Source organism: Alistipes sp. (assembly GCF_048465575.1).
Lineage (GTDB): Bacteria > Bacteroidota > Bacteroidia > Bacteroidales > Rikenellaceae > Alistipes.
The window spans coordinates 1-57671 of the sequence record NZ_DBFWLG010000042.1 but is presented as its reverse complement, the minus strand read 5'-3'; the positions used below and the strand labels follow the sequence as shown (position 1 = coordinate 57671).

Sequence of the window (57671 nt, the reverse complement as noted above, 5' to 3'; positions counted from 1 at the left end):
CAGGAACTTTCAGGACATAGGGTTTGTCGTCGAAATCCGAATCGTTTTCGGAGTAGACGAACGGAATGCCCCGGGCGGCATATTCCCGGTTCTTGAGGGTTTTTATGTCGGTGATGTGGCTGCGGTGGCGTCCCAGACTGGCCACCCCCATGTCCGCAAGGTCGAAAACCCGGTCGAGCGCTTCGCCGTACTGGGGCCCGTGGAAGATCACTTTTTCCTGCAATCCGTACTCCGCGACCATTTGCTGCAACCTTTCCAGCGTGCCGTCTGTGCCGTAGCCGACGATGTGGAAGCGCACCTCGACCTCCTGCGGCGAGGCGTAGTAGCCGGCCATTCCCCGGATCACGCGGTCGAAGCCGTGCCAGAAATGCAACTCCGCGACGCCGATGAGATTGAATTCGTTTGCCGGGCGCTGCCGGGTTGCTCGTACGGGAATTTTGTCGAAATCGATGCCGTTCGAGATCGGGATGGTCGGTGCCCCGAATATCCGGGGCACGTTGGCGTAGGTAACAATGTAATCGAGGTGTGCGGCCTGGCTCGTGCGGCAAAGTTTGTCCACCTGAAGCCGCGCCTTGTTCTTGCGCGACGAGGCTTTGAACTCCCCGTCGTAGGGGTAGGTGGGTATCTCGTAGACGACCTTTGCACCGCCTCGTTTCAGACGGCGGACCATGGCGACGGTGTAGGGGTTGCAGTTGTTCGCGCCGCGGATGTAGACCAGACCGATGCCCTCGCGCAACGCGTAATCCGTTACGGCACGGTAGCGGATGCGCTTCTGAATCTTTCCGGCAATGCTGTTCGGGTAGGTCTCCAGTTCGCCGTCGTCGATCATGCGCGTGTGCGATCCGTCGGGGTTGTAGCGCAGGTAGCACAGGTGCGTTTCGACACCGTTCCGGCGGAGCGCCTCCACCTGGCTGCGTATCTTTTTGGTGATGCCGTTGTGTTCGGAAAAACCGTGAAATGTCAGAAAAAGAGCTTTCATATTGTGATTCTATTATTTCAGCGATCGGTAGAGTGCGAGCAGCTCGCGGGCCGTGTGCTCCCACGAGAAGCATTTTGCGCGTTCGAGCCCGTAGGCGATCTGCTCGCGGCGGAAATCCGTGTCGGTTTCGAGCCTCAGGAGCGCGTCGGCGATCTGCGCGGGCGAGGTCGGATCGACCATGAGCGCACCCGGACCCGCGATCTCGGGGATTGCCGAGGTGTTCGACGTGACCACGGGTGTGCCCGAAGCCATCGCTTCGAGCTGCGGGATGCCGAAACTTTCCCGGAGCGAGGTGTAGAGGAATGCCGCGGCCCCGTTGTAGACGGCCGCCAAGTCGCCGTTGGGAATATAACCCGGCAGGCGGAGCATCTCCCGTAAGTTCGGCTCCCCGATTTGGCGCAGGATCGCCTGGGTGTCCTGCTCCGTCAGATCGGCCACTAACAGCGGCAGCGGTGCGGCCGAGCGTCGCACATAGTCGGCATAGCCCCGAAGCGTCCCGGGGGTGTTCTTCTTGGGGTCGGTATTGCCCAGAAAAAAGAGGTAGCGCTCCTCGGGGAGGTACTTGCGGGTCACCTCCGCGCAGTTCTCCAGCGGACGGAAACGGGGGTTGTACCCGTTGTGGATAGCCACGATCCGCGCGGGGTCGAGCCCCAAGGCGGTGCGGATGCGGTCGCACTCGAACTGCGACACGGTGACGATCCTGCGGCAGCGGGGCAATACGCGCGGCACGACCAGGCGGCGGTAGAGTCGCCCGAGCGACTGGTAGAGCGAGGGGTTGCGGGCGGTCTGCTTCTCCAGAAAAATGATGTCGTGCAGGGTCAAAACAAGCGGTGTGTGCGCACACACCGGGGCTGTGTTGCTCGTGCAGTGCAAGAGGTCGGCGCCCACCCGCCGCACCGCGCGCGGCAGGGCCCACTGCTCCCAGAGGGGGTACGAAAGGCAGCGGAGCGTGACGATATGCAGGTTGGGGCTCTCCTCCAGGCAGCGGTCGGGACCGTCGCCGACGAAGATGAAATATTCGTTCTCGGTGTCGAGCCGTTGCAGCTGACGGATGGTTTCGAGCGCGACGAAATCCATGCCGTGTTTGTTGGGGCGGAAAATGCGCTGTGCCTCGATGGCTATCTTCATAACGTCGGGGGTGTTTTGTCCGGAACGGTCGAAGCTCCGGTGTGCCGGGTGTGGATGAACGTGTCCTTGGTGCCGCCCAGGCGGAACAGGTTTCTCAGGGTCAGGAGGAACAGCACGGGCATGCGCCTGAGGGCGCGGCCCAGCCGCTGGTCGGTCTGCTCATCGGGCAGGGCGACGGCCAGGGCGAAGAGCAGTACGAGGAGCGTGATCCACCACTTGACGGAAGCCGCCGGATCGAGCACCGTGATCGCCGCGGTCCAGAGCGGGATGAGCCCCAGGAGCAGCATGCGCGGGGGCATGCACCATTGCAGCAGCTTGTCGCAGTAGTCCCAGTTACCGCGTGCGAGCGCCCCCGGAAGCTCGCGCACGGCGGCGGCCAGAGCGTAGAACTGCGCCGCGATCCAGCGCCGCCGCTGGTTGTAGTAGGCTCCCTCGGCCTGCACTTTTTCGTCGAGTACGCGCACATCGTCGAGGTATTCGATGAAGATGCCCTGGCTCAGCAGCAGCGCTTCGAGCTCCTTGTCCTCGCCCGAGGTCGTGCAGCGGGGAATGTTGCGGCAAAACCAGGCGTAGTCGAAAGCCATTCCGGAACCGATGAGCGCCGACGAGAAGCCCAGCGCCACGTGGCCGCGGCGGAAGATGGCATTGTTGATCTCCTCGCTGGCGGCGTCGAGCACCGCGGTGTCGGTGTCGCGGTTCTTGGCCGTGCGGTGGGCCTGCACGGCCTCGACGCCCGCGTCGAAAACCTCGTTGAGCCGCGCCAAGAAGTCGGAGCCCGCAAGGTTGTCGGCGTCGAGGATCGCCACCGCGTCGGCGGCGTCGGGGCCCATGTTGTCGACGGCGAAATTCAGCGCCCTGGCTTTCGAGCTCTTTTCGAAGACGGGTTCGAGAAGCGTCAGGGGCAATTTGCGCAGCTCCGCGAGTGTCTCCGCCCGCAGCCTGTCGGCGATCACCACGACGCGGTGCAGCTCGCGGGGGTAGTTCTGCTCCAGTGCCGCTTCGGCCGTGCGGAGGATCACCGCGTCGGCCTTGTAGGCGGGGATCAGCGTCACGAAGCGCCGCTGGCGCCGTGCCGGTGGATAGGGCGGCTGCGGACGGCGTGCCGAAGCCAGCGCGAAGACGAAAAGGTAGAGCGCCGGAAGCGCCAGCGCTACGACCAGCAGCCAGTCCAGGACGGTCAGGATCATGCCGTTTTGTTTTTGAGGTTGAAAAATCCGCCGGCGCCCCTCAGGGCGGCGCGGGCGAGGTCGCTGCGGCCCCGCAAGAGCGACGCGAGGACGCTTTTCGGGAGCGCGACGCAGAGCTGGTAGGCGTAGGAGAGCAGCCGCACGGCGCCCGAGCGGTTGCGGCGGGCGTAGAGCAGGCGGTTGCGCGTGAGGTAGTAGGTCCGCAGGGGGCTTTGCTGTCCGGTCGTGGCGCTCTCCTTGTGCAGGACCGTGGCCCGGGGATCGTAGGCGATACGGTAGCCTGCCGCGCGGATGCGCTCCGACCAGTCGAGCTCCTCGTAGTAGAGAAAATAGACCTCGCTCATCGGACCGGCTTTTTCGAGCACCTCGCGCCGAAACATCATCGCCGCGCCGTGGGCGTAGGGCGTGTCGTGCGGCGTATCGAACTGCCCGCGGTCGGGGGTGTCGAAGCCGATGAGCGCGTTGCGCAGGGTGATCCGCGTCAGGGGCGTATAGCCCGCGAACTGGATGTTGCGGGGCGGGGCGAAGAAGCGGATTTTGGGACATACCGCCCCCACCGCGGGATCGCGGTCGAGCGTGCGGCACAGGTCGAGCAGCGAATCGTCCGCGACCTCCGTGTCGTTGTTCAGCAGCAGCAGGTAGTCGCCCTTGGCGGCTCGGATGCCGAGATTGTTGCCCCCGGCGAAACCGAGGTTGCGCTCGCTTCGGAGGACCGTGATGCCGGGGTAACGCCGCCGCAGCTCGGCGGCCTCGTCGCATGCCGAGCCGTTGTCCACGACGACGATTTCGACCGCATCTGCGAGGTGGCGCCGCAACGAGTCGACGAGCGCGACGGTCAGGGGCAGTCCGTTGTAGTTGACCGTGATGACGGAGAGGCGCGGTGTCATGGCTGCGGGGTTTTGGAGATGTCGTCGGGGAACGCCGAGGCGGCTGCGGCCCGTGCGGCCAGCACCCGGTTGTCGGGCAGCGGCGCTGCGGCCGCCTGCGCGAGTTCGCGGTCGAAGCGGGGCGCAAGGAAGATGAATCCCATACCCATATATAATATGACGCCCGTAGGTATCTGCCCGAGGACCTCGTTGCCGTAGGCCATCACCACGATGCCTGAAATGCCGCAGACGAGCGCGGCCGTCAGGCCGCGCAACTGGACGTTGCGCAACCGGAACACGACCTGGTATGCCCCCCAGCCCAACACATAAAGCAGGATTCCGATGTGGAGCAGAATCCCCACGACACCCGTTTCGACCCAGACCATCACGTACCACGAATCGGTGGGAATTTGCGAGAGCGGAGCGTCCGGAGCGAACGTCTTGGCCTTGCCGCCGCCGTGCCCCAGTCCGGCACCGAACGGCTTGTCGCGCATCAACTCGCGCAGCTTGGCCTGGTTCTCCAGCCGCACCCGGAACGAGGCGTCCTGGGTGTTGAATGCGCTGCGTGCACGGCGCACGATGGCATTGCCGCTGCCCCAAGTGGTGAAATTCAGAAAGACGAAAGCCCCGACGAGCACCACGCAACCCGCGACGATCATCCGGATGTTGCGCGACAGCATCACGAAGACCGCATAGCCCACGAACGGCACGGCCAGGGCGCTTCGCGTGCCCGAGATCAGCATGCCGTAGCAGGCCAGGGCGGCGACCAGCAGGAAATAGAATTTCATCCACGGATTGCGCCAGTAGAGCGCCGAGATTGAGAAGACGACCATCGAAAGACCCATGCTGGCTCCGAAATTCGCGGCGTCGCTGAAGAACGAGAAATAGCGGACGCCCGTGCGGATGATGTGCGTTGTTTTGCCGCCCAGCACGAAAAGCCAGTAGTTCTCGGCCGCATTGAAACCGATGTATTTCTGGATCAGCGCCTTGGCGACGGCCGTAAGCGTCAGCAGCGACCACAGCACGAGCATGTAGCGCAGGTATTTGTAGCGGGCCATCGTGATCTGGGTCAGCACGACCGTCAGAAAGAAATAGATCGCCAGCGACCGCACGGCCATGAACCACCCTGCCGACGAGACGCTCTCGGGGTTGACCAGCTCAAGGCAGCAGTAGGCCAGCCAGATCGCCGAGACCAGGGTAAGCCCCGTCCGGGCGCGGCGCCACTCGACCCGCCCGACCATCGATTGCAGGAGCAGGAGCAGGAGGTTGAAAGCCAGCAGGGCGTCGAGGATCACGCCGAACGGCTTGTCGTGCATGTAGCGCGTCAGCACCATGATGTAGTAGTTCACGGCGAACATGCCGAGCATCGCCACGGCGGGGTTGCGCAGCGAGAACCAAAGCATGCACAGCGCCAGCGGAACGACCGCCACCGCCGCGCCTGCCGCCAGTCCGAAGCGGCTGAACGCATACCAGATCAGGTAGACGCCTCCCATGAGCAGCGCCCCGATCAGCAATCGGGGCACGCTCACGGGAGATGTTATGGAACCGAAAGGCTGCATGAGCAAGTGTGTGTCGCAACGGTCAGCGCACGGCCGTGAAGCCGAACTGGCTGATCTGGTAGCTCAGGCGGCGCAGACGGGTGTAGGGCGGGAGCAGCCCCGTGAAAGTCTGCACCACGTCGCGTCCCGCGCAGTTGAGGCAGAGGGCCGTCGGGGTGTCGCCGGCCAGTTTCACCGCTTTTTCATAGAGCAGCTGGTCGGTCTCTTTCCAGGTGCGCGTAGCCGGTGCCACGAAGATGTTGAGGGCGGCTTCGCGCAGCAGGTCGCGCGGCACGGAGTGGTGCGAAAGGGGCGGATACTCGACCAGTACGACGTCCGCTTCGCCCAGGGGAAGCTCGCCGCTCTTGTCGTGGACGAAATCCGCGAGCCGCTCCGAGAGCAGGTACGCTTTCTGCTCGGCATCGAAATCGGTGTTCCACGACACCGTGCGCACTTTCAGACCCGACTCGCGGAAGCGTGCGGCGAGGTGTTCGGCGAGGATCGACTTGCCGTCGCCCGGCTCGGTCGAGAGGATGTTCAGTACGTTGGGGCGGCGTGCGGGGTCGAAATAGTTGAGGGCGGCATTGGCCATGTAGCGGGTGGCGACTTCGCGGTATTGCTTGGCGTAGCGGCGCTGGCCGAAGCGGCCCGGGCCGGGGAAAGCCCCGATGACGCGGCCGCCGGTGATGCGCTCGGCGCGGATCTTGTCGCGCAGCGTGCGGTCGAGCAGTTCGAGCAGAATGAAGAATCCGAGGAGGAAGATCAGCGTCGAGAAGAATGCTGCGGCCACCATCATCTTGCGCTTGGTCGGCTCGGCGGCGATGGGCAGCACGGGCGGGTTGATTATCTTCAGCGTCGCGGAGGACATCTGGAGATTTTTCTGCCGGAGACGCGCCATGTTCAGGGCGTGGAGGATCGAGAGGTAGGACTGCTCCGAGAAGCCGATTTCACGGTTCTTGCGCTTGAGCGTCGCACCCACGGGGGCGTAACGCATGTAGCGGTCGTCGAGCGACTGCTTCCACTCGTCGAGCACCAGCATCTCGGCTTCGGACTTGGTGCCCAGCATCACCGCCTCGAGCCACTGGTCGATCATCGAGTTGGTCGAAATGCCCTCCTTGGTATAGCGCTGCGTAGCGATGTTCGAGGTGAGAATGCGCAGGCTGTCGGTCTGGCTTTCGAGTTGCGCGTGCAGCTGCGCCAGATCGGGCCGTTCGATGGCGGCCTTGTCGATCTGGGTCTCGGGTATGAACGCTTCGGCAGCCGTGATGCGGGATTGCAGGTCACCGATGGAGTGGAGCTTTTGAATGAATGCCGCGTTGTTGCGGAAAGTCGAAAGTCCGTCGATTCGCTTTTCGATGGCTTCGCGGAGTTTGTTGGCGCTGTGGAAATTGAGGCGGACCTCCTCGTTGCGCAGTTCGAAATCGCGCGAGAGGATGGCGATGTGCTTGGTCTGCTCGTCGTAGTTGATCACGAGGTTCTCGATGTTGTAGTCGCGCAGCGAATCCTCGCGGGCGCGCAATTCGCCGCTTACGCGCTTAAGTTCCGATTCGAAAAACGCGATGACGTTGTTCGTCTCGCCGAAGCGCAACTGGCGGTACTGCTTGACGAACTCGTCATTGAGAATTTCGAGCGTGTTGAAGACCACGCCCGGATCGTCGTTCTCGTAGGATATTTCGAGCATGTCGCTGTTGCCGATGCGCTTGACCTGGATATTGCTCAGTGCTTCGTAGCTGTAATAGCGGTGCATCCAGTGGAAAAGCCCGTAGACGTGGTTGTCGTGGGTGGCTACCTCGTAGTCGTAGAGGTTCTGGATCGTTTTTTCTTCGTCGCTGCGGTCTATGAGGTCGAGCACCTCCTGCGGCGTGCGCCGCAGCTCGGAGCGGTAGTTGCGGGCGAAGATGTATTTGTTGTCATTCTCCGGATCGCCGTGCACCATGTGCTGCGCATAGAGACGCATGGAGACGTTTTTGAGTGTGGTCTGCGACTTGATGATGTTGATCAGGTTGTCCATCGCATTGTTGATGACGTTCCAGTCCTGGGAGGTGCTTTCGCCCGTTTCGAGGTCGTAACCCGAAACGATACCCGTATAGATGGTCGTCGAAGAGAGGTAGGTGCGCGCCTGGCGCCCCATGTGGAGATAGACCAGGATGGCGACGATCGTCGGACAAAGGATCAGCCACCACTTGATGCGGAACAGGAATTTTACCAGGTAGGCGATGTAGGCGGTCATGGCTTGGCGTTTTTGGACATTTCGGCCGGCTGCTGCTGCGGCTGGCTGATAATCGGGGTTTTGGAAAGAACCTCCAGTTGCAGCAGCGCCTTGTTGAGCTTGGCGCGGGTCTCCTGGAACATGCGGAACGACTCGTTGGAGATGTTGCGCTGGCGGCTCAGGGCCACGGCGTCGACCTTGCCGTTGACGAAATCGGCTTCGGTGGCTTCGTACTGCGCCTGGGCGATGATGAGCGCCTGGGAGGTGTCCTTGAGCACGGCCAGGTACTGAATAGCCGTGGTATAGCAATCGATGATCGACAGGCAGATTTCGTCGTACCAGCTGTCGGTCTCGTAGCGGATGCTGGCGATGCGTCGCTGCTGCTGCTTGATCTTGTTGCGGCGGTTGAAAATCTCGTCGAGCGGCAGGTTGAACGATGCCCCCACGTTCCACCACCGGCGGGTCATGCCTGTAACGTTCTGCACCACCGGCAGGTTGCTGTCGTAGTAGAACTCGCTGTTGGTGTCGGTCGTGCCGTAGCTGAACGAACTGTTGATTTTCAGAAATTTGAGCCACGACCGGCGCAGGGTCTTCAGTTCGCGCTCCTGTTCTTCGGTCTTGGCGGCGAACATGTTGACCTGCGAGGAGCGCTCGCGGGCATTTTCGAGCAGCACGTGGAGCGGAGGCAGGTGGAGATTGGCGTAGCTTTCGACCGACATGTCGGTCAAAAGGGCCTGGCTGACATTGGGCCGATAGGCGGGGCTCTGCGCCTCGGCTGCGGGCAGTGCTCCGCTGCCGGGGGTTCTATGTTGCCCCTGCGCGGCCCAGAAGATCGGTAGCACGAGGGCGAGCAAGAGAGATTTCTTCATAAATTCAAACGTTTTCTTTTTGAATAAAAGCCGTGAAAGTCCTCAGAATGATTTTCAGATCGAACCACGGCGACATTTTGCGGGCGTACTGGATGTCCAGCCGCTTGCGCTCGTCGGGCGAGAGTTTGCCGGCATGTCCGCGCTTCTCGACCTGCCACAGCCCCGTGAGCCCCGACGGACACATGAAGCGTTCGATGTATTCGTCGCTGGTGAGCCGTTCGGCTTCGTAGAGCGGCAGCGGGCGGTTGCCGACCACCGACATGTCGCCCCGCAGGATGTTAACCAGCTGCGGGAGTTCGTCGATGCTGTACTTGCGCAGGAAGCGGCCCAGGCGCGTGATGCGGGGGTCGTTCTCGATCTTGACGAACGCGTTTTCCTGTTCGGAGCCCACCTGCTGGAGGTGTTCCTCTTCGGGGATGGCGAAATCGTCGGAGAAGAGCATGCCGTTCGAGGCGTCGGCCAGCAGCTGTTCCACGTCGGTTTCGTCGAAAGCCATCTTGGCCGAATCGCCGTCGGGGCCCCCGGAGGCGTACTGGTTGCGGTCGCCCAGCTCGCGCAGGCGCTGATCGGCGTCGGTGCGCATCGAGCGGAATTTCAGGAAATCGAAAATGCGGTAGTTGCTGCCCACGCGCTTCGACTTGTAGATCACGGGTCCCGGGCTGTCCAGCTTCACGGCCACGGCCACGGCGGCCAGCAGGGGAGACAGTGCGACGAGCGCTCCGAGCGAGGCCGCTATGTCGAACGTGCGCTTCCACACGGGCATGCGGAACAGCCGCATGTCGGTGTTCGTCTCGACAACGGGTTTGTGCGTGAACGTGTAGTCGGTGATGAATTGCAGCGTGCGCAGGAAATCCTCGCGCGTCACCTCGCCCGATACGGCGCTGTTGACCCCCGCGGCGAGGTAGTCCCTCCGCTCGCTGTCGCTCAGCGGACGCGACGTGATGAGCAGAATGCCGCATGCCGGAAGCCACGACCTCAGGAAGCGGATGTTGCGGTAGTCCGTCGCCTCGTCGCGCTGCTCGTAGAGGATGAATGCGTGGTCGGCATCGAGGGGCGTGAAAGTCCGCGTAGCCGACGAGATGTCGGACACGATGTGCATGCGGCCGTCGGTCAGTTCGTAAAACCGGGCCGTATGGTCGCCTTTGCCCTTGATATAGATGACGGGGTATTTCAATCCAAAATGCGTTTAATGCGTATCTTCAGCTCCATCGGGTTGAACGGCTTGACGATGTAGTCGATGGCTCCCTCCTCGAGCAGGCGGATGCGTTCCGAGGTGCTGTCCTCGCTCGAGAGCATCACCACGGGAATGGCGCGGAAGAGTTCGTTGCGCTTGAGGTGCGAGAGGAACTCGTCGCCGCGCATCTCGGGCATGCGGATGTCCGAAATAATCAGATCGGGCATGTTTCCCATCTGAAGCCAGTCGAGGGCCTGCAAGGGATTCTGTACGTAGAAACAGTCGTAATCCCGGTGCAGGTAGGCATAGAGGATCTTGGCGATCTGCTCCTTGTCGTCGACGATCAGTACTTTTTTGTTCATGGTCGCATGTTGTCATTGCTTTCCGGATGGGCCCCGCAAACCCGCTGCGGGTGGAATCAACGCCCTTTTCACCCGGAAAATTATGTAAATATAACAAATTATTCCCAAGTAGGGAGTCATTCCGCTGCAAATATCGTCAAAAAAACGGCAGCATGTACATTTCCGCGTAATTTTGTGACCCAAAACGCCCGCTCCTGGGCCCATTTGAACCCGTTTTGTCAATTTTCGAAACGAATCGGATGGGGTCTGCGAAAATTTATTTACCTTTGGAACGTGGCAGGACCTCCGGGTCCGACTAAAATTGACAAGATACATGGCGTCCGAAACTATCGAAACAAACGGGCAGGAGCCGGTTCGACCCCATATCCTCGTCGCCGAGGACAACCCCAGCAATTACAAACTCGTCGAGGTGCTGTTGCGCAACCTTTACACGCTCACCCATGCCTGGGACGGCGTCGAGGCCGTGCGGCTCTTCCGCGAGCAGGGTGCCGACCTGATCCTGATGGACATCAGCATGCCCGAACTGGACGGCTACGGCGCCCTGAGCCAGATTCGGAGCATGGCGCCCGACGTGCCGGTGATCGCGCTGACGGCCTATGCTTTCGAGGCCGACCGGCAGCGGATGTTCCGGGCCGGGTTCGACGAATGCCTGGCCAAGCCGCTTCGGGCCGACGAACTGCGCAGCCGGATCGCCGCGCTTCTCTCCCAAAAAACCGCATCCCGATGAGTGCCGACCGACTGTTTGGACCGATTCTGCGGTTCCTGGCGTGCTGCATGCTGCTGTTGCCCGGATCGCTGCAAGCCGAAGAGAGCCGCGAAAGCATCCTGGTAATCTCTTCGTACAACCCCGACACGCGGCGCATGTCGAGTTTCATCAACGATTTCGAGCGGCAGATCGTCGCGCAGGGCGTGCCGTGCGAAATCTACGTCGAGACGCTCGAATGCAAAAATATCGGCGACGCTCCGCAGTGGATTTCGCAAACGGACAACCTCCTGAGCCGCTACGAAAACCGCGGCCTGCGCGCCGTGATCCTGCTGGGCCAGGAGGCCTGGTCGTCGTTCGTTTCGCTGGGGCGCTTTCCCCAAGGGGTGATGTGTTTCAGCTGCTTCGCCAGCTCCAACGGCATCATGCTCCCTCCGCGCGACAGTTCGGTGATCTGCTGGCGGCCCCCGACCGTCGATTACCGCAGCATGGCCGACAGCCTCGCCGGCATCGGCGGCATGCTCAACCGCTACGACATCCGGCGCAACGTCGAACTGATCCGCTCGCTCTACCCCGAGGTGCGCAACGTCGCATTCGTTTCGGACAACACCTACGGCGGCATCTCGTTGCAGGCCCTCGTGCGCGAGGAGTGGAAGCACTTTCCCGACCTCAAACTGGTGCTCGTCGACAGCCGCGAGGGCGAGGAGCAGGCGCATGCCGCCTACGCCGCCCTCCCGCCCCGCTCGGCCGTGCTGTTGGGCACCTGGCGGGTGGGACGTGACGGGGAGTATTTCATGCAGCGTTCGCTCGCGGACCTGGTGCAGGAGAATCCCAACATTCCGGTCTTCTCGGTGACCGGCACGGGTATCGGCGACGTGGCGCTGGGCGGCTACGTTCCCGCCTACGAGAGCGGTGCCGCGCTGATCGCATCGCAAATCAGGGAGTACTACCGCACGGGCCGCATCGACAGCACCCATTTCCACATGAGCAAGGACCGCTACCTGTTCGATTCGCGCAAGCTCAGCGAGTGGAAGATCGCCGAATACGCCCTGCCCCGCGGCAGCATCGTCGAAGATACCGTGGCGGCCAAACTGACCAAATACTCCCATTATATCGAGATGCTGGTCTCCGGCATCGTGCTGCTGGTGCTGCTGCTGGTCTTCGTGGCGTGGCTGTTTCTGCGTACGCGGCGGCTCAAGCAGATGCTCGAAGAACGCGAGGGGCAGCTGGTCGTGGCCCGCGAGCGGGCCGAGGAGTCGGACATGCTCAAATCGGCTTTCCTGGCCAACATGAGCCACGAGATCCGTACGCCGATGAACGCCATCGTCGGCTTCTCGTCGCTGATGCAGAGCGAGGAGCTCACGCAGGAGGAGCGGGCCGAGTACTGCGCGATCGTGGTCAACAACTCCGAGATGCTGCTCACGCTGCTCAACGACATTCTGGACATTTCGTCGCTCGAATGCGGCAAGATTCGCTTCAACTACGCCTCCGAGGATGTGGTGCAGGTGTGTCAGCACGTCATCATGACCACGGCCCATACGCGGCAGGAGGGGGTCGAGATGCGCTTCGAGTGCCCCGTGGAGTCGTTCCGGATCGTAACCGACGCCCACCGCCTTTCGCAGGTTCTGATCAACCTGCTGACCAATGCCGGGAAATTCACCTCCCGGGGCAGCATCACCCTGGGCGTGGAGATCGACGGCGAGGGCGAAGAGGTGCTCTTCTCGGTGGCCGATACGGGGCCGGGCATTCCGCACGACAAGCAGGACATGGTCTTCAACCGCTTCGAGAAACTCGACGGCAACAAGAAGAAAGGGACGGGCCTGGGCCTTGCCATCTGCCGCCAGATCGCCGTGATCGTGGGCGGCCGCATCTGGGTCGATCCCGACTATACCCAGGGCGCCCGGTTCGTCTTCGCGCACCCCGTAAACCTCGTTGTCCACGAGGATGGAGAGAACCGCGAGGGGGGGGGGATTTTGACGGCTCAGAATCCCGCAAAACCCTCCATTTAGCTCCCGACGGACGGTTTTTCCGCTGGAGGAAAAAGAAGAACTAAACAGCTTTCCTATTTTTTCGGCTGGTTCCGATCTCCCGCCCGCCGTCTTCTGCCGGAGGGCGCCGATCGATTTTTGCCATTCCTCGCATCCGCACGCAATGACAAAAACTGATTGGCAACCCTCGTCAAGTTCGGGGCAGCCTCACGACGCTGTTCTGGGCCCGAAAGTACCTTTGTCTTTTCACTTTTGCTTGCGACCCCTCGACATTGCTCGGGGATCGAAAACATCTTTAACCCGCCTAAGGGGCGGCTTGACTTTGCTCACGCTCGGCAAAGCCTGCAAGCAGCCTCCGCGCTCGCTTACCCGCAACTTCACCTTTCACATGCCTGGCCCATGCTGCCGACTGTGTTAAATAAATGTTAACATTCCCTTTCAACGCCGTTACAACGGAAAAATTGGTGTAAATTTGTTCACTATTTGCAAAAAAACCAACATGAGCGAAATCTACACCGTCATTGTAGTCATTCTGGGAATACTCGCCATTTCAGGTCTTTTCGTCGGCGTCACGAACGACGCAGTCAATTTTCTCAACTCCGCCATCGGCTCCAAGGCCGCTTCGATGAAGGTCATCCTGCTGGTCGCTTCGGTCGGCATCCTGGTCGGCGTGGTCACGTCGAGCGGGATGATGGAGGTGGCGCGCAGCGGCATGTTCAATCCGGGGCTCTTCACGTTCCACGAGGTGATGATGCTCTACCTGGGGGTTATGTTCGCCAACATCATTTTGCTGGACCTCTACAACTCCTGGGGGCTGCCGACCTCGACCACCGTGTCGCTGATCTTCTGCCTGCTGGGGGCGGCCATCGCCGTTTCGATCTTCAAAATTTCGAACGACCCGACGCTGGGCGTCAACGCCCTGGGCGAATTCATCAACACCTCGCGCGCCATGGGTATCGTCTCGGCGATCCTCTTGTCGGTGGTCGTCGCATTCACCTGCGGTACGGCCGTCATGTACGTTTCGCGTCTCCTGTTTTCGTTCCGCTATACGGTGCTTTTCCGCCGTTACGGCTCGCTGTGGTGCGGCGCTTCGCTCACGGCAATCGTCTATTTCGCCATCTTCAAGGGGCTCAAATCGATCCTCGCGGGCCACGATTTCATCCGCATGGTCGACAGCCACCTGCTCCTCTCGCTCTTCATCTGCTGGGTGGTCTGCTCGCTGATGCTCTTCTTCATCCAGCGCTTCAAGATCAACATTCTGCGCATCACCATCCTCTCGGGCACTTTCGCCCTGGCCCTGGCGTTCGCGGGCAACGACCTGGTGAATTTCATCGGCGTCCCGGTGGCCGGCTTCGACGCCTACTCCATCGCCCGGCATGCGGGCGACACGACGATGCTGATGAGCGCCCTGAGCGAGAACGTCCCGGCCAATTTCTCGATCCTGCTCCTTGCGGGCGTGATGATGATCATCACGTTGTGGACCTCGAAAAAAGCCATGCACGTCACCGAGACCGAAATCTCGCTCTCGGCACAGGGCGACGACGGGCAGCAGCAGTACGGCTCGTCAGTATTCTCTCGCACGATCGTCCGCGCTGCGCTGGGCATCAACGCCGGGGTCGAGCGCGTCATCCCCAAGCACCTGCGCGAGCGCATCTCGCGCCGCTTCGAATACGAGGATGTCGAGCACAGCGGCGCCCCCTACGACATGATCCGCGCCACGGTCAACCTGACCACAGCGGCGCTGCTGATCTCGCTGGCCACCTCGTTCAAGCTGCCCCTCTCGACCACCTACGTCTGCTTCATGGTGGCGATGGGTTCGTCGCTCGCCGACCGCGCCTGGGGCCGCGAAAGCGCCGTCTACCGCATCTCGGGCGTCATGACCGTCGTGGCCGGCTGGTTCATCACGGCGCTGGGCGGCTTCCTGATCGCGTTCGTGGTAGGGCTGGTCTTGATCTACGGCGGCACGGCGGCTTTCGTCGTCGTCACGCTGCTCTGCGGCTGGATACTTATCCACAGCAATTTCATCAAGAAAAACAAACCCTCGGCCGTTGCAGCCGTCAAGTCGGAGACCAACGAGGACATCATCGGCTCGCTGCGCGACGAGGTGTGCCGGACGATGGAGTGCGCCACCAAGATCTACGACCGCACATTGATTGCCGTGATGAAAGAGAATCGCAAGGTCCTGCGCGACATGGTCAAGGAGTCGAACGACCTCTTCTACCAGTCGCGCGAACGCAAGTACACGCTGCTGCCGACGCTCAAAAAATTGCAGTCGGGCGACGTCAACACGGCCCACTATTACGTGCAGGTGGTCGATTACCTCAACGAAATGACCAAGGCGCTGATGCACATCACGCGCCCGGCGTTCGAACACATCGACAACAACCACGAGGGCCTTTCGATGGAGCAGACGCGCGATCTGATGAAGATCAACGACGACGTCGAATCGATCTACCGCCGCATCAACCTCATGCTGCGCGAGGGCGACTTTTCGGAGATCGAGACCGTGCTGACCATGCGCGACGAACTGTTCGAGTCGATCGCCGAGGCCATCAAGTCCGAACTGACGCGCATCAACGAGGCCCGGTCGAGCACCAAGGCGTCGATGCTCTACCTGACGATCCTGACCGAGACCAAGAACATGGTGCTCCAATCGCGCAACCTGCTGAAATCGCAGCAGTATTTCCTCAAGCACCGCACGGGGCCCAAAACCTGGATCAAATAATGGACATCGCACAGGCTAAACGCAAGGAGAACATCGCCGAATACATCCTCTACCTCTGGCAGCTGGAGGACTTGCTGCGGGCGCTGCAATTCAGCCCCGAGGCGATCTTTTCGACCCTCATCGCTCCGCGCAGCGACATCAACGAGGGCCGCAAACCGGTCTTTCTGATGTGGTACATGGACATCGCCAACCTGCTGCGCGAGGAGGGCAAGGAGGAGAAAGGCCACCTGGAGCATACGCTGCACCTGGTCGCCGACCTGCACAACACCCACCTGCAGCTGCTGAAATACCCCGTCGGCGAGCACTACCGCCGGACCTGGTCCCGGCTGGAGCCGGAGCTGCCGCGGCTGCGCGCGGTAATGGGCAACCCGGGGATGAGCGACACGGAGTTGTGCTTCCGGGCGCTTTACGCCGCGATGCTCTACCGCATCAAGGGCCAGGGCGATAAATCCGCCGTGGCCGACACGCTCGAATTCATCTCTCCGGTCGTGGCCGAACTGGCCGACATCTACCGCAAGGTCGAAACCGGGGAGATCGATCTGTTCAAGGAGGAGTAGCCGCCTGCGGGAGCAAATTCTGCCGAGCGCAGCCGCTCAGCGCTGACTGCACGTTGTTCGCGGCCGCCTCCGGGGACCTCTTTCGACCGCCTCTGCCATCTCTGCCACTTCTGCCGCCTTTGTTCCCTTTGCTGCCTCTGCCGCCGGGTCCCGCCGACTGTTTTCCCGCCGCCTGCTCCGCCCGATCCGCGGCTTCGGCATCTATCGCCTAACGTCTCAGACCGTTCGATCCGCCTCCTTTCGCATCTGACGCCGGAGGTCCGTTCTTCGAAAGTATTAGCGGGTATGCTGCTGCCAGACGAGCGCCGAGGCGCCGAGGATCGCGGCGTTCTTGCCCTGGATACCGCTCGGGAGCAGTTTCACCTTGTTCTTGTAGACGAAGAGCATGTTCTCCTCCATGTACCACTGCGTCGGTTCGAAGATCAGCTTGCCCGCTTTCGAAAGGCCGCCGAAGAGGAAGATCGCCTCGGGCGAGGTCACCGTCACCACGTCGGCCAGCGCACGGCCCAGCAGTTCGCCGGTCATGCGGAACGCCTCGAGCGCCACCGGATCACCCTGTTCGGCCGCGGCCGAGATCATCGAGGCGTCGAAATCGTTGAACGCTATGTCGCGCAGTTTGCTCGGCGCGGTCATGGTGGCCATCAGTTCGAAGACGGTGCGCTTGATACCCGTCGCCGAGACGTAGGTCTCCAGACACCCCCGGCGGCCGCAGCCACACTCGCGGCCGTTGCGCTCGACGACGATATGTCCGAACTCGCCGGCAAAGCCGTCGTGGCCGTAGATCAGCTCGCCGTTCGCAACGAATCCCGAGCCCAGCCCCGTGCCGAGCGTGATCATCACGAAATCGCGCATGCCCTTGGCATTGCCGTAGATCATCTCGCCGATGGTGGCGGCGTTGGCGTCGTTCGTCACGAGGGTCTCGACCCCGCCGAAGCAGCGCGAAACGTCTTCGGCCAGCGCGAAGATGCGGCGGTTCTCGTCGGGATTCTTCTCGCCCTCGCGGAATTTCCAGAGGTTCGCGGGCATTTCGACCGTCCCCTTGTGGTAGTTGGCGTTGGGGGCTCCGATGCCGATCCCGGTGAGTTCGTACTCGAACGAGAGGCTGTCGGCCAGCGCGCGCATCGCCTGGCACAGGTCGTCGATATAGGTCGGATAGTCGTCTACATGGGGGTATTTCTTGGTGGAGATGACCGACTCGGCGTAGAGGTCGCCGTTTTCGTCGACCAAGCCGAAAGCGGTGTTGATGCCGCCTATGTCGACGCCGATAGCGAGTTTTTTCATAGCGTGTGAGGTTAAATGTGGACGTTTATCTTGTCAAAGTTAATCCAAAATTCGGTTGCTACAAACTTTTTTCCTACTTTTGGGACAGTTTCACATCTAAATACGATCTTTCGGCCATGCAAACCAATGAGCAACTGCTCTCAGCAATCGAAAACCACCTGGCGCAGATCGGCTTTCCGGCCGAGCCCCAGCTTCTCTACGCCCCCATCGGCTACTCGCTCGCGGGCGGCGGCAAACGGCTGCGCCCGATGCTCGTGATGCTCGCCGCGGGCATCTTCACCGACCGGGTCCAGGCGGCCCTCCCGGCGGCCGCGGCCGTCGAGGTGTTCCACAATTTCACGCTGCTCCACGACGACATCATGGACAACGCCTCGATCCGCCGCGGCAAGCCCTCGGTCTATGCCCGGTGGGGGCAGAACGTGGCCATCCTCTCGGGCGACGCCATGATGATCTGCGCCTACCGGCTGCTGTCGGAGGTGCCCGCGCCCCTGCTGCCCGAGATCCTCTCGACGTTCAATGCCATGGCGCTCGAGGTGTGCGAGGGGCAGCAGTACGACATGGATTTCGAGCAGAAGCAGAAAGTCTCGGTGGTCGAATACATGCACATGATCGAATTGAAGACCTCGGCCCTGCTGGCCGGTGCGACGGTGATCGGCGCCCTCGTGGGTGGCGCCTCGGAGGAGGACTGCCGACGCCTCAGACGCTTCGCCCTCGAACTGGGGCTGGCGTTCCAGTTGCAGGACGACCTGCTGGACAGCTACGGCGACGAGCGGCTGGGCAAGGCCATCGGCGGCGACATTCTCGAGGGTAAGAAGACCTACCTGATGATAACGGCCATGAGCCGGGCCGACGAGCCCGCGCGCGAGGTGCTGCGCACCGCCCACCGCGATGCGTCGCTCTCCGACGCCGAGAAGATCGCCCGCGTCAAGGCCATCTACGATGCGCTCGACGTGCCGCGCCTCGCTCAGCAGCAGATCCAGCTGCGCTTCGAGCGGGCGCTGGCCGTCCTGGAAACCCTCTCGGTGGAGCGTGCGCGCACGGAACGGATGCGCAGTTATGCCGAAAGTCTGATCGATCGCAAGAGGTAGGGATGAAACGGCTTGCGACGATACTGCTTGTGCTGCCGACGCTGCTCGGCGTGCGGGCTGAGGGACCCGTCATCGATCGGGAGCAGCTCCTCAAGCAGGACCTCTCGATGCTCTGGACGGGTCCGCTGCCGTTGATCGACCGCGAAGACACCACCGCGCTCGAATGGGTCGAGCGTCCCGAACCGCTGGGATACATCGGCAAGGAGTTCCGGCGGTTTTCCATCCACATCGCGTCCGTCACCCGATCCGCGACCGATCCGCTGCGTTATGCGCTGCGCGGCAAGACCCGTACCGGCAGCAACATCTGCTCTTTCAGGGGCGAGCTTGCGATCGATTCCGTCGTCCGCCGCCCGGAATCGGGGGAGCCGGATGCGTGGGGCGGAATATTCGGCGGGTGGAGGCTTTACGGGCACTATACCCTGCGTGAAGACCCCGGACAGCCCGGAGCAGGCCTCTTCGAGGGAACCCACTGGCTCGACGTGGCCGCGGACGAGCGCGGCAATATCTATTACGACACGCTGATGATCATCGCCGACGGCTATCGCAACAACCAGTGGCAGGGGAACTGGCGAAGCGACAAAACCGGTGCGGCGAAAGTCTGCAACTGGGGCGATTTCCGGATTCCCGAGAGCCGGGGGCTGGACATCGGCGCGGGCGAATTCATGCCGGCCGGGGAGTACCGGCAGAACGGATGGCGGAGCTTTGTGGATTGTTACGACGCGGACGAAACGGTCCGGACCGCAGCCCGCCGGGAGGAGTGCTGCCAATGGTGGATGCTCGAATGACAAACCGTATGAAACGTTCCGACATCGAAATCATGGCCCCCGTGGGGTCGTACGAATCCCTTGCGGCGGCCATCCGGGCCGGTGCCGACGCGGTCTATTTCGGCGTGGGCAAACTCAACATGCGCTCGGCCTCGGCGGCCAATTTCACGCTCGACGACCTGGCGCGAATCGTCCGCACGGCCCATGCCGCGGGCGTGAGAACCTACCTGACGGTCAACACCGTCGTTTATGAGGACGAACTGCTGACCGTGCACGAGGTGATCGACCGTGCCAAACGCGAGGGCGTGGACGCCATCATCGCCACCGACATGGCCGCGATCCTCTACGCCCGCCGCATCGGCGTCGAGGTCCACATCTCCACCCAGAGCAACATCTCCAACTCCGAGGCGGTCAAGTTCTACGCCCAGTGGGCCGATACGGTGGTCCTGGCGCGCGAACTGACCCTGGAGCAGGTGGCGGCCATCCGCCGCGAGATCGTCGAAAACGACATCCGGGGACCGCGCGGCGAGCTGGTCGAGATCGAAATGTTCGCCCACGGCGCCCTCTGCATGGCCGTCTCGGGCAAGTGCTACCTCTCGCTTCACGAGACCGGCTGCTCGGCCAACCGCGGCGCCTGCCGCCAGTTGTGCCGCCGCAAATATACCCTCACGGACCGCGAAACCGGCGCCCAGCTCGACACCGACGGACAGTATATCCTCTCGCCGAAGGACCTCTGCACCGTCGATTTTCTCGACCGGATGATCGGGGCGGGTGTGAGCGTGCTGAAGATCGAGGGCCGCGCGCGGGGCGCCGAGTACGTCAAGCGTGTGGTCGAATGTTACGACCAGGCTCTGCGGGCCCTCGAAGCCGGGACCTACACCCCCGAACTGGCCGCAGGGCTCAAGGAGCGTCTCGGGACGGTCTTCAACCGCGGCTTCTGGGAGGGGTATTACGCCGGACGTCCCGTGGCCGAGCACAGCGAGCACTACGGTTCGGCGGCCACGCGCCGCAAGGTCTATGTGGGCAAGGTCGTGAATTTTTACAAGAAGATTTCGGTGGCCGAGGTGCTCGTCGAGGCCGCTCCGCTGGCCGTGGGCGAGGAGATTTTCTTTCTGGGCGCGACCACCGGCGTGGTGGAACAGCGGCTCGAAGAGCTGCACGACACCGACGGAAACCCCGTTGCGCAGGTAGCGCAGGGTACGCTCTGCGCCGTCCGCACGCGGGAACTGGTCCGACGAGGCGACCAACTGTGTAAATTCACAATTCATAATTCATAATTCACAATTTCGGTCGCTAAGAACGAAAGCGGGGAATCTTTTGCGACCTCTCGACTGCTCTCGGGGACCGGGAGCGGGTCTTTCCGGACGGAAGCGGAAATGTTATTTATGCAACACTTTATCGGAACGCTGATAAGCGAATGCAGAAACGCGGCGCAGCCCGAAGAATACGACTTTTTCGGGGAGCTGGTCGGCAGTTGGGAGATCGACTATGTCGACAACGATACCGGACGCACGATCCGGGGCGAGTGGCACTTTGCACGGATTCTCGACGGCATGGCCATCCAGGATGTCATTCTCCTGCCCGGCTTCGAACACGGAACGACGCTCCGCGTCTACAAACCCGCCACCCGAACCTGGGACATTGCCTACTGCTATACGGGACGGATCATGCGCTTCGAAGCCAGACGCGTGGGCGACTGCATCGTGCTGAGCTCGCTGGAGGACGAAAGGCGGAAATGGGTCTTTGTCCGGATCGAAGCGAGCCGTTTTCACTGGCAGGACGTGCGCGTGGGAGAGGACGGCGAGTGGCATGCCGATTTCGACCTCTATGCACGGCGTATCGGATAGCGGATAAGGACGCAACACCTCGAAGCGATTTGCGGTTCGAAACAATGAAACGCCCCTCCGGTGCTCCGGAGGGGCGTTTGGTATGCGGGAAGAGCGGTCTAACGTCCGTAAGTCTCCACGAGGAAAGCGTCGAGGTAGGCGCCGCGCATGTCGGTCTTGTAAAAGCGGCCCTCGCGGTCGAGGATGATGCAGCAGGGAACGCCAAAGACGTTGTAACGCTTCATGGCGTTGCCGTCCATCATCCCCACGTCGCGCAGCTGCACCCAGTCCATCTTCTCCTCGTCGAGGGCTTTCTTCCAGTCGGCGTCGCTCTCGTCGATCGAGACGCTCACGATGTCGAAATCGGGATAGCGCTCGCGCACGTGCTTCAGGTGGGGTATCTCACCGCGGCAGGGTCCGCACCACGAGGCCCAGAATTCGAGCATGCAGATCTTTCCCTCGGGGATCACCGACGAGAGTTTCACCTTTTCTCCCTCCCGGTTGTAGAACTCGCAGTCGATGAATTTCTCGCCAACGGCCAACTGCTTGGCCTTTTCGGCCTGGCCCTTGAGCCACTCGAACTTGGCCGTTCCTTTCCAGGCGGGTTCGAGAATGGCCATGAACTCGTCGATCTGAGCCGCCGTAAAGGGGCTGACGCTGCCGTCGCCGAAGAGGTAGGAGACCTGGTCGAACGAGACCGCAGCATCGGGAAATTGGCGCACGAAAGCGAGCGTGATCTCCCGTCTCTCTTTGGAGGCCTCGATCTCTTCGGCCGCGATTTCTGCTCCGACAGCCGGAACGACATGCTCTCCGGAATCGAACATGGGGCCGTAATACTCTTCGGTCATGCGTCTCGAAAGCGCGTTCAACCGTTCGTTGACCTCGCGCTGACGTTCCGTAAGCAGCTCGGCCTTGTCCTGCTCGGCCGAACCTTCGATGGTCGGTGGCACGGTCTTGCGATCGGGATTCCAGAAATAACTCTGCATCGTGTTCGCGTCGGCCACGAACGTGATGGGCGAGTTTTCGAGATAGAAGCGCTCGGAGAAAATTTTGCCGTAATCCGTCTCTTCGTCAGGCGTCCCTGCGGGATTGAGGTTCACCGTCAGACGGTGCATTTCCGGCGTCTCCACGCGGCCCTCGAGCCGGAATTTGCCGTTTTCGACCACGGCGCTGTCCACGGGTATCTCCTCGCCCTTGTTGTTCTGGTACAAGAGCAGCACCTTGCCGCCCTCGGCGTTGGCCAACGTGCCGTCGACCACAAAACCTTTCGGCCCGCAGGAGCACGCGAGTGCCGCCAGGCCGCAAATCAGGGAAATGCGTTTCATCTTTCTATCCATTATTTAAATTTAGGGCAACTGTTCCAGCAGGTTGTTTCCGGCACGCGCGGCACGCGGCACGGGTGCTATGAGGGTCTTGCCGGCGGCCACGAGCGGATTGGGGCAGAAATTCGCGCCGTCGAGTTTCAGGGCGCGCACCTGGTCGAAATAGTCGTCCTGGTTCTCGCCGAAATTCTCCATGAAACGGTGCTGCATGATCCGCCGCACCAGATCGGAGGCGGGAATGGCGTTCACATAGGCCTTGTCGTATTTCGCGCGTTCGAGCACGCGGGCCAAGGCCGAGCGAGCGGCCGCGAGGTGGCTGCCGCCCTGCCGGGCTTCGGCCTCGGCCTTGACATAGTAGACGTCGGCCATGCGCAGCAGGAAGATCGAGTTCGACGGTCCGGCCACCTCGGGGTAGTCGTTGTAGATGTATTTGCTCATCTTGCATTCGCCCTGGATCAACACGGGATCGTAGGTCTGGAGATAACGGTAGTCGTACCCCTCGCCGTTGAATTCCAGTTCGAAGACCTTGCCGACCGTTTGGGCATAGGGGCCGATGAACTCCTCCGCAACGGCGGCTTTCGCCTCCTCTTCGGTCATCTCGTAGCTCATGTATTCATCAATAATATCCTGCACCGAACCGTAATAGTCGGGACCGAAGAACTCTTCGTACATGGCATTGATAAAGGCTACCATATCCTGCTCGTTCGTCCCCTCGGCCAGCCAGTCGAAATACATCTGCGAATCGACCTCGGAAAAGTGTCCGTCGTCGGGATCGCCGACCAGTTGATCGGCCAGGGCCGTCAGCGGCGCGCCCGGACGGCTGTAAAACGTGCTGTACGAATTGGACTGCGTGGCGTTGGGATAGGTGCAGTAGAGGTTGAACAACTGCTCCGTGGAGCCGTAGGGGTTGCCGAAAGGCGCCAGGAAATCCGCTTCGAGGCTCGCGTCGTTGGCAGCGATCAGGTCGCCGGCCGTTTTGGCGGCGGCGGGATAGTCCTGCATCGAGAGTTCCACCTTGGCCCGGAGCGCCATCACGGCGTATTTGCCCGCGTGGCCCAGTGCAGGCTCGACGGGTGCCGATTCGGCCTTTTCGAGGTCTTCGAGAATCGTCATGTAGGAGTCCTTGACCGAAGAGCGCGCCCGGGGCGTGTTCGAGCGGACCGGCTCGTTCCAGATAACGATGCCGAAGCGCGACGTGAGGTCGTAGAACTCGCCGAAAGTCATCAGCAGGTAGTATTCCGACAAGGCTTTCATGAAATAGGCCTCGCCCAGCATTTCGTTGCGTCGCGCATCGGAGAGGTCTTGCAGATCGGCTTTTTGGAGGGCCGCGATGAACGAATTGGCGTTGTTGATGATGAAATACATGCCCGTGTAGAAATTCTCCAGCGACTGGTTGGTCTCCTCGAGAACGTTGATCAGGAATTGATTCCTCCCGACGATCTGCGAGTTGGCCGTAACGCCGGCCCGGACCGCCTGGTTCGAAAAGAAGGTCGACACCCCGAAATTCTTCCAGCCGGTGTAGATACCTGCAAGTTGATTCTCGGCCGAGGCCGCATCGGAGATAACCGTCTCGTCCGTCTGGACATATTCGATCTCCAGGTCGTCGAGCGACCCCAGCATGGAGCAGGACGCCAGAACCAGCGTCAGCAAAAAGACCGCTATTTTATAGCTCGATTTCATACTTTTCGTGTTTTAGAGGTTTAGAATTTGAGGTTCACACCGAACATGAAGCTGCGGGAGAGCGGATAGGGGTCGTCGTTCGAGCCCATGTCGATGACCATCGCGCCCACCGTTTCGGGGTCGATACCCGGCCACGAGGTGACCGTGAAGAGGTTGGTCGCCGTAAAATAGAGCGAGATGTTCTCCGTGCGGATGCGGTTCGACCAGCTCTTCGGAAGCGCGTAGGAGAGCGTCAGGTTTTTCAGACGCAGGTAGGAGGCGTCGAAGACCGCACGGTCCGTTATCCGGGAATTGTAGGAGTTTCCCATCGCCACCAGACGCGGGTAGCGGGCATCGGGCCGCTCGGGCGTCCAGGTGTGGCCGTAGACCTCGCGCGAGACGCTCTGGCCGAACGAGCCGGCCAGGTCGTTCAGAAGCGACTCGTAAACGGCTTCGGAGCCGTAGGAGAACTGGAAGAGCAGCGAGAGCGTGAGGTTGCGGTAGCGGAAACGGTTGTTCCAGCCGCCGAAGAATTTGGGTTCGGGGTTGGCCACTACGGCGCGGTCGTCGGCCGAGATGTGACCGCTGCCGTCGAGGTCGCGCATGATGTAGTCGCCTACGCCCAGCATACCGCCTTGATAGCCCTGGTTATGCCCTTTTGCGATGGCGGCCTCATCGAGCGCCGTGACCTCCTCCATGTTCTGCGAGATGCGGTCGACCAGGTAGCCTTTTACCACGCCTACGGGATAGCCCTCGACCAGCGCGTCCTGAAGCGCGGTGTTCAGCTGGGCCGCATTGAGCTTCTCGACCTTGTTGCGGTTGAGCGAAAGGTTCACCGAGGAGGTCCAGGTGAAATGCTTGGTGCGGAAGATGTCGCCGCCGAGCAGGATCTCCACACCGCGGTTGGACATGTCGATGATGTTGCTGTAAAACTGCGACATGCCCGATTCGAGAATGTGCGGAGCCGGGGCCAGCGCCCCGTCGGTGTAGCGGTAGTAGGTGTCGACCGAACCGAAGAGGCGGTTGTCGAAGAATGCGAAATCGAGACCCACGTTCCACTCGCTGGTCATCTCCCATTTCAGATCGGGATTGGGCAGGAAATCCTGCAACACGACGGCCGAGTTGTTGCCGTAGATGTTGCCGCCGTCCGCACCCGTGTTGACCTGGTAATACTGGATGTAGGAGAAATCGGGCACGTTCGTCGAACCGGTCTTGCCCCAGCTGGCGCGCAGCTTCAGTTCGTCGATCTTGTCCGTGCCGGCCAGAAAGGGCTCGCTGCTGATCATCCAGCCGGCCGATACGGCCGGGAAGACGCCCCAGCGGTTGTTGATACCGAATTTCGACGAAGCGTCGGCCCGCAGGCTCACCTCGGCGAAATAGCGCTCTGCATAGTTGTAGGAGACACGGCTGTATACCGAATTCAAACCGCCGCGCAGCGCACTGTCGGTGCCGCTGACGAATTCACGCGCCGCCGAGGGCTGCGTGAGCACCTTGTCGTCGGGGAATCCGCTGAACGAGAAGCTCGAACCGGTCGAGTGGGTGCGGTCGCTGCCGTAGCCGCCCATGACCTGCAACGTGTGGTCGTTGCGTCGCCAGTCGTAGTCGAGCCGGAAATTGACCGACGTGCTGGTCGTGCGTCCGTTGCCGATGTAGAGCGTCGAGGGCATGTTGAACCCGGGCATGATAACTTGCGTGGACTGGGGCGAGAACGAGTTGCTCTTCGAGTTGAAGATCATGGCGCTCAGGTCGGCGTGGAATTTCAGCCCGTGCTCCTTGCCCTGGTAGAGCGTGATGTCGGTATAGGCCGAAGCGGCGAAAGACTCGTTCTCGAAAAGGTTTCTGTTGGCCAGCAGCCCCAGCGGCGAGGCCTGCGAGGTTCCCTCCATGCCGTAGATGTAGTTGCCCTCGAGGCGGTTGATACTCCCGTCCTCGGCATAGGGGGTTCGATCCGGAGCGTACTTGTAGTTGCGCGTGGGGCCGTACATTTCGTCCAGCTGGCCTGTTTCGCGCTGCGAGTAGGAGTAGTTCATCAGGGCACCGATGCGGACCGTGCGGGCCAGCTGCGTGTTGACGGCCATACGGCCGCTGTAAGTCTCCATCTTGTCCCGGAGGTAGAGTCCCTGCTGGTTGATGCCGTTGAAAGCCACCGAATAGTCGCTCTTGTCCGTACCGCCGCGCACCGAAGCGGTGTAGGAGTGGCTGACGGCGTTGCGGTTGCGCACGATCTTGTCCCAGTCGGTGCTCGCGGTGCCGTAGAGCGAACGGTTGAGTCCCAGGAATTCGCCCGTATCCGGATCGATGCCGTATTTGTAGAGAATTTCGGCATAGTACGAGTCGAGCACCAGCGTACCGTATTGCATCCCCTCCTGCAAGGCGGCGGCAGCCCCCTTGAGCGATTCGGTTTGCAGCGCGAGGTACTCGGCATTGTTCAGCGGATCGTAGGTCTTGACGGGGTTGGCCACGCTGAGCGTGTAGCCGAACTCGACCGAAGCGCGGTCGCCCCGGTGGCCCGATTTGGTGTTGACGATGATGACGCCGTTGGCGCCCCGCGAACCGTAGATGGCCGTGGCCGAGGCGTCCTTGAGGATGTCGATCGACTCGATCTCGTTGGGCGAGAGGGTTTGCAGCGGGTTGATGGCCTGCGTGTCGTCGACGAACTGCGGGACGCCGTCGATCACGTAGAGCGGCGCGTTGTTGGCCACGCCCGACGTCATGTTGGGAACGGGCGAGGTGACGCCGCGGATGTTGATCTTGGCCACCGAGCCCAGCGCACCCGAGCTCTGGGTCACCTGCACGCCCTTGACCGAGCCGCCCAGCAGGTCCTGCACGGAGGTGGAAACCGGCGCCAGCGTGGCCACGTCGTCTTTCTTCATGGACGACACCGAGCTGGTCAGGCTGCGGCGGTTGCGGCTGCCGTAGCCGATCACCACCACGTCGTCGAGGAAATTGGCCTCGGGTTGCAGGGCGATGTCGAACGAGGTGCGGTTGCCCGGTACGAAGACGAACGGCTCGTAGCCGAGGTAGCTGACCGTAAGGGTCTGGTTGGGACTGTCGACCACGATCGAAAAACGGCCTTCGGAGTTGGTGATGCAGCCGTCGCCCTTGTCGCAGGCAATGGCGGCACCGACCATCGGCGAACCCGTTTCGTCGCGGACAATGCCGTGGATCGGGTATCTCTTTGCAGCCTGCACGGCAGGCTCTCCTCTCTGCCCTTCGGCGGCAAGGCCGTAAAGCGGCAGCAGGGATGCGGCTGCAAACAGCAGCAGGCACCTGGAGATGGATCGGTAGATTTTTCCCATATTGTTTCGGTTTTTAGTGAGAAATGGATACAAACGGATTCGCCCCGACAGTGCGTTCTGTCGGGGTGTGATTTAGAAATAGGCCGTGTTAACTATTCGTTCGCAGGAACTTGGAGGGGGGGGGGAATTTACGCATTACAGCCGTCCGGGCACGATGTGGCGTGCCTGCGGCGGCGGCAAAACGAAATGATATGGATGACGTTAAGATCATTTTCAGCAGCTCCTGCCGGTCCGAATCGCTCCCTGCCGCATCGAACCGTCATTTGCAAATGTATATAAAAATAACTTATGATAATAAAATTGCTGCGATTTTTTCAGGTGCACGTTGGAAAAGAGATGGTTTTGCACCGGGTTATTCTCAGACGGAAAAAGAGCATCGATTTTATTTGTCAAGTGATTTTTATCGATTTTCGATAATTATTTCTTGTTATTCGGGAAATTTGTTCGTATGTTTGTACCATCTGAACCGAAAGAACGTACCTCATGGAAATCGAAAAAGTCATCCGCATCCTGACGCTGCTGCTGGGCGTAGCGGCTTTGGCCATCCATTTTGCCACCCGATTGCTCTTTCCCGGAACATCGGGCGGCATCGACCTGTTGTTGGTGATCGTGGTGGTGCTCTGCCTGGTGAGCACCTGGAGGCAGACAAGGAAAAAGAGCGGCAATTCACTTTAGAAAGGTCGAGGAGGGCATATCGTCATTGCGAACGAATGGGAGGAATCGGCAGGGCAGGGTCTTTTCACATGCGGTTCGAAATAACATATTATATATAGGTTCGAACGCCGCTTAGCGCAAAAATTGCGTACTTTTGCCGTCGCAATGAATGCCTCCTTGCCCATATCCACGCTTCCGGCCGACGGGCTGCCCATGCCCCGCCGCCTGTGGGCCATCCTGGCCGTGGCGTTCGGCGTCGGGCTGTCGGTCATCGACAGCGCCATCGCCAACGTAGCCCTGCCGACCATCTCGCGCGAATTGGGCATCCCGGCGGCCGACTCGATCTGGATCGTCAACGCCTACCAGCTGGCCATCATGGTGACGCTCCTCTCCTTTTCGGCCCTGGGCGACGCGGTCGGCTACCGCAAGGTCTACATCGGCGGGCTGATGCTCTTCACGGTGGCCTCGGTCGGGTGCGCCCTCTCGGCGTCGCTGCCCACGCTGGTGCTCTCGCGCGTGATACAGGGCTTCGGCGCCGCGGCCGTCACATCGGTCAACACCACCCTGATCCGCATCATCTACCCCCGCGCGCAGCTGGGCCGCGGCATGGGCATCAACGCGACGGTGGTGGCCGTCTCCTCGGTCGCCGGACCGACGCTGGCCGCGGGCATCCTCTCGGTGGCCCACTGGCCGTGGCTGTTCGCCGTCAACATCCCCGTAGGGATCGTCGCCCTCGCGCTGAGCCGCCGCTTCCTGCCGCAGAACCCCGTGCGGGTGCGCGGCCGCCGGTTCCGGTGGCGCGATGCCGGGATGAACGCCCTCACGTTCGGTCTGATGATGGCCTCCGTCGAGGGGTTCTCGCACGGCATGGACCCGCGCATCCTCTCCGTGGGGATCGCCGCGCTGCTGATCGTCGGTTTCTTCTTCGTCCGCAGCCAGCTCCACGAGCAGTACCCCATTCTGCCGTTCGACCTGCTGCGCATCCCGATCTTCTCGGTCTCGGTCGCCACCTCCGTCTGCTCGTTCCTGGGACAGATGCTGGCGATGGTGGCCCTGCCGTTCTACCTCCAGCAGAGCTGCGGTTACGACGAGGTGCAGACCGGCCTGCTGCTCACGGCCTGGCCCGCGGTCATCATGGTCGTGGCCCCCGTAGCCGGGATGCTCGTCGAGCGGGTCCACGCCGGGCTTTTGGGCGGCACGGGACTGACGGCCATGGCGGCCGGGTTGCTGCTGCTGGCCTTTCTGCCCGCGCAACCCTCCACGGCCGGCATCGTCTGGCGGCTGGTGCTGTGCGGCGCGGGGTTCGGGCTCTTCCAGTCGCCCAACAACAGTATCCTGATCGCTTCGGCGCCTGCCGACCGCAGCGGCTCGGCCAGCGGCATGCTGGCCACGGCGCGCCTCCTCGGTCAGACCACGGGCGCGGCGCTGATGGCGCTATTGTTCCACCTCGCGCCCGGCCACAGCACCCGCACGGCGCTCCTCCTGGCGGGCGGCTTCGCCCTCACGGGGGCCGTCGTCAGCCTCACGCGGCTCTCGCTGCCGCTGCCCGAGGGGCTGCAACGGAAGAGAATTCACCGTTCATAATTCACAATTCAAAATTATTTGCTAATTTTGCTGAAAACAGCAACCTTATGTTCTCAGCAAAAACCTATGCCGCACGCCGCGAGGCCCTGCGCGCCAAGATCGGAGAGGGAATCATCCTGCTCCCGGGCAACCCCCTGACCCCCAACAACTACCCCAATAACGCCTACTATTTCCGGCAGGACTCCACGTTCCGCTACTATTTCGGTCTGAATACCCCCGCGCTGGCGGGCGTGATCGACTGCGAGTCGGGCGAGGAGGCGCTCTACGGCGACGATTTCACCGTCGAGGACATCATCTGGACCGGCCCGCAGCCCACCTTGCGCGAGCTGGGCGAAGGGGTCGGCATCACGGCCACATTCCCGATGGAGGCGCTGGAGCCGCGTCTGCGCAAGGCCATTGCGCTGGGGCGTCGCATCCACTACCTGCCGCCCTACCGGGGCGAAACGAAATTGCAGCTCTCGGCGCTGCTCGGAATCAAACCCGGGCTGCTGCACGACTACAAGTCGGTCGATCTGATGATGGCCGTGGCCGAGATGCGCGAGAAGAAGAGCCCGGAGGAGATCGAAGCGATGGAGCGCGCGTTCGGGATCGGGTACGAGATGCACACGCTGGCCATGAAGATGTGCCGCGCGGGCATCGTCGAGCGCCAGATCGCCGGGGCCATCGAGGGGGTCGCCAAATCCCGGGGCCAGGGCGTTTCGTTCCCCTCGATCGTCTCGCAGCACGGCGAGACGCTCCACAACCTCAACGCCGATGGGGTGCTTGAAAACGGACGCCTGCTGCTGTGCGACGCGGGCGCCGAGTCCGTCGAGGGCTACTGCTCGGACCACACGCGCACCTACCCCGTCAGCGGCAAGTTCACCCAACAGCAGAAAGACATATATAATATAGTCCTCGCGGCTCACGACCACGTGGCGCGCATCGCGGGTCCCCATATGATGTACACCGAGCTGCACAACGCCGCATTCGGAGTCCTCGCCGAGGGGCTCGTCTCACTGGGGCTGATCCGGGGATCGGCTTCGCAGGCCGTGGAGGCCGGGGCCATGACGCTCTTCATGCCACACGGGCTGGGACACGGGCTGGGCATGGACGTGCACGACTGCGAGGCGATGGGCGAGCGGTCGTTCGATTTCGCGCAGATCGCCGAGCGGGCCGCCGCCTCGGCCACGTGCATCTACCGCGCCGCCTGGCGGCTGGAGCCGGGCACGGTAATCACCGACGAGCCGGGCATCTATTTCATCCCCGCGCTGATCGACAAATGCCGCGCCGAGGGGCTCTACAAAGGCATCGTCGACTACGATGCGCTGGAGTCCTACCGCGACTTCGGCGGCATTCGCATCGAGGACGATCTCGAGATTACCGAGACGGGCAACCGGATGCTGGGCGACCGGAAGATTCCCGTCACGGTCGAGGAACTGGAGGCCGTCGTCGGCAGATAAACCAACACCCTAACCCGAACGCAAGATGAACAAAAAGACCAAATGGATCGTCTACGGCGCACTGGCGCTGATTGCCGTGCTGCTGATCGTGATCTTCTCGAAAAACATTTGGAACTGGTTCGAGAACGTGCTCGTCGAGGTGCTGATCTACGCCATCGTCTTTGCCGCGGGCTGGCTGCTGGGCCGCTACGGCGGACGCCGCGTCAGCCGCGACGAGCAGAACGTACGCAACATGACCGAGGCGCAACGGTAGCGCCCGTACACGATCCGAACCTCCCCGGAATGGACACGTACCGCACCTCGAATCTGCCCAACACCCGCATTCACGTGGCCGACGCGCTGCGCGGTATCGCCGTGGCCGGTATCATCCTCATCCACGCCTGTGAACATTTCAACCTCTACTGGGCCGGGCTGGAGTTGGACCGCGCCTTGGTTGCGGGGTGGGAAAAGCCCGTGGCGGAGGCGGCTTGGTGGCTGCTGGCGGGGAAGATGTACACCATCTTCGCCCTCCTGTTCGGGCTGAGTTTCTACATCCAGAGCGACAACCAGGCGCAGCGCGGCCGGTCGTTCGCTGCACGGTTCACGTGGCGCATGGTGCTGCTGTTCGGGATCGGCATGGTGAACACCGCGTTCTACAACGGCGACGTGCTGGTGCTCTACTCCCTGCTGGGGCTGCTCATGCCGTGGCTCGGAAAGCTCCCGACGCGGTGGCTATGGGCGCTCTTCGTCTTGCTGGCGGCGCAGCCGTTCGAACTTTGGCAGCTCGCTGAGGGCATGGTGCACTACGTGGACGCCTCCGTCTGGGGCGATGCGGCGCTCCCTGCCTTTACCGAGGGGAACCTCGCCGACACGCTGGCATCCAGCCTGCGCTACGGACAGCCGATGACCTTGGCGTGGTACCTCAACAGCGGCCGCGTCACGCAGACCCTGGCTCTGTTCGTGGGCGGCATGCTCCTCGGCCGTCGGCGCCTCTTTTACGACGAGCCGCAAAACCGCCGCATTTGGGGGTGGACGCTGGCGGGCAGTCTGGCGGCCACCTTTCTGCTCGCGGGAACCTGGGGCGAGGAGGGTACGCCGTTGCGGGTAATGACTGCGGCGTGGTACAACCTTGCGCAGACGATGGTCATGGTCTCGGGCGTGGTGCTGTTGTGGTACGCTTTCGCCGGGTTCCGCCGCGCGGTCGGACCGCTCGCGGCCATCGGGCGCATGAGCCTGACCAACTATCTCCTGCAATCCGTTTTGGGAACGATGCTCTTCTACAACTGGGGCTTGGGGCTTTACCGCCACGTCGGAACGGTCTACGCGCTTCTGATCGGCATCGGCATCGTCGTGGTCCAGTACCAGTTCTCGCGGCTCTGGCTGAAGCATCACTCGCACGGTCCCGTGGAGTGGCTGTGGAAAAAGGGAACGTGGATCAACCTGCCGTCCGGACGGCGGACGGTCCCGTCGGCGGATTGACCGCAGGCGCTTTTTCGCAAAAAAATCACTCGGCGGCGGGTGATTTTTCTTGTTTATGCCAAAATATTCGTATATTTATAGTCGGCTAAAACACGAAAACCTTAAAACCACAACGGAATATGAAAAATTATTCAGCCAAAGAGATCAAGAACATCGTACTGATCGGCGCGCCCGGCACGGGAAAAACTACCCTTGCCGAAGCGATGGCCTACGAGGGGAAAGTCATCGACCGCAGGGGTAGTATCGAGACGGGCAACACCCTCTCCGACAACACGGACATCGAGCACGAATACAAACGCTCGATCTACTCCACGATCCTCTTCACCGAATTCATGGAGCGCAAGCTCAACATCATCGACTGCCCCGGATCGGACGATTTCTGCGGCAGCCTCTTCTCGGCTTTCAAGGTCGGCGACGTGGGCGTCTTCCTCTTCAGCGCCGTCAACGGCTGGGAGGTCGGCAGCGAGATCCAGGCCCGCTACGCCCGCATCCTCCAGAAGCCGGTGATCGGCGTCATCAACCAGCTCGACGCCGACAAGGCCAGCTTCGAGACGGCGTTCGAGTCGATCAAGGCCTCGTCGCGCGTGAAGCCGGTGCTGGTGCAGTATCCCGTCAACCAGGGCCCCGGATTCGACGCTTTCATCGACGTGCTGCTGATGAAGATGTACCGCTTCAAGGATCAGGACGGCCACCGCGAGGAGCTCGACATCCCGGCCGAAGAGCTGGAGCGCGCCCAGGAGCTGAACAAGGAACTGGTCGAAATGGCCGCCGAGCACGACGAAGCCCTCATGGAGCTCTATTTCGACAAGGGCACGCTCACGCAGGACGACATCCGGCAGGGACTGAAAATCGGTGTTTCGCGCCGCGAGGTCATGCCGATTTTCTGCACCTCGGCCAAGCGCGACATCGGCACCAAGCGCCTGATGGAGTTCATCATCAACGTCGCCCCCGGACCGCAGAAAGCTCCGGCGTTCCTCTCGACCGAGGGCGAGGAGATCGCAGCCGACGAGGCGGCGCCCGCCGTGGCGTTCGTCTTCAAGAGCCAGGTCGAGCAGCACATCGGCGAGATCACCTATTTCCGCGTCATCCGCGGCCGGATCACCGAGGGCACCGAGCTCGTGAACACCCGCACGGGCAACAAGGAGAAACTCTCGCAGCTCTTCGCCGTGGCAGGCAAGAACCGCGTGAAAGTTACGGAACTATCCGCGGGCGACATCGGCTGCACCGTGAAACTGAAAGGCACGCGCACCAACGACACGCTCGCGGCTCCGGCGGCTCCCGTGACGATCGAACCGATCGTATTCCCCGAACCGCGCTACCGCGCAGCACTCAAATGCAAGGACCAGGCCGACGAGGAGAAGCTCGGAAAGGTACTCAACGAAGCCAAGTTCGAGGACCCGACCATCCTGGTCGAGTACTCCAAGGAGCTGAAGCAGACCATCATCCAGGGCCAGGGCGAGCACCATCTGAACATCCTCAAAACGCGTATCCTCTCCGAGAACAAACTCGCGTACGAATACATCGCCCCCAAGATCCCCTACCGCGAGACCATTACCCGCGTCGCGCAGGCCGACTACCGCCACAAGAAGCAGTCGGGCGGCGCCGGGCAGTTCGGCGAGGTGCACATGATCGTCGAACCCTACACCGAGGGCATGCCCGAGCCGAAGAACTACAAGGTGCCGGGCAAGGGCGATCTGGTCGTCAATGTCAAGAACAAGGAGGAGTACGACATGCCGTGGGGCGGCAAACTCCAATTCTACTCGGCGATCGTGGGCGGCGCCATCGACGCGCGCTTCATGCCCGCCATCCTCAAGGGTATCATGGAGAAGATGGACGAGGGCCCGCTGACCGGATCGTACGCCCGCGACATCCGCGTGGTGGTCTACGACGGCAAGATGCACCCGGTGGATTCGAACGAAATTTCGTTCAAACTGGCCGCCCGCAACGCATTCAAGGAGGCGTTCCGCAACGCCGGGCCCAAGATCATGGAGCCGATCTACAACATCGAGGTGCTGGTGCCGAGCGACTACATGGGCGCCGTCATGTCGGACCTCCAAAACCGCCGCGCCATGATCGCCGGCATGGAGTCGGACAAGGGCTTCGACCGCCTGAACGCCACCGTGCCCCTGGCCGAGCTGTACCGTTACTCGACCACGCTCTCGTCGCTGACCTCCGGATCGGCCACCTACACCATGAAATTCGCCTCTTACGAGCAGGTGCCCGCAGACGTGCAGGAGAAGCTCCTGAAAGCCTACACCGACACCGACGACGAATAATCCGTTTCGGCCGGAGCCATTCCGGGGCGCACCTGCATGGCGGGTGCGCCTCTTTTTTGCGGTGGAAACGAGCGGGAACAAGAGGTGCCCTGGGGTGGTATGACCTTTGCACGGAGAGACCGTAAACAAGACAGACATGGTAGAACCGGACAAACAGCCGCACGCGGACGAGCCCTCGCAGGACCCCGCAACGAACTCGATAGGCACCGTGACCCAGCTCACGCCCGACGATGTGCTCATCGCCCGGGGCCCCATCGCACCCACCGGGAAGAACGACCCCGTCTCGGACGAGAAAGTCGTGGAGGACGTGGTGACGATCAACCCCACGGCCGAAAGCATGGAGAGCCGGGGATAATCCCGCCGGCAGCGATACGACAAGGGCGGCCCTCCAGGGCCGCCCTTGTCAGGTCTACCCGATCTCCAGCCCGAGGATATAGTCGTTCATGTAAAAGCCCTCCCCGATCGGAAAATCCCCCTCGCGGAGTTTGCGCATTCCCATCTTCTCATAGAAACGGAGCGCCGGGTTGCGGCGGTTGACGTTCAGCTCCATGCGGCAAGGGGCGGGATGGAGCTGCCGGATATGGCAGACGGCGTGACGGAACAGAAAAGCGCCCGCGCCCGACCCCTGGAAACGGGGCAGGACGTAAATTTTATGCAGGTGGAACAGGTCGTCTCCCTGCCGTTCGACCGACATGTAGCCGCACGGCTCGCCGCCGGCGGAGGCGACGAACCACGCCACGCCCTGCTCCAGTTCGCGCCGCAAGACCTCGGGGCCGTACATCCACGCCATCATGTAGTCGAGCTGTCCGGGCGCGAGCAGCGAACGATAGGTCGCGGGAAAGACCTCGGCGGCGAGGGTGCGGAGGAGCGGAATGTCCTCCTCGCGGGCCCGCCGCAGCGAAAGATCGGACCGCGACCACTCTTCGCGCGACAGGCGCATGACCGATACGTCGCGTTTCCAGCCCTCGGGCCGCTCCGGCTCGGCGGCTTCGTGGCGCATGTAACGGAACCCGCATTTCTGCTGTACCCGCAGCGAGGAGGGGTTGTCGGTAAAGGCGCAGCACCAGACGGCCTCGAGGCCGAGCGTCACAAAAGCATGACGCAGCAGCGCCCGGAGCGCTTCCGGTACCAGCCCCTGCCCCCAAAAAGGCACGCCGATCCAGTAGCCCGCCTCGGCTTCGCTGTCGGGAAGCGCGAGGTGGCTCGCCGCACCGCGCAAGAGGCCGATGCTGCCCACGATGCGCCCCGTCTCGAGCAGCTCGAGGGCATACATCTCCTCGGCCGCGAAGACCGTGCGGATGATCTCCAGGCTCTCCTCCACCGAGCGGTGAGGCGGCCAGTCGGCAGCTCCGCCCACGCGCGGATCGCGGGCATATTCGAACAGTTCGGAGGCATCCGACTCCCGCCACGGTCTGAGCCGCAGGCGTTCGGTGATAAGTTTCATCTCAATGCAGGGATACGAAAAAAGCCGGCCCGAAAGCCGACTTGTCTCTGGTTGGTCGAGAGGAATTAAGCGTATTTGAACGTCGATTCGTCCGACACGGTCAGCTTCTTGCGGCCCTTTGCGCGACGTGCGGCCAGCACCTTGCGACCGTTCGCCGTAGCCATACGGGTACGGAAACCGTGCTTGTTGATTCTTTTCCGGCGCGAGGGCTGGTAAGTTCTCTTCATTGCCATAGCTATCTCGTTTTTGTTGTTTTAGACATTTTTACGGATTGCAAAAGTACAACAAAAATACGATCTGCAAAAATTTTTGTCGAAAATATTTCAAAAAGCCGGGGAAAAAGGGCGAAACTTTTTAACTTTGTCCAGCATGCCGAACCGTTCGGCACGCCCGAAAACCCGCATCGCATGGCAGTATTCAAAGTCGAAGGGGGCCGACGCCTCCACGGAACGATCACGCCCCAGGGCGCCAAGAACGAAGCGCTCGAAATCCTTTCGGCCACGCTGCTCACGTCCGAGCGGGTCGTCGTGCGCAACATTCCCCAGATACTCGACGTCTTCCAGCTCATCGAACTGCTGCGACGCATGGGCGTGGAGGTCGAACGCCTGACGGAGGACTCGTATGCGTTCCGCGCCCGGGAGATCGATTTCGACTACCTCCGCAGCGACGATTACCGCCAGCGCTGCACGCGCCTCAGAGGCTCGGTGATGCTCATCGGCCCCATGCTCGCGCGCTTCGGCGTGGGCTACATCCCTAAGCCCGGCGGCGACAAGATCGGCCGCCGCAGGCTCGACACCCACTTTCTGGGCTTTCAGAAGCTGGGGGCCCGGTTCAATTTCGACATGGCCGACGAGTTCTTCATGGTCGAGGGACGCCCGCTCAAAGGCACCTATATGTTATTGGACGAAGCCTCGGTGACGGGTACGGCCAACATCGTCATGGCCGCCGTGCTGGCGCGCGGCACCACGACCATCTACAACGCCGCGTGCGAACCCTACCTGCAACAGCTGTGCAGGATGCTCAACCGCATGGGCGCGAAGATCAGCGGCATCGCCTCGAACCTCCTGACCATCGAGGGCGTGGAGTCGCTCGGCGGCACGGAGCACACGCTGCTGCCCGACATGATCGAGGTGGGCAGCTTCATCGGCATGGCCGCCATGACCCGTTCGGAGCTGACGATCCGCAACGTCTCCTACGAGAACCTGGGCATCATCCCCGCGCAGTTCGCGCGCATGGGCATCCGGTTCGAGCAGCGCGGCGACGACATCTATATCCCCCAACAGGAGCATTACAGCATCGAGACGTTCCTCGACGGTTCGATCATGACCATCGCCGACGCCCCCTGGCCGGGGCTGACGCCCGACCTGCTGTCGATCTTTCTGGTGGTGGCCACGCAGGCCAACGGCGCGGTGCTGATCCACCAGAAAATGTTCGAAAGCCGCCTGTTCTTCGTCGATAAGTTGATCGACATGGGGGCTCAAATCATTCTCTGCGACCCTCACCGCGCCACGGTCATCGGCCACGACCACCGCATCTGCCTGAGGGCCACGCGCATGACCTCTCCCGACATCCGCGCCGGCGTGGCCCTGCTGATCGCCGCCATGTCGGCCCAGGGGGTCTCGACCATCCAGAACATCGACCAGATCGACCGCGGCTACAAGGACATCGACGGGCGTCTGAACGCCCTCGGCGCACGGATCACCCGGATCGACGAGTAGCCGCAAAAAGGCGAAAGAGTGTTATCCGGTGAGAAATGCTCCATTCTCGATCCCCGAGCTCAGTCGAGGGGTCGCAGGGGCAAGGTAAAAAGATAATAAATAACTGTCATCCCGAGCGAGCGTCAGCGACGAGGATCTTCCGCTGATTATGTTTTGGCTTGCGACCCCGCGACTGAGCTCGGGGATCGGGAGAAAACAGGAAACGAATAAAACGGAGATACGGAAATGTTTTTGGAAAATGCCAGCAAGAAAGGCTGGATCGAAGTAGTTTGCGGCTCGATGTTTTCGGGCAAGACCGAAGAGCTGATACGCCGCCTGAAGCGGGCCCAGTTCGCCCACCAGCGGGTCGAGATATTCAAACCCCGCATCGACGTGCGTTACTCCGACGAGGAGGTCGTCTCGCACGATGCCAACGCCATCCGTTCCACGCCGGTCGATTCGCCGCAGAACATCCTGCTGATGAGCTCCGACGTGGACGTGGTGGGGATCGACGAGGCGCAGTTCTTCGACGAGAGCATCGTCGAGGTGTGCCGCCGGCTGGCCGACAACGGCGTCCGCGTGATCGTCGCGGGGCTGGATATGGATTATACGGGCAAACCGTTCGGGCCCATGCCCGCGCTGATGGCCACGGCCGAATACGTCACCAAGGTCCACGCCATCTGCGTCCGCTGCGGCAACCTGGCCCACCACTCCCACCGCCTCACTGAGGATGACAAGCAGGTGATGCTCGGCGCCCAGGACTCCTACGAACCCATCTGCCGCCACTGCTTCCGGGAGTTGGTACGCAAAAACGGATAACGGCCCATGAAACCCGGGCACGGAATCGCCACTTTCCTCCTGCGACCCCGCCTCACCCGTATTCCCGGCCGCCGACGCTCCGCAATGCCACAGCAGATACCCGAAATGCCGGTATCTCGCAGCCGCCTGTTCCGGGCGCGGGTTACGCGCCGAGTCAACGTGCCGCAGCACGCAGTGCGTCGATGAATCCCGGCCAGAGGACCCACAGATTCTCGGTCTGCAACCACAGCTCGCGCGCCTGCGCCGCGGCCGAGGGGCGCTCGCTCTCGATGTCGCGCAGGTAGGCCTCGTCGGCCGGGTGCTCGTTGGCCGTGAATTCGGCGAAGAACGGGGCGAAATGCTCCCGAAAATGCTTCAGTTCTCCCTCGGGCAGCCGGCGGTTGCGGCGGTAACCGGCCCACAGAAGCAGCACACCGCGGCCCGCACTCCGATCCGGCACGTCGTTGATCACCTCGTCGAACAACTCCTGCTCGTCCATGGCCAGGTAGTCGAACGCCAGCAGCTGACTCGCTTCGAGGTGGTCCTCGGGGTCGAGTTCGAGCAGCATCTCCAAGAGGGCGGCCGACAGTTCGAAATCGTTGATCAGAAAGTGGTCGATGGCCGAGGCGTGGATCAGTTCGAGCGCTGCGCGCGAATTGGCGTGGGACCACTCGAGGGTGACCTCGTCGTCGTCGGGAATCACCTCGGCAAGCCGCTGAAAGGCTTGGTAGCGGGTGTTGCAGGCGCCTTCGATGTCCCCCGCGGCCTGCATTTCGCGCACTCGGGCAAGCACTTTGGTGAAATTCCAGGGTCCCTCGCCCACCAGTTCGAACGTCTGTTCGGGCGTGGGGTTAAGCGTGGCCTTTTGCATCGCGCCGCAATTTGAAGATCATCAAAAGGAGAATAACAAGTGTCACGGCTCCGCCCAGCCAGTAGGCGGCCGTCCGGTTCTGCATGCCGAACATGAGCGGCGAGACGAAGACATAGCTTGAGCAGACGTAGGTCATGATGAGCGCCGGAACGAGCCCCACCCACACTCCGCGGCCGCGCCGGCGGAGGTAGGCGACGATCATCCAGAGCGTGATGGCCGCCAGGGTCTGGTTCATCCACGCGAAATAGCTCCACATGGCCTGGAACGGCAGGGCGAAGATAATCACGAGTCCCAGCGCGAAGAGCGGAACAGAGATGTAGATGCGCCGTCGCAGCGAGCGCTGCCCGACGCCCAGGAAATCGGCGACGATCAGCCGCGCCGAGCGGAACGCCGTGTCGCCCGAGGTGACGGCGCAGGCCACTACGCCGAAGATGACCACCGAAGCCAGCACCGGACCGAGCGTCTCATTGGCGATCGCGTCGATCATCACGGCCGCCTGGCCGCCGTATGCGGCGATGGCGCCGTTGAGCCCCCCGACGTTGCCCCAGAACGCCATGGCGATGGCGGCCCAGATGAGGGCGATGATCGATTCGGCGATCATGGCGCCGTAGAAGACCGTGCGGCTTGCGCCCTCGCTCTCGATGCAGCGGGCCATCAGGGGCGACTGCGTGGCGTGGAAGCCCGAGATGGCGCCGCAGGCGATGGTCGTGAAGAGCATCGGTACGATGGGGAAAGCCCGGGCGTCGGCGATGCAGTTGCGGAAAGAGGTGAATTCGGGGATGGTATAACGGCCGCTGAAAAGCAGCACCGCGAGAATAGCCAGCGCCATGAAGACCAGCGCGAAGCCGAACAGGGGGTAGATCCGGCCGATGATTTTGTCCACGGGGAGCAGCGTGGCGGCGATGTAGTAGATGAGAATCGCGCCCAGCACCGCAAGCAGCAGCCACGAGAAATTCCCGAACGCAATGCCCTCCAGCGCCGGAACGTCGAGCCGGGCGGCCACGAGCGCCGCGGGCTGCGAGAGAAAGACGGCCCCTACCAGGATCATCAGCCCGGCGGCGAAGAGGCGCATCACGAGCTTCATGCCCCCGCCCAGGTAGCGGCCCACGCTCTCGGGCAGGCTGGCCCCGTCCTGACGCAGCGAAATGACCCCGGCGACGAAATCGTGGGCCGCGCCGAGGAAGATGCCGCCCAGGGTGATCCACAGAAAGGCCACCGGACCGTAGGCGGCGCCCAGCACGGCGCCGAAGATCGGACCGAGACCCGCTATATTGAGCAACTGGATCAGAAAGATGCGCCAGCGCGGCAGGGGCACGTAATCCACCCCGTCGTAGAGGCGCTTCGAGGGGGTCGGAGCCGCGGGATCGACGGCCACGAGCCGTTCGAGATAACGCCCGTAGGTGAAATGAGCAGTGACCAGCAACGCCAGGCACACCAGAAAAGTAATCATAGCCGGGTCAGTTTTGCGCGAAGATAACAAGAAATGCGAGATTTTTTTCAAAATTGTTGCGTGAAATAAATTTTTTTCGGATATTTGCACTCCGAACAGAAGACCCTCGTGTCTTCCGAAAGCCGAAATAGCTCAGTTGGTAGAGCGTTTCACTCGTAATGAAGAGGTCCCGGGTTCAAGTCCCGGTTTCGGCTCGAAGCCGCCCCAACACGTTGGGGCGGCTTTATTTTGCCGCGTGCAAGGGAAATTGATACGTTGAATTCTCTCGCTGGCTATCTAATGCTGCCTGATTGGAAAACGGACATCAAGGCGTATTCCGCCACAGCCGCTCCGATCAAAAAACAAAAAAACGGGAAAGTTTCCTTTCCCGTCCCAAAATGCGGCGTCACCCACTTTTTGGCTGGATATTCAACTGGAGAAAAAAGGTTCGTTCAATTCCGTTTCATAAAAGCACCCTTTTGCATCGGCTGACTTATTTCATCACCACCTGCGACGAGCCGATCAGACGGCCCTCGCAGTAGAGTTCGACCAGGTAGGTGCCGGCCGTGAATCCCGAAGAATTGTAGTAGATGCCCACGTCGAGGTCCTGGTTCTGGTAGTCGACCTCGCGCATGGCCGAGTAGCTCAGGCGCTCGCCCTCGAATTCGAACGTGGGCATGGCCTCGGTGGTCAGCACATAGCCGTCGGGCGAGGTGATGCGCACGTAGACGGCCTTGTTGCCGGGCGTGGCCAGCTCGTTGGCCGTGAGGGTAAAATCGACCCTGAGGCGCGAAGCGTTCTTCACCCGCGAGACGGGTTTGCTGCGGTCGTTGAGCGCCGTCATGCGAATATCGCGGGCGCGGATCACGGCCCCGACCTTGACCTTGTTGTCCAGCTCGGCGGCCTTCTCCTCGGCCATCTCGGCCCGCAGCTGGGCCGACGAAATCTCCTTGCGGAACGTCACGTTCTCGCTGATAAGCCGCTTGTTGAGCGTATTGAGCGAGTCGATCTGCCGGATATAGCCGCGCATGATGGTGCGCAGCGTGCCGACCTCCTTTTCGTACTGCTTGATCTTCGCCAGGCTCCACGAACGCTCTTTTCTGAGGCGCGTCATCAGCGAGTCGGCCCGTTCGCGCTCGAACGAGAGGTTGGCCGAAATGGTGTCGTTGGTGCTTTGGAGGTTGTCGTAGTCGGTCATCAGCCGCCCCAGGTCGTTCTGGATCGAGTCGCGGTCGGCCTGCAACAGTTCGTTGTCGAGCATCTGCTGGCGGTGGATGCTGAAATAGAGCACCGACAGCGCCACCAGTATCACCGAGAGGATGATGATGACGATGCGGTAGCCGCGGATCGATTTTCCGGGGTCGGGCTGCGGGGCGGTATAGTCGAAATCCTCCTCCTCGGAGGGGTCGTAACTTGTTCTGTTCTCTTCCATGGTCGGTTCTGTTTTGGGACAAAGATAGTCGAATCTGCCGTATCGCACAAATATACGAAAAAATCCGATCGAAGCAAGGGATTCCCAGCGCTACTTGATAAGACTGGTCAAGGGGTATTTCAGCCCCTTGTAGCCGGAGATGTAGGCGTTGATGCTGCCCACCTTGACGGGCGATTCGATGTAGAGCGGGATTTTATTCTCGTCGTCCGAGATCCAGATCGTGAAGACCGTGCCGTCGGTGAACGAAAAACCCTCGGAGGTGCCCAGCTGGCACTCGAATTTCAACGCCCTGAAGCGGCCCATGTTGCGTATTTTCTTGGTTTCGCGCCCCAGGAAGCGGTATTGCAGGTGGCGGATGGTGTCTTGCAGGAGCATTTGGAGCGTGGCCGGTTCGTTCTCGCGGAAACTCTCGGCTGCGGCCGTGCGCAGATTGAAGAAGAGGGCGATGGCGTCCATGCTCTCGGCCGTCAGGGGCATCGACTTTTCGGAAAAGGGCCGCTTGCGGCTGCGCCAGCGGGTGCGGACCGTCGAGTCGGCCCAGTTGTAGGTGTAATAGCTCTCGAACGTATAGTCGCCCTCGTGAATGTCGCTTTGGAAGCGCACGGGCCGGAGGGTCTGCGTGTCGACCCAGATGGTGTAGATGTCCTCGAGGTTGAAAAACCAGCGGTAGGTGGGCAGCGTGCGGCCGATCCCCACGACCTTGTAGAACGCCTCGCCGTCGGGCGAGGGCTCGGCGGTCGTGCGGACCACGACGCTCCCCACCTCGGTGTTGGGGAACATCTTGGCCCGGTAGCTCACGCGGTAGTCGAGCACCTCGCCGGGGTGGTAGAGCTGTGCCGGGAGGGGTGCGGCGGCCGCGAGAAGCAGTATGATGAGCAAAAAACGTTTCATCTGTGTAGGCATGTTTATGGGTTAACGTGTTTTGAGGGCCGAATATTACGAAATGCGCGAAAAATCAAGCTCTTCGCGGCCCGTGTAGCGTCTGCGGAGCGCTTCGAGCCCCCGGTTGTCGGGGCTTCCGAGACCCGGGTCCGCGGCGAGAATCGCGGCGGCGGCTTCGCGCGCGAGGGTCAATATCTGAATATCCTGCGTCGGATTGGCGATTTTCAGATCAAATGCCATGCCGCTCTGGAGGGTGCCGTTCACATCGCCCGAGCCCCGCAGCTTGAGGTCCAGCTCCGCGAGGCGGAAGCCGTCGTTGGTCTGGCACATCGCCTCCAGCCGCGCCCGCGACTCTTTGGAGAGCTTCTCGCCCGACATGAGGATGCAGTACGACTGCTCGCCGCCGCGCCCGACGCGGCCACGCAGCTGGTGGAGCTGCGACAGGCCGAACCGCTCGGCCGACTCGATCACCATCACCGTGGCGTTGGGCACGTCGACCCCCACCTCGATCACCGACGTGGCCACCAGGATGTGCGCCTCGCCCGACTTGAACTGGCGCATCGACTCCTCCTTGTCGGCGGCCTTCATCTTGCCGTGGCAGATCGCCGTGACGTACTCCGGCAGCGGAAAGTCGCGCGATATGGCCTCGTAGCCGTCCGTGAGGTCCTTGTAGTCCATTGTCTCCGACTCCTTGATCAGCGGGTAAACGACATAGACCTGGCGGCCCTTTTTGATCTCCTGCTTCATGAAACCGAACAGGCGCAGCCGCGCCGCATCGGTGTAATGCACGGTCTTGACCGGCCGGCGGCCCGGGGGCAGCTCGTCGATCACCGATACGTCCAGATCGCCGTACAGGGTCATGGCCAGCGTCCGCGGAATGGGTGTGGCGGTCATCACCAGCACGTGCGGCGGCTGCGCGTTCTTGGTCCAGAGCCGTGCGCGCTGCTCGACGCCGAAGCGGTGCTGTTCGTCGATCACCACGAAGCCCAGGTTCGAGAACTGCACGCGCTCCTCGATCAGCGCATGGGTGCCCAGGAGGATATGCACCTCGCCCGAAGCGATCCCCTCGAGTGCCTCGCGCCGCTCGCGGGCCTTGGACGATCCGGTCAGCACGGCCACGCGGACCGGCAGGTCACGGAGCATGCGGGTGATGGTGGCGTAGTGCTGGCGGGCCAAAATCTCCGTGGGGGCCATCATGCAGGCCTGGAATCCGTTGTCCACGGCCAGCAGCATCGACATCAGCGCCACGAGGGTCTTGCCGCTGCCCACGTCGCCCTGCAAGAGGCGGTTCATCTGGTAACCCGTCACGGTGTCGCGCCGGATTTCGCGGATGACGCGCTTCTGGGCCCCCGTGAGCGGGAACGGGAGCTGCTCGTTGTAGAACGTGTTGAAGACGCCCCCGACTTTCGGAAAGAGGAAGCCGTTGCTCTTCGAGAGGCGCTCGGTGCGGCGCGCCTGGACGTTGAGCTGCACGCCCAACAGTTCGTCGAATTTCAGCCGGTACTGCGCCTGCCGCAGCAGCTCGGGTGACTGGGGGAAATGCATGTTGTAGATCGCCTCGCGCAAGGGGATCAGCCCGTAGCGGGTGCGCAGTTCCGCGGGCAGCGGATCGGCGATGCGGTCGCGCGCCAGCGTCCAGGCGTTGCAGACGATGTGGTACATCCCTTTGGCGCCCAGGACGTTCGAGAGTTTTTCGGTCGAGGGGTAGATGCCCTGCATGCCGCTTTCGGCCTTGCGCGAAAGGGCCTGTTCGACGGTCTCCAGCTCGGGGTGGGCCATCCGCAGCTCGCCGCGAAAGAACGACGGACGCCCGAAAACGAGGTATTCGCGCCCCGTCTCCACCCGCTTTTCGATCCACTTGATCCCCTGGAACCAGACCAGTTCTGCCTGCCCCGAGGGGTCCTGGACATAGGCCGTGAAGCGGCGTTTGCGCCCGGTGCCGGCATAGCTTACGCCCGTGACGCGGGCGCGGAACTGCACGAGCGTGGGTCCGCCCTCGGCGATCTCGGCGATGCGGTAGACGCGCGTGCGGTCGATGTAGCGGAATGGGTAGTGGCTCATCAGGTCGCCCACCGTGCGGATGCCCAGCTCCCTCTCGAGGAGCCGGGCGCGCGCCTCGCCCACGCCGGCGACGAATTTTATGTCCGTCATCAAGCCGTCCATCGTCGCAAAGATACGATATTTTTACCTACCTTTGCGTGCAAATCGGCAACGTCCATGAATCTTTCGAAATTTTCGCGCCGCCCGACGTGCGCCGTGCGCATCGGGCGGGTGGTGATCGGCGGCGGCCGCCCCGTGGCCGTGCAGTCGATGACCAATACCGACACTAACGACACCGAAGCGTCGGTGGCCCAGATCGAGCGGATCGACCGCGCCGGGGGGCGCATCGTCCGCCTGACGGCGCAGGGACGCCGCGAGGCGGAGAACCTCGGGCGGATCGTCGACCGGCTGCGCGCCGATGGCTTCGACACGGCCGTGGTGGCCGACATCCATTTTCTCCCGGAGGTGGCCGCCGTGGCGGCGCAATACGTGGACAAGGTGCGCATCAATCCCGGCAACTACCGCTCCGACCGCGGGGAGTTCGAGGCGCTCGTCGCGCAGTGCCGCGAGCGGGGCGTCGCGCTGCGCATCGGCGTCAACCATGGCTCGCTCGCCCGGCGGGTCGTCGACCGGTGGGGCGATACGCCCGAGGGCATGGTCGTCTCGGCGATGGAGTTTCTCAGGGCATGCCGCAGGCTGGAGTTCGATCAGGTGGTCGTCTCGATGAAATCGTCGAACACGCGGGTGATGGTGGCCGCCTACCGCTTGCTGGTCGAGGCGATGGAGAGGGAGGAGATGCACTATCCCATCCATCTGGGCGTCACCGAGGCCGGAAACGGACTGGAGGGGCGCATCAAGAGCGCCGTAGGTATCGGGGCGCTCCTCGCGGACGGCATCGGCGACACGATCCGCGTCTCGCTCACCGAAGCCCCCGAAAATGAAATCCCCGTGGCGCAGCTGCTCGTGGATCATTTCGCCGACCGCCCGGGCGAATTCGAGGTCCGGCACCCCGAACGCTACTCCCCGACCGTCTACCGGCGCCGCAGCCGCGTGACGGTTCCCGTCGTCCACACCGAACCGCTGGACGGCTTCCGCGTGCTGGAGGCCCTTTCGGGCAACCCGACGGCCGAACTGCGGGCCGCGATTCTCAACCTGGAAACCGCCGACGAACCGGTGGTCGTCAAGCGCCATTACGAGGAGCCGACGCTCGAAACGGTGGCCGTCAAGGCCGCCGCCGACTTGGGGCCGCTGCTGCTCGACGGCCTGGCCGACGGCATCTGGATCGACGCGCCGGGCTATTCGGAGGCGGAAATCCGCGACGTGGAGCTGATGATTCTCCAGGCCGCCCGCCTGCGCTTCTCCCGCACCGAATACATCGCCTGCCCCTCCTGCGGTCGCACCCTTTACGACATCGAAGGCACGCTGGCGGCCATCCGCGCGCGGACGTCGCACCTGAAGAACCTCCGCATCGGCGTGATGGGCTGCATCGTCAACGGCCCGGGCGAGATGGCCGACGCCGACTACGGCTACGTGGGCGCCGCCCCGGGCCGCATCACCCTCTACAAGGGCCGCACGGTCGTCGCGCGCAACATCCCGCAGGAGGAGGCGCTGGACCGTCTGGTCGAACTGATCCGGGCCAACGGCCATTGGGTGGAGCCATGACGATCCTCCCTGCCGCCTACCTCCCCTCGGTCGAATATTTCGCCCACCTCATGCGCGGCGGCTGCATCGTCGACCTGGGCGAGCATTTCGTGAAGCGCTCCGAGCGCAACCGGGCGCGCATCCTCGCCCCGGACGGCGTAATGGAGCTGACGGTCCATGTCCGGCACGCCAACCGTCCCCGAACTCCCGTGCGGCAGGTGCGGCTCGACTACTCCAAACGCTGGCAGCACCAGCACTGGGGCGCGCTGGTCGCCTCCTACAAATCCTCGCCCTATTTCGATTTCTATGCCGATGCCCTGGAGCCGTTCTACCGCCGGGAGTTCGAGCTGTTGGCCGACTACGACCTCGCGCTGCTCGAAACCCTCTGCACGCTGGCGCGCGTGCCCATGCCCGCGGTGAGCAGCACCTATGTCGAGGCCGGGCCCGGCGACCGCGACCTGCGGCCCAAGACCGCCGGATACGCAAAGGACCCGGCGTTCGTCGCCGAGCCCTATGTGCAGGTCTTTTCGGACCGCCTGCCTTTCGAAGCTAATCTGTCGTTTGCGGACCTGTTGTTCGCCGAGGGACCGGCAGCCGTTTCGGTCTTAGGACATTGCCTGCCCGGAGCGTAACGCTGTCGGCGAGCGCTCCGGCCCGGGCGCGGACCGTGACGGACCCCGTGACGGAGATGCTGTCCGAGCGGTACTGGCAGGGTGCGTACTCCGTGAGTGCCACCGTGTCGGCGCCCACCGTGAGCAGAGGCGTTCCGACCGACGAGTAGACCGCGAAAGCCTGCCGGGGCGCGTCGCGCAGTTGGCGGTGTTTGTCGGCAATGTGGAGCGTGGGCTGCTCCCGGTTCCACAACGCCCGGTAGAGGTAGTAGGCGTCCTTGCGTTCGCGGCGGTCGAGCGTCGCCAGCCCCATGCCGTTGATCCCGTAGGGGCGGCGCGCCGAGCCGTAGTCGAACAGGTTTTCGATCCAGACACCCCAGAAGAGCGAATCCCGCTGCAAATTCTTCGTGTACTCCTCGTGGAACCGCGTCTGCCGCTCCTCGGGCATCCAGTTCGAGCGGGGTGTGGCCTGTGCCGTGTAGCTCTTGTGTCCGATGAAACCGTCGCCGCCGTAGGAGACGCCCGAGCGCAGGTGTGACCAGTTTTTTTGCAGCTGGTCGCGCCAGAGCGCCACGTCGTCGGTCGAACCGCGGTTCCAGCCCACGTCCTGCCGCCAGACGATCAGGTCAGTGATGAAGTTGATACCGCCGTTCTGGTCGCTGCACGCCACCGTGGGACGCGAGGGGTCGAGGGCGTGCGCCGTCTCGTTCAGGCGCCGCAGGTAGGGCTGCACGTCGTCGCCGCGCGTCCAGAGCCGCGAGAAGAGCCCCCACATGACCACCGACGGGTGGTTCAGGTTTTGGATGACGATTTCGCGTAGCTGCTCCAGTCCGTTCTGCTCGAACGCGGGCGTGGGGTAGTAGGCCACGTCGCTCAGAAACGGCGAACGGTGCAGCGGCGCATCGATCCACACCAGCAGGCCCTCTTCGTCGCAGCGGTCGTAGAGGTAGCCATCGTGCGGCATGACGGCCGAACGCAGGGCTGTAGCGCCCAGGTCGCGGATCGTCCGCAGGTCCGCGTCGTAATCCTCGGCCGTGAGCGTACCGCCCGACAGGGCGTTGTCGTGGTAGAGCACGACGCCCCTCAGTTGCGTCGTGTCGCCGTTCAGTAGCAGTCCGCCCGCCCGGGCCACGCCGATCGAGCGGAATCCCGTGCGCACGGTAACGCTCTCCGTGGAACTCTCTTCGCCCAGGGTGGCCGTGACGGTGTAGAGTGCGGGCGAGGAGGGGCTCCAGAGCGCCGGATTCTCGACCGTGAAAGGCACCATGACGGGTTTCCCGTCGATCTTGGCCCGCTGGCGCCGGCTGAAGACCGTGCGGCCGTCGGGCGCGGCGATCTCGACCGTGAGCGTGCAGTTGCCCTCGCCGCGGGCGGTGAGGTGCACCTCGATCTCGCCCTCGGCCTTTTCCGCATCGACCCGTTCGGGTCGCACCAACACGCCGTCCGAGGCGTAGTAAAGCGGCGAAATGGCGGTCTGTTCGGTCAGGATCAGCTCCGCCTCGCGGTAGAGGCCGCCGTAGGGGTTGGCGTCGGTCGAAGCGGGCAGCACGTCGTTGCGGCTGTTGTTGCTGACCACCACGAGCAGGGAGTTGTCGGCGCCGAAGCGGATGCGGTCCGTGATTTCGAATGCGAAAGACGTCCCGCCGCCGCGGTGCGTCCCGGCGTGGCTGCCGTTGACGAAGAGGTCGGCGACGCTTTGCGCCCCGTGGAAGCGCACGAAGATGCGCTTCGAGGCCCACTCCGAGGGGATGTAGATGTTGTTGCGGTAGTTTCCGGTGGTTTCGAGAAAGTAGCCCGCAGCCAGCGGATCGGTGTTCCAGCTGTGGGGCAGGGTGACGTGGCGGGCGTTGTCCGAGCTGTTCTCCGACTTGAAGAAGAAGCGCCACCCCTCGTTCAGGGGGAAGACCTCGCGGGCTGGGAGCGGGAGCACGGCCGCGAGGAGCAGTATGGTTGCCAGGTATCGTTTCATGCGTGCAGCGTGTTTTGTGCAAAGATAGTGCAAGCCGGGAGCAAAAGCAAACGGAGATTTGATTTTGCCGGGGCGCCGCCTATCTGAGGCGCAGCCGAAGTAGCGCAAGTCGGACGCAAGTACCAAACCCTGCATACAAAAAATAAACAGGCCGGCTCCAGAGAGCCGGCCTGCCGTCATACGGTGCGCGCCGAGGTGAGCAGCCAAACCAACGCTTGTCGTTCACCGTATGTCGCTGCCCTGTGCCGCCGGCTCCTCGGAGCCGAAAGGCGCGGGCGGGGTGGATCGCTTATTTGGCCTCGGGTACGAGTTTGATGACGATATTGCCTTTCTGATCGTCCATGTACTTGCTCTTGATCGTAACCGGGATGGTCAGTTTGAACTCGGCGCCTGCCGTTTCGGGATAATTGACCGTAATCGCGTATCGGGCTTTCGTTGCGGTCGTGGTGGAAGATACCGGCTGGCCGTTTGCGAGGCTTATTACGGGATCGCCCACGATGACCTCTGCTCCGTAGACCTCGCTTGCGGGTTTGCCGTTCTGAGCGGCGATTGCTGCGAAGATTTCGGAACCGTCACCGTTCTCGATGATGAGTTCCTTGCCGTCGTTGTCGGATACGCTCAGGTACTTCTTCTCGAGGTTGATGATCGCCTGCTTGTCGCCGGGAACGTATTTCACGGTCTGCTTGTCGTCGAACTTGATGTTCTTGAAGATAGCGTAGGGCCGGTTCACCGTGATCTGCTGGCTCCGGGCCGTCAGGATACCGTGGTACTCGACGGTAGCCGTTACCTCGACCGATTCCTTCTTGCCCTCGTAGGTCAGTGTGCCGTCGCTGGCGACGGTAGCGTCGCCGTAGTCGAGCTCGATACCGTTGGCCTGAAATTCGGGTGCGGCAATCTCCTTGTCACTCACCTTGACGATGAAATAGGTCGGGAAATTGGCTTTCGACAGACCGAATACGTTGTCGGTGAATACGGCGTCGAAATTCGTCTTTCCTTCGGGTGCGGAAGCCGGGTCGAGTGCGATTTCGATCTTGGGCAGCTTCTGCGTTACCGTGTTGTTGAACTCGACCGAGAATGCCATGCCGTTCAACTCCTTGGACAGAGTGGTCTTGTAAGTGACCTTGTACCCCTCGCCGATCTTCGCTACATCGTTGCTGCCGACCTGTGCCTGTGCGGTTACATAGGGTGCGTCCGTAGCAGGGGTAGCCGTTGCGGCGATGATGAGTTTGGTGCTGGCATCCGTCAGCTCCACATACGCGGGCTCCGTGGCCGGGGACGCTGTAGGAGCCGGTCGGTCGGTCGTCGGCGTGCCGTAGTCGGCTGCGGCCACAGCGTCGGAGAGCATCGCTGCAAAGTGCTTCTGGGCATCCTTGCCCGCTGCATCTTCACCGAAATACTTGTCGATCATCGCCTTGTTGGCCGTGTAAAGCTGGTCGACGCCGTACGCCTCTTCTGCAATATCGCCCGTGCCCTTGTCGATCACCAGATCCCGGGGTGCGAGATCCATCTTCAGAGCGCGCTCCTCGGCCGACGGACCATCCAGTTCGACGCTGGCCAGGGTCAGGTTGTAGGTGATGTTGTCGAATTCGTATTTGGCTGCGACCTTGTAGCTCTTGCCCCATTCGATTTTATTCGCGGCGAACAGGATCCTGGCCTTGTTGGCGTCGTCGCCATCGCCTGCCGCTTCGATCGTGGCTGCATTCCCGATGGCATTCTCCTGGCCGATCTCCGTTACGGTGATCGTCGTCGAGTTCGGATTTGCGGAGAGCATGGCCTTGAACGAAACGTGTTCGGTGCTCAACTTGCCGTCGCTGCCCAGCGCGATCGGGCTGATTACCGCTACCTGGCTGTCGTATGCGTTCGCTGCGGACCGGTTGTAGTTCCATACCAGCGTCTGGTCGGCCATCGTGCGGTTGACGACGGTGCCGCCTACGGTAATCACGTTCGAGACTTTCAGTTCGCCTTCGCCGAACTTGAATACCCAATTGCCCGTCCAGGTGTAACCTTTGACTTCGGCCGTCTGCGATGCCTTCATCGCCACGATGTAGGAAGCCGGGTCGTCCCCCTCCGTAACGGCGAACGGACTCTTTTCCGCTTCGGTTACCTCCTCGGGAGTCTTGTCCTTGATCGTGTATGCAACCTCGAATCCGCTGTATGCTGCCACGGTGTAACCTTTTTCGGCCAATTCTTCGGCCGTGTAGAGTTTATTGCCGTTTTGCGTGTCGCAATAAACGGGTGCGTAGGCTGCCATCGGTTTCACACCGGCGGTATTGTCGAACTCGATGTGGAGCGGGTCGACGCTTTGGCCCTCCTTGACGATCTGCGACGATCCCTCGGTGGTGTTCTTCAGTGCATATACCAGCACCATGTCGGCTTTGGGCGTCAGGTTGGTGTAGGCCGTCGTGCGGCTGATCCCGTCGGCGTGTTCTTTCCCCTCCTCCTCGGTATTCGGAACCTCGATGCTCAGCGCGGCGCTGTACGAAACGGTCGGAGAGGCTGCGGTGAATCCCTCGGCGAAATCCGCTACGGTGGCCGTTACGGTAAAGCGGCCGGTTTCGTCGGCTTTCATGTCGATGATGTTCAGGGCGGGAGCAGCTGCACGGGTAGCGACTTGCTCGAGCTTGTACGAGAAATAGGATGCCTTGCCGTTGTGGAAGAAGCCCGCCAGTGTCTTGGCTGCGTCGGCCGGACGCACCTCGTAGGTCATCTTCACCTCGCTGTAAATGATCTCGTCCCCGATCATGGAGTAAGCCACCGTGGCTTTGCCGTCGTCGTAGTCGGGAACGTACTGGATGCTCTGGATGCGTTTGACGAGGTCTTCGACCTTGACCGAAAGTGCGTCTACGCGGGCCGTCAGTGCATCGAGTGCCTCCTTGTACTCTTTCTGGCGGGCGGCCAGATCGGAAACCTTGATCACTTTCTCGCCGTCTTTGTTGCCCACGGCATTGTTCACCAGATCGACCAGGGCGTTCACATACGTTTCGTTGTATTTCTGGTTGTCTTTGGTGATGGCGTCGATTGCGGCCTGCTGGGCATCTTCGTCGGTGTAGACGGTCTTCACATATCCGAGCTCCGTCACATACTGATCGAACGTCTTACCCTGCCATGCGATATTGGCGCTGAGGTCGTCGATCTTGCCGTCGAGATCCGAGATGGATGAGGAGAGCGTCTTATCGGCGCTCTTGAAAGCCTCCTCAATCGCCTTGATGGTCTCGCTCCCGGCCAGGTCGCCCTCCTGGAGGTAGCCGTCCAGAGCGCCCTCCCGGAGGTAAGCGTCGAGGTCCGATTTCAGGGCATACGAATTGGTCAGCGTAGTGTTCAGCGCGGCGATTTTGTCCTGAAGCTCGGAGCGGAGCTTGGTAATGTCTCCGGCCGTGGCCAGGCCGGCCTTGTCGGCGCTGTATTTCTTGGCCTCCTCTTCGACCTTGCCCAAGTCCGTGGTGAGCGTAGCGATCTGTTGGCCGATCTGGGTGAATTTTCCGTTGACTTCGGTGAATTTCGCCGTCAGCTCGTTGAATTTGGCGGGCAGGCCGTCGACGGTGGTCTTGAGGTTCGAAAGCGTCGCCGAGGCCGTGCCGAGGTCTTTCTGCACTTTCGCGACATCCGAGGTGAGCTGCGAGATGTCGGGGATGGATGCCTTTACCTTTTCGATCTGCTCCTCGATACCGGGGAGCTTGACCTTTTCGATGTCGTCGATCTTTTTGTTGATCGAATCGATGTCGTCGTCGTAATCCTTACAACCGACGCCGAGAAGCATGGTTCCGGTGAGGAACAGGATCGGAATTTTCCGGAAGAAATTGTTTTTCATAGTAAAAGTGAATTGAATAGAGTTTTGTTTCGTGTTTAGTTATCAATTTGTTAACTGTTTCCGCCTCATTTCGGTTGGTATCATATATGATACGCATGGTGCAAATGTAAATATAAAAATTTGCATAACAAAATTTTTGCTGAAATTTTTGAAATGGGGATCGATTACCAGGAAGAGATAGTTTATATTTCGAACAAAATCAAGGAGTTGCGCAAAGAACGCAAGCTGACCGTGCAGGAGCTGGCCTACCGTTGCGACATGGAACGTTCCAATTTGAGCCGCATCGAGGCCGGACGGACCAACCTGACGGTCAAGACCATCTGCATTATCTGTAATGCATTGTGTGTCAGTCTGCGAGATGTTATTCGCTGAGCCGCGCCGCCGCTTCTTATTTAATATAGGTCATTCGGACGCCTTTGGGGCGTGTCGTTAAAATTCGTATCTTTACCGGCACAATCCGAAACGCCCGTGAATTCGATCGACCTCCTTACATCAATCGTACTGCTGCTGGCCGTGTGGAACGGCTGGCGGCAAGGTTTCATCGTGCAGGTCTTTTCGCTGGCCGGTATCGTCGCCGGCATCTGGCTCGCGGCGCGCTACGGCGCCGCCGTGGGCGAGTGGCTCGGGCTGGACGAGGCGGTCTCGGCAGCGGGCGGCTTCGTGGTCGTGCTGTTGCTGGTCATCCTGGCCGTAGCCGTGGCGGCACGGCTGGTGCGCAAACTCTTCCATTTCGCCGGCTTCGGCCTCCCCGATATCGTGCTGGGCATTGCGGTATCGGTTTTGAAATACCTGCTTGTACTGAGCGTCCTCTTCTCGGCTTTCGACTCGCTGAACGCCGATTATTCGCTGGTGGGACCCGGGACGATCGAACGCTCGCGTACCTACGGCCCCGTCCTGCGCCTCTCCGAGCACGTGCTGCCCTTTCTGGAGCGGGTCGGCGAACAGGTGAAAAACGAATAGACGATGGAAAACCCCTTTACTGGTGTGGTGGTCCGGGCGACGGGCAGTTGGTACGACGTGCTGCACGACGGCACGACCTTGCGCTGCCGCATCCGGGGGCGGCTGCGCCTCCGGGGTTCGCGTGCGACCAACCCCGTGGTGGTCGGCGACCGGGTGACGTGCGAGACCGATGCCAACGGCGACCATACGATCACCGACATCGCTCCGCGCCGCAACTATGTCATCCGCCGCGCCTCGAACCTCTCGCGCGAATCGCACATCATCGCCGCCAACCTCGATCAGGCATTGCTTCTGGTCACGCTCCGCCAGCCCGCGACGGCCGCGGAGTTCGTCGACCGCTTTCTGGTGACGTGCGAGGCCTACAAGGTCCCGGTCGTGATCCTCTTGTCGAAGAGCGACTTGCAGGTGCCCGAGGCGCTCCGGTCGTTCCGGGCGGTGTACGAGGGGATCGGCTACCGCGTCGAGGAGGTCTCGGCCGCTACGGGCCAAGGGGTCGAGACGGTGCGCGAGCTGCTGCGCGGCCGCACGACGCTCCTGTCGGGCAACTCGGGCGTGGGCAAGTCGACGCTGGTCCGGGCCATCGACCCGGGGCTCGACATCCGCACGGGCGAAATCTCCGAAAGCCACCGCAAGGGGCGCCACACGACCACCTTTTCGACCATGTACCCGCTCGCTCAGGGCGGCGCGGTGATCGACACGCCCGGCATCAAGGGCTTCGGCCTGCTCGAAATCGATGCGGCCGAGCTGTGGCACTACTTTCCCGAGATGATGCGCACGGGCCGCGGCTGCCGCTTCTACAACTGCACCCACACCCACGAACCGGGCTGCGCCGTGGTGGAGGCGGTGCGCAGCGGCGAAATCGCCCTGTCGCGCTACGAAAGTTACCTGAAGATCCTCGACGAAGATGAAAAATACCGAAAATAGGGCGACCCGCACCCGTTCCGCCGACGGGCCGGAGCGGCCCGAAAACCCCGGTGTGTGCGCACACACCGACGATTTGGCCGCCCGCATCGACTGCCTGCGGGAGTACATGACCCCCGCGCGTTTCGCTCTCTTTCGCCGCACGGCGGCGATGCGCACGCGCTACATGACCGTGCTGGCCGAGAACATGTACCACGGGCAGAATGCCGCCGCGCTGATCCGCCACTGCGAGGCGTTCGGCGTGCAGCGGATGCACACCGTCGAGACCCTCTGTCCGTTCGAACCCAACCCCGACATCGCGCGGGGCACCGACCGCTGGGTCGATGTCGAGCGCCACGCCTCGACGGCCGAGGCCCTTGCGGCGCTCCGCTCCGCAGGTTACCGCATCGTCGCCACCACGCCCCACCGCGAGGACACGACCCCCGAGACGTTCGACGTGGCCGAGGGACCCTTTGCGCTGGTCTTCGGCACCGAGCACGCCGGCATCTCCGACGAGGCGATCGCGTCGGCCGACTCGTTCCTGCGCATCCCCATGTGCGGCATGGTCGAGAGCCTGAACGTCTCGGCCTCGGCGGCCATCCTGATCTACATGCTCTCGGAGCGCATGCGGCAGACGGTCCCCGGCTGGCGTCTGAGTGGCGACGAACAGGCCGCCGTGCTGCTGCGCTGGATGCGTACGAGCGTGCGGGATGCGGATGAAATCCTCGCCCGCCGGTTCGCCGATTGATAATTCACCATTCAAAATTCGCCATTTTGGAAACGCTCCGCAACCAATTTCTTGCCCATGTGGCCCAGACCTCGCCCTCGCCCCTGCTGGTCGAGGTCGCGCGGGCCGAGGGCTCGTTCTTCTACACGCCCGCGGGCAAACGCTATTTCGACCTGGTAGCCGGGGTTTCGGTGAGCAACGTCGGCCACGCCAACCCCGCCGTGGTGCGTGCCGTGCAGGAGCAGGCCGCGCGCTACATGCACGTGATGGTCTACGGCGAGCTGGTCGAGACCCCGCAGGTGCGCTATGCCGCGCGCCTGGCATCGCTGCTTCCCGACGGGCTCGAAAGCGTCTATTTCGTCAATTCGGGTGCCGAAGCTATCGAGGGGGCATTGAAACTCGCCAAACGCTTCACGGGCCGCACCCGGCTGATCTCCATGCGCCGTGCCTACCACGGCTCGACGCACGGGGCCATGAGCCTGATGGGCGCGCCCGAGGGCGAGGAGTGGAAAAACGCATTCCGGCCCCTGCTGCCCGACTGCGAAGCCATCGAGTTCAACGATTTCGCCGCGCTGGAGTGCATCGACCGCCATACCGCCTGCGTCGTCGCGGAGCCCGTGCAGGGCGAGGCTGGCGTCCGGCTACCGGCTACCGGCTACCTCGAGGCCCTGCGCCGCCGCTGCGACCAAACCGGAGCGCTGCTCGTGTTCGACGAAATCCAGACCGGCATGGGCCGCACGGGCGAGTTGTTCGCCATGCAGAAATTCGGTGTGACGCCCGACATCCTGTGTCTTGCCAAGGCGTTCGGGGGCGGCATGCCGCTGGGTGCGTTCGTCGCCCGGCACGAGATCATGGACACCCTCCAAACCGCTCCCGTGCTGGGGCATATCACCACGTTCGGCGGCCATCCGGTCTGCTGTGCCGCGGGGCTTGCTGCGCTCGACTACCTGGTCGAATACCGCGTGGTCGAAGAGGTCGAAGCCAAAGGGGCGCTCTACGAGCGGCTCCTGGGCGACCACCCCGCGGTGCGCGAAATCCGTCGCGCAGGGCTGCTGCTGGCCGTCGAACTGGGCTCTTCGGAGCGCCTGTACCGCATGATGGAACTCTTCCGCGAGGCGGGTATTCTGAGCGACTGGTTCCTCTACTGCGATACGGCGTTCCGCATCTCGCCGCCCCTCACGATTTCCGAAGAGGAGGTGCGCGAAAGCGCCGCCATCGTCCGCAGCTGCCTCGACCTTGTGATGAATTCATAGTTCACAATTATTTTCCGGAACGCCGCAAAACGGCTTGCCGCTCACGTCCCCGAGTCCGGTCGGGGGGTCGCAGGCGCTCCCTCCTCGATCCCCGAGCCCGGTTGTTGGGTCGCCAATCAAAAGTGAAAGGTTCCCGACCCCCGAGTCCGGTCGTTGGGTCGCCAATCAATCATTGTCATTCCGAGCGGATGCGAGGAATCTTCCGGGCGTAAGACGCCCGTTTTGTGGGCGACAGGCGGTTCGGGCCCTTTCAGGCCGGTTCGGCGCTCCCGGC

46 protein-coding genes, 1 tRNA gene and 1 pseudogene (1 of these 48 running past the window's edge) are annotated in these 57671 nt (G+C 62.0%); 25 read left to right on the top strand and 23 right to left on the bottom strand.

Annotated elements, in window-relative coordinates; all coding sequences use genetic code 11:
* The 9 genes in view from ACMQ11_RS11160 to ACMQ11_RS11120 are tightly spaced (at most 58 nt apart) and all read right to left on the bottom strand, a layout consistent with a single transcriptional unit that may run on beyond the window.
* On the bottom strand, window positions 1-979 hold the 5' portion of the coding sequence (locus ACMQ11_RS11160; protein ID WP_418992850.1) for a glycosyltransferase. 143 nt of this gene lie to the left of the window's left edge; only the first 979 of its 1122 coding nucleotides appear in the window; its start codon is at window positions 977-979; its stop codon lies beyond the left edge, outside the window.
* A 12-nt stretch (window positions 980-991) separates the two neighbouring features.
* Window positions 992-2107 (bottom strand): glycosyltransferase family 4 protein, encoded by a 1116-nt coding sequence (locus tag ACMQ11_RS11155; protein WP_418992849.1) that lies wholly within the window; start codon window positions 2105-2107, stop codon window positions 992-994.
* Complete coding sequence (locus ACMQ11_RS11150; protein WP_418992848.1) at window positions 2104-3294, bottom strand: glycosyltransferase; 1191 nt, start codon at window positions 3292-3294, stop codon at window positions 2104-2106. Before ACMQ11_RS11150 ends, ACMQ11_RS11155 begins: the two co-directional genes overlap by 4 nt.
* Window positions 3291-4181, bottom strand: coding sequence for a glycosyltransferase family 2 protein (locus ACMQ11_RS11145; RefSeq protein ID WP_418992847.1), 891 nt, complete (start codon window positions 4179-4181; stop codon window positions 3291-3293). Before ACMQ11_RS11145 ends, ACMQ11_RS11150 begins: the two co-directional genes overlap by 4 nt.
* A complete protein-coding gene (locus ACMQ11_RS11140; protein WP_418992846.1) occupies window positions 4178-5683 on the bottom strand; it encodes an O-antigen ligase family protein in 1506 nt (501 codons plus the stop codon). Before ACMQ11_RS11140 ends, ACMQ11_RS11145 begins: the two co-directional genes overlap by 4 nt.
* A gap of 58 nt (window positions 5684-5741) precedes the next feature.
* Window positions 5742-7928 (bottom strand): GumC family protein, encoded by a 2187-nt coding sequence (locus ACMQ11_RS11135; protein WP_418992845.1) that lies wholly within the window; start codon window positions 7926-7928, stop codon window positions 5742-5744.
* Window positions 7925-8776: a TolC family protein gene (locus ACMQ11_RS11130; RefSeq protein WP_418992844.1), complete on the bottom strand. Its 852-nt coding sequence runs from the start codon at window positions 8774-8776 to the stop codon at window positions 7925-7927. The genes ACMQ11_RS11135 and ACMQ11_RS11130 overlap by 4 nt, the downstream gene beginning before the upstream one ends.
* A gap of 4 nt (window positions 8777-8780) precedes the next feature.
* Window positions 8781-9950 carry a sugar transferase gene (locus tag ACMQ11_RS11125; RefSeq protein ID WP_418992843.1) on the bottom strand — a complete coding sequence of 390 codons (1170 nt, stop codon included), beginning with the start codon at window positions 9948-9950 and terminating at the stop codon, window positions 8781-8783.
* Window positions 9947-10312, bottom strand: coding sequence for a response regulator (locus ACMQ11_RS11120; protein ID WP_418992842.1), 366 nt, complete (start codon window positions 10310-10312; stop codon window positions 9947-9949). The genes ACMQ11_RS11125 and ACMQ11_RS11120 overlap by 4 nt, the downstream gene beginning before the upstream one ends.
* Window positions 10313-10625: 313 nt before the next feature.
* Here ACMQ11_RS11120 and ACMQ11_RS11115 point away from each other — a divergent pair, with 313 nt between their 5' ends.
* From ACMQ11_RS11115 to ACMQ11_RS11100, 4 genes are all read left to right on the top strand, one after another.
* Window positions 10626-11039, top strand: coding sequence for a response regulator (locus ACMQ11_RS11115; RefSeq protein ID WP_418992841.1), 414 nt, complete (start codon window positions 10626-10628; stop codon window positions 11037-11039).
* Window positions 11036-13024: an ATP-binding protein gene (locus ACMQ11_RS11110; protein WP_418992840.1), complete on the top strand. Its 1989-nt coding sequence runs from the start codon at window positions 11036-11038 to the stop codon at window positions 13022-13024. Before ACMQ11_RS11115 ends, ACMQ11_RS11110 begins: the two co-directional genes overlap by 4 nt.
* A 478-nt stretch (window positions 13025-13502) precedes the next feature.
* Window positions 13503-15728 (top strand): inorganic phosphate transporter, encoded by a 2226-nt coding sequence (locus ACMQ11_RS11105; protein WP_418992839.1) that lies wholly within the window; start codon window positions 13503-13505, stop codon window positions 15726-15728.
* Window positions 15728-16285 (top strand): DUF4924 family protein, encoded by a 558-nt coding sequence (locus ACMQ11_RS11100; RefSeq protein WP_418992838.1) that lies wholly within the window; start codon window positions 15728-15730, stop codon window positions 16283-16285. Before ACMQ11_RS11105 ends, ACMQ11_RS11100 begins: the two co-directional genes overlap by 1 nt.
* A gap of 276 nt (window positions 16286-16561) precedes the next feature.
* Here ACMQ11_RS11100 and ACMQ11_RS11095 read toward each other — a convergent pair whose 3' ends face one another.
* Window positions 16562-17566: an ROK family protein gene (locus ACMQ11_RS11095; protein WP_418992837.1), complete on the bottom strand. Its 1005-nt coding sequence runs from the start codon at window positions 17564-17566 to the stop codon at window positions 16562-16564.
* Window positions 17567-17682: 116 nt separating this feature from the next.
* Between ACMQ11_RS11095 and ACMQ11_RS11090 the strand changes: the two genes are divergently transcribed.
* From ACMQ11_RS11090 to ACMQ11_RS11075, 4 genes are all read left to right on the top strand, one after another.
* Window positions 17683-18654: a polyprenyl synthetase family protein gene (locus ACMQ11_RS11090; RefSeq protein WP_418992836.1), complete on the top strand. Its 972-nt coding sequence runs from the start codon at window positions 17683-17685 to the stop codon at window positions 18652-18654.
* Between the two features lie 2 nt (window positions 18655-18656).
* Window positions 18657-19439, top strand: coding sequence for a hypothetical protein (locus ACMQ11_RS11085; protein ID WP_418992835.1), 783 nt, complete (start codon window positions 18657-18659; stop codon window positions 19437-19439).
* 8 nt (window positions 19440-19447) lie between these two features.
* The gene (locus ACMQ11_RS11080; RefSeq protein ID WP_418992834.1) at window positions 19448-20695 is read left to right on the top strand and encodes a peptidase U32 family protein; all 1248 of its coding nucleotides are present in this window, start codon (window positions 19448-19450) and stop codon (window positions 20693-20695) included.
* Window positions 20696-20803: 108 nt separating this feature from the next.
* Complete coding sequence (locus tag ACMQ11_RS11075; protein WP_418992833.1) at window positions 20804-21265, top strand: hypothetical protein; 462 nt, start codon at window positions 20804-20806, stop codon at window positions 21263-21265.
* Between the two features lie 98 nt (window positions 21266-21363).
* On the opposite strand, the gene ACMQ11_RS11070 is transcribed toward ACMQ11_RS11075, so the two are convergent.
* Genes ACMQ11_RS11070 through ACMQ11_RS11060 form a run of 3 tightly spaced genes read right to left on the bottom strand, consistent with a single transcriptional unit; the run spans window position 21364 to window position 27524 of the window.
* Entirely contained in the window at window positions 21364-22569 is a 1206-nt protein-coding gene (locus ACMQ11_RS11070; protein WP_418992832.1) for a DUF4369 domain-containing protein, read from the bottom strand.
* A gap of 21 nt (window positions 22570-22590) precedes the next feature.
* Complete coding sequence (locus tag ACMQ11_RS11065) at window positions 22591-24246, bottom strand: RagB/SusD family nutrient uptake outer membrane protein (protein WP_418992831.1); 1656 nt, start codon at window positions 24244-24246, stop codon at window positions 22591-22593.
* A gap of 20 nt (window positions 24247-24266) precedes the next feature.
* Entirely contained in the window at window positions 24267-27524 is a 3258-nt protein-coding gene (locus ACMQ11_RS11060; protein ID WP_418992830.1) for a SusC/RagA family TonB-linked outer membrane protein, read from the bottom strand.
* A gap of 483 nt (window positions 27525-28007) precedes the next feature.
* Between ACMQ11_RS11060 and ACMQ11_RS11055 the strand changes: the two genes are divergently transcribed.
* From ACMQ11_RS11055 to ACMQ11_RS11025, 7 genes are all read left to right on the top strand, one after another.
* Complete coding sequence (locus ACMQ11_RS11055; RefSeq protein ID WP_418992829.1) at window positions 28008-28199, top strand: hypothetical protein; 192 nt, start codon at window positions 28008-28010, stop codon at window positions 28197-28199.
* A 192-nt stretch (window positions 28200-28391) separates the two neighbouring features.
* Window positions 28392-29762 (top strand): MFS transporter, encoded by a 1371-nt coding sequence (locus ACMQ11_RS11050; protein ID WP_418993035.1) that lies wholly within the window; start codon window positions 28392-28394, stop codon window positions 29760-29762.
* Window positions 29763-29809: 47 nt separating this feature from the next.
* On the top strand, window positions 29810-31201 hold the full coding sequence (locus ACMQ11_RS11045) for an aminopeptidase P family protein (protein ID WP_418992828.1): 1392 nt from the start codon (window positions 29810-29812) through the stop codon (window positions 31199-31201).
* A gap of 25 nt (window positions 31202-31226) precedes the next feature.
* Complete coding sequence (locus tag ACMQ11_RS11040; protein WP_418992827.1) at window positions 31227-31454, top strand: hypothetical protein; 228 nt, start codon at window positions 31227-31229, stop codon at window positions 31452-31454.
* A gap of 29 nt (window positions 31455-31483) precedes the next feature.
* Window positions 31484-32659 (top strand): DUF418 domain-containing protein, encoded by a 1176-nt coding sequence (locus ACMQ11_RS11035; protein ID WP_418992826.1) that lies wholly within the window; start codon window positions 31484-31486, stop codon window positions 32657-32659.
* 119 nt (window positions 32660-32778) lie between these two features.
* Complete coding sequence (locus tag ACMQ11_RS11030) at window positions 32779-34935, top strand: elongation factor G (protein WP_418992825.1); 2157 nt, start codon at window positions 32779-32781, stop codon at window positions 34933-34935.
* A 136-nt stretch (window positions 34936-35071) separates the two neighbouring features.
* Window positions 35072-35290, top strand: coding sequence for a hypothetical protein (locus ACMQ11_RS11025; protein WP_418992824.1), 219 nt, complete (start codon window positions 35072-35074; stop codon window positions 35288-35290).
* 54 nt (window positions 35291-35344) lie between these two features.
* Here the strand turns inward: ACMQ11_RS11025 and ACMQ11_RS11020 are convergent, their stop codons facing one another.
* The 3 genes and pseudogenes from ACMQ11_RS11020 to rpmH all read right to left on the bottom strand — a co-directional run bounded on the left by ACMQ11_RS11020 (window position 35345) and on the right by rpmH (window position 36606).
* Complete coding sequence (locus ACMQ11_RS11020; RefSeq protein ID WP_418993034.1) at window positions 35345-35875, bottom strand: N-acetyltransferase family protein; 531 nt, start codon at window positions 35873-35875, stop codon at window positions 35345-35347.
* Window positions 35876-35950: 75 nt separating this feature from the next.
* Window positions 35951-36379: pseudogene (locus tag ACMQ11_RS11015) on the bottom strand (GNAT family N-acetyltransferase); the annotation flags it as partial.
* A 65-nt stretch (window positions 36380-36444) separates the two neighbouring features.
* Entirely contained in the window at window positions 36445-36606 is a 162-nt protein-coding gene (gene rpmH, locus ACMQ11_RS11010) for a 50S ribosomal protein L34 (protein WP_295915963.1), read from the bottom strand.
* Between the two features lie 180 nt (window positions 36607-36786).
* On the opposite strand from rpmH, the gene murA reads away from it, so the two are divergent.
* Complete coding sequence (murA, locus tag ACMQ11_RS11005) at window positions 36787-38097, top strand: UDP-N-acetylglucosamine 1-carboxyvinyltransferase (RefSeq protein WP_418992823.1); 1311 nt, start codon at window positions 36787-36789, stop codon at window positions 38095-38097.
* A 225-nt stretch (window positions 38098-38322) separates the two neighbouring features.
* Window positions 38323-38895 (top strand): thymidine kinase, encoded by a 573-nt coding sequence (locus ACMQ11_RS11000; protein ID WP_418992822.1) that lies wholly within the window; start codon window positions 38323-38325, stop codon window positions 38893-38895.
* 154 nt (window positions 38896-39049) lie between these two features.
* On the opposite strand, the gene ACMQ11_RS10995 is transcribed toward ACMQ11_RS11000, so the two are convergent.
* Window positions 39050-39745, bottom strand: coding sequence for a tetratricopeptide repeat protein (locus ACMQ11_RS10995; RefSeq protein ID WP_418992821.1), 696 nt, complete (start codon window positions 39743-39745; stop codon window positions 39050-39052).
* Window positions 39726-41195: a carbon starvation protein A gene (locus ACMQ11_RS10990; protein ID WP_418992820.1), complete on the bottom strand. Its 1470-nt coding sequence runs from the start codon at window positions 41193-41195 to the stop codon at window positions 39726-39728. Before ACMQ11_RS10990 ends, ACMQ11_RS10995 begins: the two co-directional genes overlap by 20 nt.
* A gap of 121 nt (window positions 41196-41316) precedes the next feature.
* Here ACMQ11_RS10990 and ACMQ11_RS10985 point away from each other — a divergent pair.
* Window positions 41317-41389, top strand: a tRNA-Thr gene (locus ACMQ11_RS10985).
* A 278-nt stretch (window positions 41390-41667) separates the two neighbouring features.
* On the opposite strand, the gene ACMQ11_RS10980 is transcribed toward ACMQ11_RS10985, so the two are convergent.
* The 3 genes from ACMQ11_RS10980 to recG form a co-directional block, all read right to left on the bottom strand.
* Window positions 41668-42606, bottom strand: coding sequence for a hypothetical protein (locus ACMQ11_RS10980; RefSeq protein ID WP_418992819.1), 939 nt, complete (start codon window positions 42604-42606; stop codon window positions 41668-41670).
* A 90-nt stretch (window positions 42607-42696) separates the two neighbouring features.
* Complete coding sequence (locus tag ACMQ11_RS10975; protein WP_418992818.1) at window positions 42697-43497, bottom strand: DUF3108 domain-containing protein; 801 nt, start codon at window positions 43495-43497, stop codon at window positions 42697-42699.
* Window positions 43498-43542: 45 nt separating this feature from the next.
* Window positions 43543-45651 (bottom strand): ATP-dependent DNA helicase RecG, encoded by a 2109-nt coding sequence (gene recG, locus ACMQ11_RS10970; RefSeq protein WP_418992817.1) that lies wholly within the window; start codon window positions 45649-45651, stop codon window positions 43543-43545.
* Between the two features lie 54 nt (window positions 45652-45705).
* Between recG and ispG the strand changes: the two genes are divergently transcribed.
* Together ispG and ACMQ11_RS10960 are read left to right on the top strand one after the other, a co-directional pair.
* Window positions 45706-47190, top strand: a complete 1485-nt coding sequence (gene ispG, locus ACMQ11_RS10965) for a (E)-4-hydroxy-3-methylbut-2-enyl-diphosphate synthase (RefSeq protein WP_418992816.1) — start codon at window positions 45706-45708, stop codon at window positions 47188-47190.
* Window positions 47187-47801, top strand: a complete 615-nt coding sequence (locus ACMQ11_RS10960; RefSeq protein WP_418992815.1) for a WbqC family protein — start codon at window positions 47187-47189, stop codon at window positions 47799-47801. The genes ispG and ACMQ11_RS10960 overlap by 4 nt, the downstream gene beginning before the upstream one ends.
* Here the strand turns inward: ACMQ11_RS10960 and ACMQ11_RS10955 are convergent.
* Window positions 47719-49749 (bottom strand): glycoside hydrolase family 2 protein, encoded by a 2031-nt coding sequence (locus tag ACMQ11_RS10955; RefSeq protein WP_418992814.1) that lies wholly within the window; start codon window positions 49747-49749, stop codon window positions 47719-47721. The two genes, ACMQ11_RS10960 and ACMQ11_RS10955, sit on opposite strands and share 83 nt — an antisense overlap.
* Window positions 49750-50038: 289 nt before the next feature.
* The gene (locus ACMQ11_RS10950) at window positions 50039-53557 is read right to left on the bottom strand and encodes a hypothetical protein (RefSeq protein WP_418992813.1); all 3519 of its coding nucleotides are present in this window, start codon (window positions 53555-53557) and stop codon (window positions 50039-50041) included.
* A gap of 120 nt (window positions 53558-53677) precedes the next feature.
* Here ACMQ11_RS10950 and ACMQ11_RS10945 point away from each other — a divergent pair, with 120 nt between their 5' ends.
* The 5 genes from ACMQ11_RS10945 to ACMQ11_RS10925 all read left to right on the top strand — a co-directional run bounded on the left by ACMQ11_RS10945 (window position 53678) and on the right by ACMQ11_RS10925 (window position 57397).
* A complete protein-coding gene (locus tag ACMQ11_RS10945; protein ID WP_418992812.1) occupies window positions 53678-53929 on the top strand; it encodes a helix-turn-helix domain-containing protein in 252 nt (83 codons plus the stop codon).
* Between the two features lie 96 nt (window positions 53930-54025).
* On the top strand, window positions 54026-54517 hold the full coding sequence (locus tag ACMQ11_RS10940; protein WP_418992811.1) for a CvpA family protein: 492 nt from the start codon (window positions 54026-54028) through the stop codon (window positions 54515-54517).
* Window positions 54518-54520: 3 nt separating this feature from the next.
* Window positions 54521-55441, top strand: coding sequence for a ribosome small subunit-dependent GTPase A (gene rsgA, locus ACMQ11_RS10935; protein ID WP_418992810.1), 921 nt, complete (start codon window positions 54521-54523; stop codon window positions 55439-55441).
* A gap of 106 nt (window positions 55442-55547) precedes the next feature.
* On the top strand, window positions 55548-56165 hold the full coding sequence (locus ACMQ11_RS10930) for a TrmH family RNA methyltransferase (protein WP_418993033.1): 618 nt from the start codon (window positions 55548-55550) through the stop codon (window positions 56163-56165).
* 23 nt (window positions 56166-56188) lie between these two features.
* A complete protein-coding gene (locus ACMQ11_RS10925; RefSeq protein ID WP_418993032.1) occupies window positions 56189-57397 on the top strand; it encodes an aspartate aminotransferase family protein in 1209 nt (402 codons plus the stop codon).
* The last annotated feature ends 274 nt before the right edge of the window (window positions 57398-57671 follow it).

Excerpts from the sequence above, each read along its gene's own strand:
- ACMQ11_RS11095 (WP_418992837.1), bottom strand. The coding sequence starts at position 17,566 with ATGAAAAAACTCGCTATCGGCGTCGACATAGGCGGCATCAACACCGCT.
- rsgA (WP_418992810.1), top strand. The coding sequence starts at position 54,521 with ATGGAAAACCCCTTTACTGGTGTGGTGGTCCGGGCGACGGGCAGTTGG.
- ACMQ11_RS11085 (WP_418992835.1), top strand. The coding sequence starts at position 18,657 with ATGAAACGGCTTGCGACGATACTGCTTGTGCTGCCGACGCTGCTCGGC.
- ACMQ11_RS11155 (WP_418992849.1), bottom strand. The coding sequence starts at position 2,107 with ATGAAGATAGCCATCGAGGCACAGCGCATTTTCCGCCCCAACAAACAC.
- ACMQ11_RS11150 (WP_418992848.1), bottom strand. The coding sequence starts at position 3,294 with ATGATCCTGACCGTCCTGGACTGGCTGCTGGTCGTAGCGCTGGCGCTT.
- recG (WP_418992817.1), bottom strand. The coding sequence starts at position 45,651 with ATGGACGGCTTGATGACGGACATAAAATTCGTCGCCGGCGTGGGCGAG.
- ACMQ11_RS11050 (WP_418993035.1), top strand. The coding sequence starts at position 28,392 with ATGCCCCGCCGCCTGTGGGCCATCCTGGCCGTGGCGTTCGGCGTCGGG.
- ACMQ11_RS11065 (WP_418992831.1), bottom strand. The coding sequence starts at position 24,246 with ATGAAATCGAGCTATAAAATAGCGGTCTTTTTGCTGACGCTGGTTCTG.
- ACMQ11_RS11030 (WP_418992825.1), top strand. The coding sequence starts at position 32,779 with ATGAAAAATTATTCAGCCAAAGAGATCAAGAACATCGTACTGATCGGC.
- ACMQ11_RS11070 (WP_418992832.1), bottom strand. The coding sequence starts at position 22,569 with ATGAAACGCATTTCCCTGATTTGCGGCCTGGCGGCACTCGCGTGCTCC.
- murA (WP_418992823.1), top strand. The coding sequence starts at position 36,787 with ATGGCAGTATTCAAAGTCGAAGGGGGCCGACGCCTCCACGGAACGATC.
- ACMQ11_RS11025 (WP_418992824.1), top strand. The coding sequence starts at position 35,072 with ATGGTAGAACCGGACAAACAGCCGCACGCGGACGAGCCCTCGCAGGAC.
- ACMQ11_RS11045 (WP_418992828.1), top strand. The coding sequence starts at position 29,810 with ATGTTCTCAGCAAAAACCTATGCCGCACGCCGCGAGGCCCTGCGCGCC.
- ACMQ11_RS11035 (WP_418992826.1), top strand. The coding sequence starts at position 31,484 with ATGGACACGTACCGCACCTCGAATCTGCCCAACACCCGCATTCACGTG.
- rpmH (WP_295915963.1), bottom strand. The coding sequence starts at position 36,606 with ATGAAGAGAACTTACCAGCCCTCGCGCCGGAAAAGAATCAACAAGCAC.
- ACMQ11_RS11040 (WP_418992827.1), top strand. The coding sequence starts at position 31,227 with ATGAACAAAAAGACCAAATGGATCGTCTACGGCGCACTGGCGCTGATT.
- ACMQ11_RS10990 (WP_418992820.1), bottom strand. The coding sequence starts at position 41,195 with ATGATTACTTTTCTGGTGTGCCTGGCGTTGCTGGTCACTGCTCATTTC.
- ACMQ11_RS10950 (WP_418992813.1), bottom strand. The coding sequence starts at position 53,557 with ATGAAAAACAATTTCTTCCGGAAAATTCCGATCCTGTTCCTCACCGGA.
- ACMQ11_RS11055 (WP_418992829.1), top strand. The coding sequence starts at position 28,008 with ATGGAAATCGAAAAAGTCATCCGCATCCTGACGCTGCTGCTGGGCGTA.
- ACMQ11_RS11100 (WP_418992838.1), top strand. The coding sequence starts at position 15,728 with ATGGACATCGCACAGGCTAAACGCAAGGAGAACATCGCCGAATACATC.
- ACMQ11_RS11115 (WP_418992841.1), top strand. The coding sequence starts at position 10,626 with ATGGCGTCCGAAACTATCGAAACAAACGGGCAGGAGCCGGTTCGACCC.
- ACMQ11_RS11135 (WP_418992845.1), bottom strand. The coding sequence starts at position 7,928 with ATGACCGCCTACATCGCCTACCTGGTAAAATTCCTGTTCCGCATCAAG.
- ACMQ11_RS10955 (WP_418992814.1), bottom strand. The coding sequence starts at position 49,749 with ATGAAACGATACCTGGCAACCATACTGCTCCTCGCGGCCGTGCTCCCG.
- ACMQ11_RS11000 (WP_418992822.1), top strand. The coding sequence starts at position 38,323 with ATGTTTTTGGAAAATGCCAGCAAGAAAGGCTGGATCGAAGTAGTTTGC.
- ACMQ11_RS11105 (WP_418992839.1), top strand. The coding sequence starts at position 13,503 with ATGAGCGAAATCTACACCGTCATTGTAGTCATTCTGGGAATACTCGCC.
- ACMQ11_RS11110 (WP_418992840.1), top strand. The coding sequence starts at position 11,036 with ATGAGTGCCGACCGACTGTTTGGACCGATTCTGCGGTTCCTGGCGTGC.
- ACMQ11_RS11075 (WP_418992833.1), top strand. The coding sequence starts at position 20,804 with ATGCAACACTTTATCGGAACGCTGATAAGCGAATGCAGAAACGCGGCG.
- ACMQ11_RS10995 (WP_418992821.1), bottom strand. The coding sequence starts at position 39,745 with ATGCAAAAGGCCACGCTTAACCCCACGCCCGAACAGACGTTCGAACTG.
- ACMQ11_RS10930 (WP_418993033.1), top strand. The coding sequence starts at position 55,548 with ATGACCCCCGCGCGTTTCGCTCTCTTTCGCCGCACGGCGGCGATGCGC.
- ACMQ11_RS10975 (WP_418992818.1), bottom strand. The coding sequence starts at position 43,497 with ATGAAACGTTTTTTGCTCATCATACTGCTTCTCGCGGCCGCCGCACCC.
- ACMQ11_RS11020 (WP_418993034.1), bottom strand. The coding sequence starts at position 35,875 with ATGCGCCTGTCGCGCGAAGAGTGGTCGCGGTCCGATCTTTCGCTGCGG.
- ACMQ11_RS10980 (WP_418992819.1), bottom strand. The coding sequence starts at position 42,606 with ATGGAAGAGAACAGAACAAGTTACGACCCCTCCGAGGAGGAGGATTTC.
- ACMQ11_RS10960 (WP_418992815.1), top strand. The coding sequence starts at position 47,187 with ATGACGATCCTCCCTGCCGCCTACCTCCCCTCGGTCGAATATTTCGCC.
- ACMQ11_RS11145 (WP_418992847.1), bottom strand. The coding sequence starts at position 4,181 with ATGACACCGCGCCTCTCCGTCATCACGGTCAACTACAACGGACTGCCC.
- ACMQ11_RS11090 (WP_418992836.1), top strand. The coding sequence starts at position 17,683 with ATGCAAACCAATGAGCAACTGCTCTCAGCAATCGAAAACCACCTGGCG.
- ACMQ11_RS11130 (WP_418992844.1), bottom strand. The coding sequence starts at position 8,776 with ATGAAGAAATCTCTCTTGCTCGCCCTCGTGCTACCGATCTTCTGGGCC.
- ispG (WP_418992816.1), top strand. The coding sequence starts at position 45,706 with ATGAATCTTTCGAAATTTTCGCGCCGCCCGACGTGCGCCGTGCGCATC.
- ACMQ11_RS11120 (WP_418992842.1), bottom strand. The coding sequence starts at position 10,312 with ATGAACAAAAAAGTACTGATCGTCGACGACAAGGAGCAGATCGCCAAG.
- ACMQ11_RS11080 (WP_418992834.1), top strand. The coding sequence starts at position 19,448 with ATGAAACGTTCCGACATCGAAATCATGGCCCCCGTGGGGTCGTACGAA.
- ACMQ11_RS11060 (WP_418992830.1), bottom strand. The coding sequence starts at position 27,524 with ATGGGAAAAATCTACCGATCCATCTCCAGGTGCCTGCTGCTGTTTGCA.